Source organism: Alteromonas sp. (assembly GCF_984505615.1).
Genome location: NZ_CFHOXV010000030.1, coordinates 1 through 52,581 on the forward strand (window position 1 = coordinate 1; position 52,581 = coordinate 52,581).

Below are 52,581 nucleotides of genomic sequence, written 5' to 3' on the forward strand. Positions count from 1 at the left end.
ACCCCGTTATCGACATTTACTGTTGCAATAACGAGGCGGACCATACATTTTTGTATGTATATGAAATAAGATTACTGGCCGGCGTTTGCTGAACGGGATTGCAACGCAGAAAGCATGGATAGCAAGTCATGCAGGTCCTCTTTCAGCGAGGAAGCATGCTCTGAAGTGGGAATAAAATTCTCCAGTTTTTCACTGGTATCCAGCAATTTTCCTTGCAAGCCTGATAATGAGTCATCCATTATACATGCCTTCGATGATGTTAACGTTAATGACATTGTAGAAAAACCAACTGCATTTTTGAAACACTCTTGATTCTTAATATTTATACTTAAGTAGTAATTTTGCCAACATCATGAAAGCCACTGAACTCCAGAATCGCTTTGAACGGATCCGTTCTAATAAGACATTTGAGATTTTTGTTATCTCAGTCATCATTATCTCCGCCTTACTGGTCGGCGCCAAAACCTATGATATGCCAAGAGGTTTTGCCTCGGTAACATTAATACTCGACTGGTTTATCAGTGCCTTTTTCCTGACGGAAATCACCATCCGCTTTCTGGCCGAGAAAAACAAAAAGCAGTTCTTCAAAAGTTTCTGGAACTGGTTTGATACCTTGATTGTGATTGTCAGCCTTATCCCGGCTGAAAGCACCGATCTTGCTCTCGTAGGCCGGCTGGTCAGGGTGTTCAGGGTTTTAAGGATGATTTCCATCATACCCGAACTGCGGATCTTACTGGTGTCGCTGGTAAAAGCCTTGCCTCAACTTGGCTATGTCATGCTGCTGATGTTTATCATCTTTTACATCTATGCCGCCGTTGGCAGCACTTTATTTGAGCAAATAAACAGTGAGCTATGGGGCGATATCACTATTTCCATGCTGACGCTGTTCAGGGTAATGACCTTTGAAGACTGGACGGATGTCATGTACGAGACCATGGCAGTGTACCCGCTCAGCTGGCTGTACTATCTCACTTTTATCTTCTTTACGGCGTTTGCCTTCCTCAATATGGTAATTGGTATTGTAGTAGGTGTGATGGAACAGGAAAACGCTGCCGCCCGCCGTGAAGCCGCAGCTGAAAATAATGAGCCCACGCTGAATGATGTGATGGCTGAACTGAAATCACTCCGTGAGACAGTAAACAAGTTGCAAAAATCTCCGGACTGAGCTGTTTAATCCATCACTGTGAAGCATAAAAAAATCCCCGCTGACGACTCAGCGGGGATTTTTGTTTACCCTTCAATACCAGGTGTTCACAGACTGTAGCGAACGCGGATACGTTCCGCCCGCTTCTGCCCGTCGGTTGTCGTGAATTCCTGATTGCGCATTTTACGGCGTGCGACTTCCTTTTTGCCCATATCAAGCAGCAGTTGAACGTAGTTCAGATACACAATATCGGCAACAGGCTGATCATTGACCACCGACTCATACAAAGACAGTGATTCCTCATACTTGTCCTGCTGAATAAGGATCTGCGCCAGTGTATCAACTGAATCCGCATTTTTAGGCTGCAGGCCAACGGCTTTACGGGCCAGTTCCATGGCCTTATTCAGTTCACCATCTTCGTAATACAGGTAAGCCAGGTTATTCAGTACCACAAAGTTCTCCGGCATTTGCTCTAAAATACCGGCGTACACAGATTTCGCCCCTTCTTTATCGGAGCCGATCAACCGCTCGGCCTTTAACATGGCAATGCGGATATCAGCCGGATGTGCCTCAAGGTGACTGTCTATGAACGGGTTAACCTTTGGTGCCTGACCAGACGTTTCGTATGCTGCAACTACCAGCAACGCATTCTGGCTGTTCGGATTGGCGTCATATGCTGTCATGGCATCTTTCACAGCATCCGCGCTCTTACCTTCCAAAATAGCAACACGGGCGTAAATACTGCGAACAAAGGGCAACGCCTTAACGTTTTCCGGCATATCATCCAGAATCGCCTTTGCAGGCTTAGGTTGGCGGGTCATAGCCAGAAAATGGGCTTTCAGTAATTTGACCTGACTGTCAGGCTGTTTCGCCAGAAATGAATTAGTGAGATTCAGCCCCTGCTGATATTGTTGCTGTGCATCTAACAGTAACAACATTCCCAGCACAGCAGTTTTATCCTGAGGATAGAGTTTCAGCCACGCATCGTAATGTGCCGCAGCGCCTTTCACGTCGTTCTGACGGATAAGCGTCTGACCTTTAAGGTTCCAGTATAACTTAGGCGTCTTGACCGTAGCCTGTACCGGCGCCAGCAAACTCATCACTCTGTCATCTTCGTTATTGGCAAAGGCGATACGGCCCGCTAATAAACGTAAATTCAGATCATCCGGCGTTTTCTGGAGCTGATCATAAACACCCTGTGCAACGGCGGCGGCATCAGCTTCATTAGTCTGTACAGCAACTGTGTATAACACATCTCTCGCCTGTACATTACCCGGCTCTTTTTTAAGAATATCATTTAACACCGCTACTGCTGCCGGCACGTCGCTTTCAGACAGAAGTAATCTGGCCTGTACCAGATCGATTTCAGTGGTACCGGGATTAAGCGCCTTTGCTTTTTCAATTTCAGCCAGAGCCCCTTCTTTGTCACCCTGCTTAAACGCAATTTCCGCCAGGAATAAGTGTGGCGTGTGGTTGTCCGGTTCTTTTTCAGCCCATTCCAGCGATGCTGCTTTCGCTTTATCGAGTTTGTTCGTGGTCATATAAGCCGTGATCAACGTACGTTGCGTCACGACAGACTCCGGCGCCATTTTAGCGGCAGCTTCCAGATTCACTAACCCGTCGATATCATTAACCGATAACTGCAGCACACCAAGTCTGGCAAGGTCTTCCGCGGTTTCACTCATGGTGCCGGATTTTTCAATCATGGCTTTGGCGTCTACCACGTTGCCCTGGCGTAACAACTGATAACCGGCTTTTGAAAACAGTGATGCACCGGCTTCACCGTCAACTTCTACCCGGTTCAGGATCTGTGATGCGTCTTCTCCCTGCCCCATCTGTAGTAAGCTGTCGGCCAGCATGCGTAACGCAGGATGATCGGCAGGTAAAGCAGGCGCCACCTCAGACAGGTACTCATTGGCTGCGGCAAAATCCTGCATCTGATAGGCCACATAGCCGCCCAGTAACCTAATCGCCGGATTGTTATTGCCATTACGCATGGCAGTTTCAAGGAAACTCATTGCTTTTTCATAGTTGCCGGCATTAGCTTCGATGATACCTTTATACTGGTTAAGTAACGGATGCTGAGGGTTATTGTTCAGCAGTTCCGTGACCATCGGGTCGGCATCTTCAGTTTTTCCTGCTTCGATTAGCAGCGTGATGTAAGCAAATTTACTGGTTGCATCAGTGGGGTTACCTTCTACGTAGTCTCCGAAGGCATCCATGGCAAGCGCTTTATCACCTGTCGCCAGCGCCAGTTTGCCCAACTGTTGCAACACATCTTTGTTTTGCGGTGCCTGCTCACGCAGGGCTTTTAATGATGAGAGCGCACCTTCTGCATTCTCATTGATAATATCGCGGTAAGTTAACGCCAGCCCCTTATACACTGAACTGGTATCGAGGGTTTCTAACTGATCAATCAGCGCCAGCGCATCTTCATTTTTGCCCAGTTGCGCCATGGCCTGCATTTTGTAGAAGCCAACTTCTGCAGATTCGACAGCCGTCATGCCTTCCATTTGAAAATCAACACCGGCCAGCGCATTTTCAGCACCGGTTTTCTGGTAGGCCACAGAGAGATAAGGAATCACTTCCGAGGCAGACTGCCCCAGATCCAGTGCACGGTTAAGCTCTTTTTCAGCGCCGTCAAAGTCACCGGTTTGCAGATAATATTTACCCAGTTCGAAACGGGGTTCAGGTGCTTTAGGATTACTTTTTATCGCGTTTTTAAACTCGATAATGGCAGCATCACTGTTATTCGCATTGGCGAACTGCTTCGCAGCTTCAAGGTGTTCTTCTGTGGATTTTTTGCCGCAGCCGGTGAGACCCGCAGATAAACATGCAGCAATCGCCAGAGGCACTATTATCCGTTTTCCTGTTTTGTTATAATTCATCCTTTGTACCTTTACTTTCTTGTTTGGTATTCCACTCCTATCTGGAATATAATACCTCTTTAGTAAAACAGCCCGCGCCACCTCAAGATACATGATTCACAGAAGATACATGATTCAGGGGTACTCCGGGTAATCGTGCCGGCGTGTGCCGTGCCCACCTCTTTCATATAATCATTCAGGATCATTAATGACCAATACTGTCGAGCTGACATTTAAAGACCTTAACTTACCAGAAAGCATACTACAGGCTCTGGAGAAAGTTGGCTATGAAAAGCCATCCCCTATCCAGGCTGAAAGTATCCCGCTACTGCTTGAAGGCCATGACCTGTTAGGTCAGGCGCAAACAGGTACAGGTAAGACTGCGGCCTTTGCCCTTCCAATGCTCGCAAATATCGACCCGGAAGCAAAGTTACCGCAATTGCTGGTACTTGCTCCAACCCGCGAACTCGCTATTCAGGTGGCGGAAGCTTTTCAGGTTTATGCCAGCTTTTCGCAAAAAATTAAGGTACTGCCTGTATACGGTGGTCAGTCTTACGATAACCAAATTCGTCAGCTTAAGCGTGGCGTACAGGTTGTCGTTGGTACCCCGGGCCGAATCATCGACCATATTAACCGCAAAACATTAAACTTAAGTGAACTGAAGTTTCTGGTTCTCGACGAAGCTGACGAAATGCTGCGCATGGGCTTCATCGATGATGTTGAAACCATCTTAAGTCATGCTCCGGAAGAAAAGCAGACAGCGCTGTTCTCGGCAACCATGCCCGGACCAATCAAAAAGATTACCCAGCGTTATCTGAAAAATCCGAAGCACGTTAAAATTGAATCGAAAGTTTCAACGGCCAGCACCATCCGTCAGCGTTACTGCCAGGTTGCACCACACCATAAGCTGGAAGCGTTAACCCGTATTATGGAAGTGGAGCCGTTTGACGGCATGATCATTTTCGTACGTACGAAAACGGCGACTGTTGAGTTATCTGACAAATTGTCTGCCCGTGGCTACGATGTTGAGCCACTGAACGGTGATATCCCGCAGAATGCCCGTGAACGCACAGTAGAAAAACTCAAGCAGGGAACTATCGACATTCTGGTTGCAACAGACGTTGTTGCCCGTGGTCTTGACGTTGAACGTGTAAGCCACGTTGTTAACTTTGATATTCCTTACGATACAGAGTCATACGTACACCGTATCGGTCGTACAGGCCGTGCAGGTCGTAGTGGTGAAGCAATTCTGTTCATTTCTCACCGTGAAAAGCGTTTACTTTTCGCCATTGAGAAAACCACGCGTCAGCCCATTGAGCGTATGCCGATTCCTTCAATTAATGAATTGAACGAAACGCGCCTGAGCAAGTTCAAGCAAGCGGTGAGCGAAGCAACCAGTGATGACAGCCTGGAATCTCTGATGCCTATCGTGGAATCTTTGCAACAGGAAACAGAAGCTTCGCCTGAGCGTTTGATTGCCGCACTGATCAAACTGGCACAAGGTGACGAACCGCTGTTACTGAAAGAATCTGACCGTCCTGATTTGCACAGCAAACCACAACGGGAAGATCGTGGTGACCGCGGGCCCCGTGATCGTGGCGACCGTGGCCCCCGAGGTGACAGAGGCGACCGTCGTGGTAAGCGCGCTTCAAGCAAACCTGAAGCCGGCATGCAGCGTTACCGTATTGATGTTGGTCATACTCACGGTGCCAAGCCCGGTAACATTGTTGGTGCAATTGCTAACGAAGGGAATATCAACAGCAAGAACATTGGTGCTATCGAAATTTATGATAAATTCAGCACCGTTGATTTGCCTCAGGGCATGCCCCGTGAAACCAAAGAGCTGCTGCAGAACACCCGCGTAGCCGGACAGAAGTTGTCTATCCGCGAGTGGTCAGATACGCCGCCAAAGCGTCGGGCTCCCCGCAAAAACTAAATGATTAAAGGCAAGCGTTATAGCTTGCCTTTTTTATATGCCATTTGGAAATAAGAAGGCACAAAACAACTCTTTTCTTTCCGTGGAATCCCGTCAAAATAGTCCTATCACCACTGCGTTATTATCTGCGTTACAGGATCCACAGGCACATGCGTTACTTCCCGTTATTTATCGACACTCAACAATCTCATTGCCTGATCGTAGGTGCCGGAGAAGTGGCAGCCCGAAAACTGGAATTGATCCTGAAATCCGAAGCCAGCGTGACTGTTGTCGCGCCATGGATGTGCGACACCGTAAAATCCTACGCGGATAATCCCCGGGTCACACTCATTGAACGTGAATTTGCGGATACTGATCTGACCGAGCAGCAAATGGTATTTGTGGCCACCAGCGAAACCGATATTAATCAGCATATACATGATATTGCCCGTGAAAAAGGCATTCTGGTTAATGTGGTAGATAACACACCACTTTGCCAGTTCATCACGCCCTCGATTATTGACCGTTCCCCCATTGTTATTGCAATGAGCAGTGGTGGTGTCGCTCCGGTATTATTGCGTTATTTACGTCAGAAGCTGGAGTCAGTGATACCGGCAAATATCTCCCGTCTGGGCGCATTTTCTGAGAAATTCCGTGAGAAAGTGAAGTCGTCACTGAAAGGCGTAACGGCCAGACGGTATTTCTGGGAAGATGTATTAGACGGTGATATCGCTGAACTGGTTGAAAAAGGCCAGCCAGAAAAAGCTGATGCACGTTTTCTCGAAGCCTTATCGGCAGCGCAAAGCGAACAAAAAATTGAAGGTCAGGTATACCTGGTGGGTGCCGGCCCGGGTGATCCTGATCTGCTGACATTCCGCGCCCTGCGCCTGATGCAAAAAGCGGATGTCGTGGTTTACGACCGGCTGGTGTCTCCTGCCATTCTGGAGCTGGTGCGCCGGGACGCAGAAAAGATCTATGTGGGCAAGGCGAAAAGTAACCATACTCTGCCTCAGGAGCAAATCAATTCACTGATGGTCGAAGAAGCGAAAAAAGGTAACCGTGTTGTCCGTCTGAAGGGTGGCGACCCGTTTATCTTTGGCCGTGGCGGCGAAGAAATCGAAGAACTGATAGCCGCCGGTATCGATTTTCAGGTCGTGCCCGGCATCACCGCAGCCAGCGGTGCCAGTACTTATGCCGGTATTCCGTTAACTCACCGGGATCATGCCCAGTCTGTTACCTTTGCTACCGGCCATCTGAAAAACGGCACCATTGATTTGAACTGGCCGGCCCTGGCCCATCAAAATCAGACTATCGTGTTCTACATGGGTCTCACCGGCCTGCCTGTTATTTGCAGCAAGCTGATTGAACACGGTTTATCTGCTTCCACGCCCATTGCACTGGTTCAGGAAGCAACCAGAGAGTCTCAGAAAGTCATTACCGGTACTCTGGATACTATCACCGCTCATCCGCAACTGGATGAAATGAAGCCCCCTACACTCATTATTGTGGGCAGCGTAGTCACACTGCATAATAAGCTGGACTGGTTTACTGCTTAACCCTTTGTTAAATTCAGGTTTTGTTCCATACTCTGTGTAATTGCCGGGCATATTGTTCCGGCGGATTTTGACGCATTGCGCCCCGGCGCAAATGGATACGATCTGATATGAATATCTCTCTGCTCCGGTGGTGGTTGTTTTGTTTTATGTTTGCCGCTACCGGCGCCATAGCAGAACAAACGGCTTTTAAAAAAAATACTGCCGGCGGCCAGACAACGTACCAGTACAAGTGGCTTGATGCTCAGGACAGAATCCAGTCTGTCAGTTTTGCGCTGGATAACAAAAAGCTGGCAGCGGGACCACGGGAACAGAAAAATTACCGTCCTGAGCTTGCCATGCGATATGTAACGGTAGAGCTGCTGAATGTGGCCCGTCAGTTCAACCCTAAAGATGCCAATATTCAAATCAGGCAACAGGGCGACAAAGTTTCAATAAAAGTAAAATCCCGTAATAAGGAAAAACTGGCAGTTATTCAGGGCCAGCTGGCGCAAGCGAAGGAAAAAGCATTCAACGATTACCTGCACCAGCACTACTACACACGCTACCGCACATCATTTAATCAGGAAGCCATCAAGCCGGATCATATAAGGTACATTAACGAGATGACCGGCACACTGATCCCGCTCTCACAGGCATTTTACGAGAAAGTGAATGCCCAGGCTGATGCCAGAGAATATTTCAATATACTGCTCAGTTGGGTGCAAAGCATTCCCTACGACGCATTGGATAACCGGGCACAAAGTAACGGTTCAGGCTTTGCGCCACCCGCCCAGTTGCTGGCTGAAAACCGTGGTGACTGTGACAGCAAATCCGTATTAACCGCTTCCATAGCCAGAGCCTTTCTGCCGGACACCGCCATGGTACTGGTGTTATTGCCCGACCACGCCCTGCTGGGCATAGCACTTACACCACGCAAAGGCGAGAGAACCATAAAAGCCGACGGCAAAACATACGTGTTGATTGAACCCACCGGCCCGGCGTTATACGAAGTGGGTGAAATTGCGCCAACCTCTGAATTTGCCGTAGCACAGAAAAAATATACGTTGGAAGAAATTCAGTAAAAAAGGCCGCGCAGAGGCGGCCTGAAAGGAATCATTCAGCTCAGAGTTCCTGCTCGGCAAACTCTGCCAGACGTGAGCGTACCACCCCGTCCAGATTAATCGTGGCGCTGCCAGAGAAATTCTTGAACCTTTCTACCAGATAGGTCAGCCCCGATGTTACCGCTGACAGATAATTGCTATCTATCTGTGCCAGGTTACCCGAACAAATCAGCTTAGTGCCCTCCCCGCACCGGGTAATAATGGTTTTCAGTTGGGCAGCCGTCAGGTTTTGCGATTCATCCAGAATAACTATGGAGTTCTGGATGCTTCGCCCTCGCATAAAGTTTACTGACTTAAACTGGATGTTCGCTTTCTCCATGATGTAGTTCATCGAGCTTTTCGCGTTTTCATCATGCTTATGCAAAACTTCCAGCGAATCGGTGATGGCTGCCAGCCAGGGGGCCATCTTCTCTTCCTCAGTGCCCGGCAGGAAACCGATGGACTCAGCAATTTCCGGCGTAGAACGGGTAACGATAATTTTATCGTACATGTTCTTCTCTACCACCATTTCAAGGGCGGCAGCCAGCGCCAGCAATGTTTTACCGCTACCGGCAGGCCCGGTAAGAATAACCAGGTCTATATGCGGGTCCAGCAGCGAGTGCAGTGCCATTGCCTGGCCAATATTTTTAGGAGATATGCCCCATGCATGGCGGCTCATCAAGCGCTCATAACCTAAATCGAGCACTTCCAGCGTGTCAGAAGTCATATCCTCAACAATACCGGCGAACTGCTGCGTATCGTCCAGCAGGTATTCGTTGATATAGGGATCTTCCATGACATTACGGGGGATCGTGTGGATGGTGTCTCTGCCTTCAGAGCGGCTTTCCACCGATTTCACCTTTTCCCAGAAATTGCCTTCAAATTTATGGAAACCCTTCGACAAGTATTTAATGTCTGTGATGAGCTGGTCGGTACGGTAGTCTTCTACGTGAGCAAGCCCTGCGCCTTTTGCTTTCAGGCGCATGTTCAGATCTTTCGTCACCAGCACAACTTGCTGGGGTGCATAGGTTTTCTGCAGATGCAGCGCCACATTGATAATACGGTTGTCATTTTCGTTGCTGGTAAATATTTGCTGGGATTCAGCCATATTCAAATCAGCGAAAATAGACAGTGCACCAGTGGGTTTATTTTCTCCTGCACCCAGCCCTTCAAGGGATACGCCTGCCAGCATGTCTTCCGGGGTGGCGTCATGGAGTAAGTCTTCCATTGAGCGGATTGACACTCTGGCATCACGGGCAACGTCTTTTTTACTGTCTTTGATGTAATCGAGTTCTTCAAGAACAGTCATCGGAACGACAACGTCATTTTCTTTGAATGAGAGAAATGCAAGGGGTTCGTGTAGCAGAATATTCGTATCTAAAACGTAGATCTTTGTTTCTGTGGATTTTTTTCTTGGCATCCTTCGCTCCGTCAAGAGTAAAACCTCGCCCGCCTGATTACTGACGTGCAATCAAGAGTCCCGCGAAGGAGAAGATGCCTGTGTCGAACCGGACGCTCAACTCCATGTCGCGTCGACCTTCAAATTAACCATAATCCAGTTTTCCCGGCTTGGCTATTAATTTCTTTTCTGATTGCGCGGGTGGCAAAGCCGATCCGGAATTCATCAACAGTCCGTCAGCCTTCGGCTACACTTCTGTGAAACTTACCCGGTATGGTACTTCACGGCTTTATTCGTACAGCGGTGTTCAGTACAATACCGGCCGCTAAAATAAAGGGTGGTAATATGAGTTCTGTAAATACGTTTTCAGCCGGTCAGCGCTGGTTGAGTAACACTGAGTCTGAATTAGGTTTAGGGGCTGTGCTCAGCGTCGATTTTCGTTCTGTTGAGATACTTTTTCCTGCAACCGGTGACAGCCGTATTTACACGAAGGACAACGCCCCTCTCACCCGTCTTATCTTTACTGAAGGCGACGTCATTACCAGCGAAGAAGGCTGGACTTTACAAATACAAAAAGTAGAAGAAAGCAACGGTGTACTGATTTATCACGGATTGCGTGAGGACACCAAAGAAACGGCGCGACTGCCGGAAACCTTTCTCGACCATCACATCCGGCTGAACCAGCCGGAGCAGCGTTTATTTAACTTTCAAACCGATACCCCAAAGTGGTTCGAACTGCGCCAGAAAGCACTGGAACACCAGCATGCGTACCTGAAATCAGGCACGATTGGCTTGTCTGGTGCGCGGATTGAATTGATCCCTCACCAGTTACATATTGCCTCTGAAGTGGGTAACCGCCATGCACCACGGGTATTGCTTGCCGATGAGGTGGGATTGGGTAAAACCATTGAAGCCGCACTGGTTATTCACCGCCAGTTAAAAACCGGCCGGGCCCAGCGGGTACTCATTGTCGTACCGGATTCCCTGGTCCATCAGTGGCTGGTTGAAATGCTGCGCCGGGTAAATCTTGCCTTCGCTATTTTTGATGAAAGCCGTTGCGATGCGCTGGACGAGTCGGGCACGAACCCGTTTGAGAACGAACAGCTGGTACTGTGCAGTATCAGTTTCTTAAAAGACAATCCTAAACGCCACCAGCAAGCCCTTGATGCCGGCTGGGATTTACTGGTTGTCGACGAGGCCCATCATCTGGCCTGGTCCAAAGATGCGCCTTCTGAAGAATATCAACGCATTGAGGCGCTGGCAGAAATCACCGCCGGCGTTCTGCTGTTAACAGCTACCCCTGATCAGCTGGGACATGAGAGTCACTTTGCCCGACTGCGACTGTTAGATCCTGCCAGGTTCCATGATTACAATCACTTCCTTGAAGAAGAAAGTCAGTACAGTGCACTGGCAGAGGCAGTGTCACCGTTACTCACAGACGAGCCGTTATCTGCTGACGCAAGAGAAAAACTCACGTCTCTCGCGCCTGAGATAACCGGCCGCTACAGCGATATGGATGAACCGGCCACACGTAAAGCCATTCTCAGCCAGCTGATTGATACACACGGCACAGGCCGGTTGTTATTCCGTAACCGTCGCGCCGGTATTGAAGGTTTCCCGGTAAGAATGCTGAACAGCTATCCGTTACCTCTGCCGGAAATGTACGACAGTGCCGTCTGCGGCGGGGAACTCTTCGACGCGTTATATCCGGAGCGCCAGAGCGCGCTGGTTAACAGCTGGACCGATAACGACCCCCGTGTTGACTGGCTACTGGAGTTTTTACCCTCAGTCCGCCCTGCCAAAGTTCTGCTGATTTGTGCCGACAAACGCACCGCACAGCAACTGGGTGAAGTGATCAGAACCCGCAGCGGTATTCGCCAGAGTGTATTTCATGAAGGCATGAGTATTGTAGAGCGGGATAAAGCGGCCCACTATTTCTCCGACCCGGAAGAAGGGGCGCAGATCTTACTGTGTAGTGAAATTGGCAGCGAAGGCCGTAACTTCCAGTTTGCCCATCATCTGGTGCTGTTTGATTTACCGCTTACACCGGACTTACTGGAACAGCGTATCGGTCGTCTGGACCGCATTGGCCAGACAAAAGATATTCAAATCCACGTGCCTTACATCAGTCAGTCTGCCCAGGAAGTGCTGTTGAAATGGTATCGTGATGGGTTAGGTGCTTTCTCACATACCTGCCCCACCGGCTCAGGTGTATTCGAAGAAGTGCAGGCGCAATTGGTGGAAGCCTGTCTTGACCCTGAAAACGAAGCGCTGGTTTCTGAACTGGTTACCACCAGTAAAGCCCTGAATGACACACTGAAAGCCAAACTGGATGCCGGCCGCGATCGTCTGCTGGAATTGAATGCGTCAGGGGAAGGTAAGGTAGACGGGCTGCTCGAAGAAATTGTTGAGCAGGATGCATCTGTTGAGCTGTCCCGCTTCATGGGCCGCCTGTTTGATGCCCTTGGCGTTAATCAGGAAGAGAAAGGTAATGACTGTTTCATTCTGACCCCGTCAGAATCGATGGTTAACCACCTTCCGGGTCTGGATCCTGAAGGTATGACAGTCACCTATCGCCGCCGCGTTGCCACCACGCTTGAGCATGTGCACTTTTTAAGCTGGGACCATCCGCTGGTCCACAATGCCATCGATATGGTATTAACTGATGTACTGGGTAAAGCCAGTGTCGGGTTTATCGCTGATAAAGGTTTGCCGAAAGGGGCATTCTGGCTGGAGTCACTGTTTGTACTTCAGGCAAATGCAGATCGCCAGTTGCAACCGGGCCGCTTCCTGCCGGCAACACCGCTGCGCATTTGTACCGACGGCCACGGTAAACCGGTAGACCTGGTCTTTGATGCCCCCCGTAAAGCCGGCAGAAAAATTGTTCAGCAACTGATTCAGGCATTGCAACAACCGCTGACACTGCACATTGAAAAAGCCACCGCAGCGGCTCAGCAACAAGCGAACCAAATTCAGCATGATGCCATTGAAACCATGCAGGCAACCCTTAGCGCAGAAGCCCGCCGCTTACGGGATTTACAGGCACAGAATCCGTCAATACGGGACAGTGAAATCGAATTTATTGAGACCCAGCTGACGGGCTTAACCGCCGCGCTGCAGTCTGCATCAGTTCAACTGGAAGGGCTGCGTATCGTGGTGAATAATCCGTGAGTATGCCTGCCGGTAAAAAGCCGTTTATTTACAATCCACCCATGTCACCTTATTTGTCACTGGTGTATTACGACAATGACATTGTGGTGGCAAATAAACAAAGTGGCCTGTTAAGTGTGACGGGTATCCAGCCCGCCCACAAAGATGCGCTTATCAGCCGCGTGCAAAAAGTGCTGCCTTCTGCCACCGTGGTTCACCGGCTGGATATGGCAACCTCCGGCATTATGGTAATGGCACTTAATAAAGAGGCTCACCGCCGGCTCTCAAAGCAGTTTCAGGACAGGCTGACGAAAAAGCGTTACTACGCCAGGGTCGATGGCACAGTGGCGGATGATGAAGGAATTATTACCCTGCCACTGATTGTGGACTGGCCTAACCGCCCCAAACAGAAAGTAGACTTTGAGAATGGTAAGCCCTCACTAACACATTACCGTGTTATCAGACGTCTTGACGGAGAAACCTGGGTTGAGCTGCTGCCGGTCACCGGCCGCTCTCATCAATTGCGGGTGCACATGCTGTCACTGGATCATCCCATCCTGGGTGACAGGTTATATGCTCATGATGAGGCCAGAGCGAAGGCTCCCCGCCTTCAGCTCCATGCCGAAACGCTGATCCTGCAACATCCTTCTTCGGGAGAATGGAAACGGTTTACCAGCGATTTGCCATTCATGGACTATCAACCTGACACGCTGCCACTTCCGGGGTCGGACGACATCAACCCGGATTAAGTTTTGCTTTGCACTGCCGATAACCTGTTTAGCCAGATTTGTTAACCGGAGTCCCAGTGTTCCGCTCTATAGTGTGTGTTCTTTTATTGCTGACCGGCAGTACACGGGCCGGCATACTTGCAGACGATATTCGTCAGCAGTATTTGCCGTCTGAGTACGAAACCGTACTCGCCGGTGAAGAAGACATTCCGGTTTTCTCCGCGCAGCCCACCACCACCCTCAGTCGCGGTGTAGCGATTATTTTTATGGATACAGGCTACCAGGGCCTGACCTTACAAAATGCACAGCAACTGGCTGCCAGACTTAATCAGTGGGGCTGGCACACCCGTATTGTACCGTCTCCGGTAAGTTTAAATCCGCCGGCTACAACCCCTGTTACGGAAACAGCTTCCCCTGCGGACAGCACCGGAAATGATGAAGTGCAAAGCAATAGTGATACGCTGAGTGCACTGATGCATCCCAGGGCCTGGGCGGGTTCACCGGTAGCCGATGCCGGTACGAGCCAGACGATGATGGCTTTGATAGCCGGTGCAGTCTTTCGCAGTGTGGATGATGTACCGGGTTTCAGACTGGTGATCAGTCAGGGAATGGGCGCAGCGCAATTTCTTTCCCTGGCCGTTACCGATAATGTGCCCCCGCCTGATGGTCTCGTGGTGATAAGTCCCTACTGGCCCCAGAGCGGCCTGCAGCAAAATATATCAGAGCAACTTGCCAGTACATTGTTTCCGGTACTTGATTTACAGCTGCCGGGATCGACTCCCTGGACTGCCGGAGCCCCTGCTATCCGCCGGACAGACGCCACGAAAGCGCTAAAACTTCACTACCGGCAGAAGCAGTTAGGTGCATCAGTAAATCTCGCCAGCACGTTCGGAAACTCGGCGTTCAGTAACAGCCTCAGCAAAGAAATTTATGGCTGGGTAAATTACCTGGGCTGGTAAAGAACCGGCAAGCGGAAGTCAATGGTGATTTTTTACAAGGAAATCAAAAGCCTGTTTACTTTTGTTTACAAATCACACAAAATACCCGGTTAACGACTATACTAACTAATCATTTGGGTATCAGGCAGCGCCGACTATGCTTTTGTCATTTGTTGATACCAAGGCCGCGCAGCTATGCTTTTATCTTCGCGGTTTTTGGCAAGACGAAATACCACATTCTGAGGTAGAAATATTCTTCTGGGACACTATGGAAGAATGGAGCCTGGTTCATTACGACCTCGATCAGCCATACACTCAAAGAGAACGTGTATTCTGGCATGTACTGCATCAACTTCACTTCTGGTCTGAAGAAAAACTCAAATACGACCCTTTTCTGGTAGAAGAACTGACCACCTGCACCGCTTTTCTGGAAGGCAAAGGTACCTGTCCTCTCGACTGCGTAGGCATCCGTCCCTGAACGACCTTTCACAATTGTTTACGGCGGTTGTGTTTCCTCCCGTTACATGATCAAATACTCTTTTGGTTACTGACCGGTAAGTTTTCTTATGCGTTTTATCCAGTCCTTTGCTGACCGGCGGCTCTTCAGTATTTTCGTATTCGGTATTGCCAGTGGTTTTCCCTGGGTCATGATCAGTTCTGTCATGACTGCCTGGCTAAAAGATGAAGGTTTATCCCGTACAGATATCAGCTTATTCGGCAGTATATTTGCGGTTTATGCGATAAATTTTCTCTGGTCCCCCCTTCTGGATCGTATCCGTCTGCCCTTGCTAGGTCAGCGCAAAGGCTGGATTTTTCTGATGCAGGGTATCATCGTAGCCTGCTGTGTGATGATGAGCATGCTGGACGCCAGTCACTCATTATTCTACGTTGCCCTTTTCGGTCTCAGTATCGCTTTGTGTTCCGCTACTCAGGATATCGCGATTGATGCTTACCGGATCGATATTATTAACGATGATGAAAGAGAGAAACTGGCTGCAGGCTCATCTATGGCTACCGCCGGTTGGTGGACTGGTTACGGCGGTCTGGGCGCACTGCCTTTCTTCATTGCCGACTGGACAGGCTGGGCCTGGAATGACATCTATTTATTGCTGGCCGGCGTAATGGGCACCATTATGATATTCACCCTGTTTGCACAGGAGCCGGTTACAGACCGTGCAGCACAGCTCAAAGCTGCAACAGAATATTATCAGAAGGCCCTGGGCGCTGATCCGCAAAGTGCAGGCTTTGTGCAGAAAGCCGGCGCGTGGTTTTTTGTTACTCTGGCAGAGCCATTCCGCGAATTTTTTACCCGTAACGGAACGCGGCTGGCATTATCACTATTGCTCTTTATCTTCCTGTTTAAAATCGGTGAAGCCTTTCTGGGTCGCATGAGTCTTCAGTTCTACATTGAGCTGGGATTCAGTAAAAGTGAAATTGGCGGATATTCCAAACTGCTGAACTGGTGGGTGACCATTTTGTTTTCTGTCATTGGCGGTATGGTAACCATCCGCTATGGCATCTATCGCGGGTTGTTTATTGCCGGTATTGCCATGGCAGCCAGCAACCTGATGTTTTCACTGATGGCCTGGGTGGGGCCGGATAAAACCTTATTTGCTCTGACGATTATCGTCGACGGTTTCACAGCAGCCTGGAGTACCGTTGCCATGGTCGCATTCATTTCGCTGATGTGTAACCGCACCTTTTCAGCCTCCCAGTACGCGTTAATGGCGTCGTTAAGTGTGGCAGGGAAAAACCTGCTGGCATCAGGCAGTGGTTACATAGTGGATAAGCTGGACGGCGACTGGTCGACCTTTTTCATCATTACCGCCTTGATGGTGATACCCAGTTTATTGTTTTTGCGGGCGATTAAACCCCACATTGTGAAAGCAGAACAGCAGGCACAATAATGCCGGATTACTGGTAATTTGAAATTTAACAACTACGCTTTATAAACATCAACACGTACCTTCATTCATGCTGACCATTGAAGATTTAAAAGGGAAAATCAGGCGAACTTACCTTGTTGCACTAAGTGCTATTGCACTGTTACTCACAGTGTACTTTGCATGGACTCAGCAGTATCTCGTTTCGACCCAAATACAACCTCAGATAATCAATATTGCAGGAAAGCAGCGCATGTTGTCTCAGCGCATCGCATTTCTGCAAAACCTGCTTGTGTCTGAAGATGACCGCGCCCGCAGAGTATCACTGAAGTCGGAGCTTGTTGACCGGACACGGGAGTTTGCCAGAAGCCATGAAGTACTGGTTGCCAGGCAATCTCTGAATGGCTTATTTACCCCCTTATCCGGTGCTCTGGAAACACTTTATTTTTCGAAAGAAAGTGACCTTGATTCCCATGCCCTTGAGTATGCTGACCGGGCTCTGGAACTTGCCAGTATGCCGGATTCTGCTCTGACCTCTGCGTCTCCGGTCAGCCTTTCTGAAGCCACTGAGCTGCTGGAAGATCTCGACCATGCGGTACTGCTTTTTGAACAGCAACTCTCTGCTGAGTTGAGATTTAACCAGTGGATGTTACTGGGAATCTGGTTCATCACTCTGGGCTTGTCTTTGCTCACTGTGTTGTTGCTCTTCAGACCGTTGAAAAATCTGGTGCTGGAGCAATTTAATCTGGTTCAGGAAGCGAAGCGGGATGTGGAATTCGAACGTGAACAAACGAATAAGGTGGTATCCACCAAGGAAGAGTTTTTGGCCAGTATGAGTCATGAATTCCGTTCGCCGATTTCAGCCATTATCGGTGCGTTAGAGCTTATGCCAAACATGCAATCCAGACAGGGTCAGTTGATTCAGAAAGCAGAACAAAGCTGCTATCGCCTGCTTATGCTGACAAGCAACCTGGTGGATAGCATGCAGTCGAAACAAATTGATGAGGTGTTTGTAAATGAAGATTTTGACCTCATCCGGTTACTGGACGATGCGCTCAGCCAGTTTGCTTACAATTGCCAGCAAAAAAACCTGCATTATCAGGTAAAGAACGAGAGTACTCTGCCCCACTATGTGAACGGAAACTCATCCAGTCTGATTAAAGCACTCAAAAATATTCTGGATAATGCGGTTAAATTCACTCCTGAAGGCTCAGTATCAGTATACAACCGTCTGTCTGTCAGTGACGGAAAGCTGCTGTTGACGATTCGTGTGGTTGATACCGGCATCGGCATCCCCGAAAGCGACCTGCATAATATATTTCAGCGCTTCTACAAGGCTCACGGCAATTCAAGGTTATACAGCGGAGCAGGCGTGGGATTATATGCATCCCGCACTTTGGTGGAACAGGCGGGCGGCACTATCACGGTTACCAGCGCACTTCATAACGGGTCGGAGTTTACGTTGAATGTACCGCTCAACGCAGCCAAAGGTGATACCCGCGAGGCGAAAAAGCCTGTATCGTCCTCAAAATTTGCCGTTGTTGATGACCAGGAAATCACCCGCATTCACTTATCCCACATGATTGAGAGTGAAGGCTATCACGTTGATACCTACCTGTCGGGTGCTGATTTGCTGGCCAATCAGGATAAACTGAAAACCTATGACGGCATCATCACCGACTATTACATGCCGGGTATTAATGGCGCTGAATTAGCCAATTATCTGCAAGCTATGCTGGGTGAGCGGATGCCTCCGGTCATTATGGTTTCGGCTGCGCCGCAAATTGCCAATATTATTGCCAACTCCAACATTCCGGCCTGGCAGGTGTTTGTTAAACCCATCGACAGGAACCGTTTTATCGACTCCATTCACCATCTGAGTCTCAATAAAGGCAAATCTTTCAGTCAGTCAGACAAAGTCAGTGTGCTTATCGTCGAGGACGAGCCTATTAATGCTGAGATCCTGCGGGATATGGTGGAAAACCTGGGCTATGACGTTACCCTTGCAGAGGACGGTGAGAGCGCACTGTCGAGAGCCGGCGAGGAAGAGTTCAGTATTATTTTACTGGATCTCAATTTGCCGGATATGAGCGGCTTTGAAGTAGCAACAATACTCAAAGAACGTGGCTGCAAATCCCATCTGGTGGCCGTTACGGCCAGTGCTTATGAAAGCGATAAACAACGCTCAATGGAAGTAGGTATGCGTTACCATCTGGTGAAGCCGGTCGCCTATCAGGAACTGAAAAATACCATGAAGCTGCTGCTGGCGGTGTCTTAACCCTGCAACTGCCCTATTTGCTCTTCGTTTTCGTGATGCCATACAGATACCCGGTTACGGCCACTATTCTTAGACATATATAACGCCTGGTCGGCTTCTTCCAGCCATGCCATAGAAGAATTGACCGGTTTGCGGAATTCACTGAGGCCGATACTGACTGTGAAGCAGATTTGATGCCCTTCATGATCAATCACCATGGCTTCCGCCAGCCGGCGGATGCGCTCAGCAACCTTAAGCGCGTTTGATGCAGTTGAATCCACCAGGATCACCGCAAACTCCTCCCCGCCGTAACGACCGGCCAGATCGGTTTCACGGATACTTTTCTGGATAACTCTGGCCAGCGTTTTTATCACCAGATCACCGGCCTGGTGCCCGTAGGTATCATTGATTTTTTTGAAGTGGTCAATATCCAGCATACAGGCTGTCGATACAGTTTCACGGCGCTGAGACAACTTAAACAGACTATCAAACCGCTCCTGCCAGTAGCGACGGTTGAATAAACCGGTCAACCCGTCCACCCGGCTCATATGCTGTAATTCGTCATTCAGACGCTCTACCCGAAGCTTACTCAATGCCTGATCTGTTACGTCATACACCAGCATACACAGCTTGTTTACCGTGCCATCCGGTGAAGAAAGCGGAAACATGGTCACGTTCTGGAACATGTAAAGGGCATCAGATGTAATAGGCCGGCTCGTGCTGAAGCGGAACAAATACGGACGCTGCTCCCAGATAATAAAGACAGGGGTCTTCAGATTGAAAACCGGGTCAGCTTTACTTCTGAGCCACTGTTCATCTATCTCATCAAACAAAGAAAAAAGCTTTTTACCGCTAACCTGACCCGGCCGCAGATCGGCGTGATTCTCCATAAACTGATTCCACACTTCGATGGTGAAATCTTTGTCCATTACCACTATGCCCACCTCAACAGAACTCAAAAGATCCTGTTGCCAGTGCATACTAATCAGTTCATCAGAAATCATGCTACATATTCCTCATCGACCAGGCGGGAATAAATCTTGGCCATCGATTGCTCCGGAAACAGTAACAACAGATCAAAACGGATATCCCGGCTTTTGATGGCATAGGCAATTTCAATCGCCATGACTTTCCCCCAGCGACTCGCATTATTATTCAACATACTTTCAAACCCGCTGTGCTGTCCCAGCAATATGGGATGACTATGGCTGAAGGTTACATTCAGTTGGGCAGATAATGCGTTAAGACAGGCACCGGTAAGAATATTGGATACGTCCATTAACGCTTCGAGTTGCTGATCTTCTGTGGCGACCTGGTCGTTGTAATTCAGCAGCCGGATAATATTTTCCATTTTGGTGTCACTGAAAATCACCAGTGCTTCACCCTTAATGCCCGCGCTGGTAAAACCTTTGGAAACGGCTGAAACCCGCTGATTCTGATGTGCTTCAGCCAGCGCCATATGCAGTTCTGTGGCTTCAATGACATTAACATTGGGAATAGGCAAATCGATAAATTCACCGAGCAACCGGGCAAGGCTCTCACCGGCCTGCCCCATGGCAACATTTACCAGTTCGCGGTAGGCATCCAGTTGCTCATCTGCGGTATTTTTTTGCGTGCCGGCCAGTTGCAACGTTCGGTTCTGCGCACTGCTGTCACCGCTGTAAATACCGTACTGACGCAATAAGGCAGTGAGTTTCTGGTTGTCCATCGGCTTGCGGATAAAATCCAGCGCCCCCAAAGCTACCATGCGTTCCCGCGCTTCAGGCTGTACATCACCGGACACCACAATCACCAGACAAGGCAAATCCTGTTCACGGATGGCTTTCATGGTTTCATAGCCATCCATCACCGGCATGTTTAAATCAAGAAACATCACATCGGCTTTGCCTGCACGGATTGCGTCAAGGGCTTCCTGACCGTTACCGGCAAACGAAATACTCACATCCCAGCCATCAGGAATGGAACGGGCCATTTGCTTGCGTGCGAAGCCTGAGTCATCGCAAATCAGTACCGGTGTGGTCATTTCTGCCCCTTAAATAGCAACAGGCGCTTTAATGTGCGGATGAGCCTGGTAATTTACCAGTTCAAAATCATCAAACTTGAAACCGAACAAGTCTTTCACTGCCGGGTTTATGTTCATTTGCGGCGATGGAAACGGCTCTCTGGCTAACTGGATCTCTGTTTGTTCCAGATGGTTGGAATACAGATGAGCATCACCCAGGGTATGAATAAATTCACCGGGTTCCAGATCACATACCTGCGCCACCATCAGAGTCAGTAACGCATAGCTGGCAATATTGAAGGGTACACCCAGGAACACATCACCGCTGCGCTGATATAACTGGCAGGACAATTTACCGTTCAGCACATAAAACTGAAACATGGTATGACACGGCGGCAAAGCCTGTCTGCCGTTGGCTGCATTTTCTTTGGGCGAAACAGACGTATCAGGTAATACGGCAGGATTCCATGCACTGACAATCAACCGGCGGGAATCGGGATTACTTTTGATTTGCTCTACTACGTCTTTAATCTGATCGATTGTGGTGCCGTCTCCGGCATCCCAGCTGCGCCACTGATGGCCATAAACCGGCCCCAGCTCGCCCTCATCTGTTGCCCATTCATCCCAGATTGAAACACCGTTTTCTTTGAGATAACGAATGTTGGTTTCACCTTTAAGAAACCATAACAACTCATGAATGATAGACTTCAAATGACACTTTTTGGTTGTGACCAGCGGAAACCCTTTCGCAAGGTCGAAACGCATCTGATAGCCAAATACACTTAACGTGCCGGTACCCGTACGGTCTTCTTTTTTTACGCCATGCTCTTTCACATGACGCATCAGTTTGAGGTATTCTTTCATACTTGCTTTTTCTTATGATTGTTCTGATTTTTGTACCGGCGATTTACGCATGTAAGTCCATACCATCAGGCCGGCGCCGAGCAGGATCATGGGAACACAGAGTAGTTGCCCCTGGCTCAGACCCACGGAATACAAACCGATGTGCTGATCCGGCTCACGGAAGTACTCAACGATGAAGCGGAAACAGCCGTAACCGAGCAGGAATAAACCGCCTACCGCACCCGTAGGACGCGGCTTCGCAGAAAACAGCCAGAGAATAGTAAACAGTAACACACCTTCAAGCGCGAACTCATACAATTGAGACGGGTGACGGGGCTGCTCTCCTGCGCCGGGAAAAATAATCGCCCAGGGCACGTCGGCAGGACGCCCCCATAATTCGGCATTCAGGAAGTTACCTATTCTGCCGGCTCCAAGACCAATGGGGACAAGAGGCGCAACAAAATCACCGATTTGCAGGAACGTGGCGTTCATTCTCTTTGCCTGCCATGCCAGTGCAACCAGTACCCCCAGAAGCCCGCCATGGAAAGACATACCACCTGTCCATATTCTGAAAAGATAAGTAGGATCTTCCAGGAACATACCGAACTGATAAAACAGTACATAGCCGATACGACCACCTAAAATCACCCCCACGAATCCCCAGAACAGCAGGTCGCTCAACTGGTCACGGGTCCAGTTAGTTTGTGACAGGCGTTTTTGCGCCAGCATATATGCAGCCACAAAACCCACAAGGTACATCATACCGTACCAGCGCACACTCAACGGGCCGATGCTAAATATAACCGGGTCTATGTTGGGAAAGACCAGATAACTACTTTCTGCCATGGTTTATTCTATTCCTACAATCATTCTTATACTTACCAGCACCAGCAGGCAGGCGAGCATTTTCTTCAATAAAACAGTATTCATCCGCTGACCCAGACGGGCGCCGATATTGGCGGTAAATACCGAGGTACACACAATACCTAAAGTTGCCGGCCAATACACGTAACCTATCGAGTTTTGCGGAAGTCCGTCGACGGCTGAACCGGTAAGTATAAAGCTGGCGGTCCCAAACAGTGCGACGACCAGTCCGCTGAATGCTGCGCAGCCGATTGCCTGCCGTACATTCACCTGAAACCACACCAGTGCCGGTACCAGCAGAGCGCCACCGCCAATGCCCATTAATGCACTGACACAACCGGTTCCCGCGCCCACAGAAACCAGTGCGGGTTTACCGGCTTTATGAGAAGAGACCTGTCTGCGGCCAAATACCATCTGTGCAGCCACTGCTATTACCAGCACCGCAAAGATATTTTTCAATGTATGTCCCGATATAGCGCTGGCGACGTGAGCGCCGGCTATGGCCCCGAAGGCAATACCAATACTGCTCCAGATAACAATATGACGGTCGAGATTACCCAGTTTGTGATGGGCCAGCGCGGAGGATAACCCGGTAAAAATAATGGTCGATAACGAGGTGGCAACAGCCATAGGCATAACGGTATCGGTATTTACGCCAAGGAAGTGTACCAACAGGTAGGAAAGACAGGGAACGATAATAAGACCGCCGCCGATGCCGAGCATCCCGGCGAGCAGGCCAACAACCAGGCCTAAGGCCATACAGCAAAAGAAAAGTATTAAAAAAGGGTCCATGCGCCGCATCCGGATTGACGAGGCGCGTAGCGTATCACAGAACCATGACGATTTGTGTTTCTTGACACCGGCTGCAACTATTCTCCCAGATCTGTCACTGCAGCAACCAGCTCCTGAAGACTTTGCGTGACTTCATGAAGGTTGGTGGCTATCTTATTCAGTGCATCTTTTTCGTCACTGGCGCTGGAGTCGATTAACGACATCTGTGAGGTAATTTGCTCAATCAACGCGTTATTATTATTCACCACATTCTCAATTTCACCGGTGGCCTGACTTGCACGGCCAGCCAGCGAGCGCACCTCATCTGCAACGACAGCAAAGCCCCGGCCAGCCTCTCCGGCGCGGGCTGCTTCAATAGCGGCATTCAGAGCCAGCAAATTAGTCTGTTCTGATATGGAGCGGATAGTACTCACAATGTTGCGGATATCTGTTGCCTGACCGCTTAACTGAGCACTACTGTTCAATGCTTCAACAACACGCTCACAAATTTGTACAGATAAAGCCTCGGAATGTTCCAGCGCGGCGGTAGCCTCTGCGGACGCTTTTGAGGTGCGTTCGCTCGTAAGTGAAGCAAGTGCAATAGTGTCGTGGGCAGAAGTAACACGTGCGGTAATGTCAGTAGCAAACTTGATCACCTTTTCGACGCGTCCCTGTTGGTCAAATACTGGGTTATATGTCGCTTCCAGCCAGATTTCGTTGCCCTTGCCATCAATTCGCTTGTATTTGCCGGACTGAAAAGTACCGCTGGCCAGACGCTTCCAGAAATCAGGATGGTTACGGTAGAATACATCATCGCAGAACATTTTATGATGCTGGCCGGCAATTTGATCGAGGCGGTAATGCATAGCATCCAGGAAGTTCTGATTGGCTGTGACGACTGTGCCGTCCGGCAAAAATTCGATCACTGCCATCGAACGGTTTAATGCTTCGAAAAGGGCTTCTTTATTTTGCCATTCGTTGTGGCTTTCGGTGACATCTTTCGCCAGTTTGACGATTTTTATGATCCGGCCGGTTTTGTCTTTAACAGTAAAATAGGTAGCTTCCAGCCATACAGCTTCACCGGCACTGTTCCGGCGTTCAAAACGGCCACGGTTTGCACGGCCACTGGCCAGTTCCCGCCAGAATGACTGGTATTCGGGTGACTCACTCACCGTTCCGGGACAGAAAATCCGGTGATGTTTATTCACCACGTCACTTTCCCGCACGCCAAGCAGTCTCTCATAGATGGCATTGGCGGATAAGATAGTACCGTCCGGCGTGAAGGTAATCATGCCGATGTTGTCTTCAATGGCCTGCAGAGCCAGAGCCTTTTCTTCTGCTGCGGTATTTACCTGCGGGAGGGGGTCGACGCGCTTTCTTCCAAACATCATACGATTCCTTACGTATTAGGATTTTCTCATCTGATTGAGAATCATAAAACAAGAATGAGAATCGTTTAAGTCGAATCGGGCATAAGTAACATTTGTTTAGTAATAACAAGGAGATAAATGGTTACTTTATGAGCCTGCCCGTACCAGACCACCCAGCCCGCGCTGTTCCAGATATTGATTGATATAAACAAACACTTCTTCATGAGTACTTGCTGTCAGGGTTTTAATAAGCAGTTGTTTAGACTCTTCCAGAGAAACGTTGCGTACCACCCAGTTTATTTTGCGCAGGTTGTGGGCGTTCATACTTAATTTGCGGTAACCCATTCCCATAAGCAGAATGGAACCGCCCGGTTCACCGGCAATCTCTCCGCAAACAGTAACCGGTACCTGATTGGCATCCGCCTGCTTAACGATATCATACAGAGCACTGAGCACCGCCGGGTGGTAACTGTTATATAAACTGGCCACACGGGTATTGTTTCTGTCCACCGCCAGCAAATATTGCGTTAAGTCATTACTACCGACAGAGAAGAAATCTACCTGTCTGGCCAGCTGTGGCAACTGATAAAGTACCGAAGGCACCTCCAGCATAATACCCAGCTTCGGACGTTCAAGCAGTACATCCATGTCTTTAACTTCATCACTGATTTCAAAGAAAGCCTGGTCGATAAGACGCCTTGCCTCCTGAACTTCCGCGACGGAGGAGATCATTGGCAGCATGATTTGCAGATTCGTTAAACCAATACTGGCCCGCAACATTGCCCGCACCTGTACCAGAAAAATCTCCGGATGGTCCAGCGTCAGTCTGATCCCCCGCCAGCCAAGAAACGGATTTTCTTCGTTAATCGGAAAGTAAGGCAAAGGTTTATCACCGCCGACATCCAGCGTACGCATGGTGATTGGCTGTTCCGGTGAGGCCATCAGGATTTGCCGGTACAGTTCTACCTGCTCCTGCTCAGACGGGAACCGCTCTCTGAGCATGAACGGAATTTCGGTACGGTAAAGGCCAATGCCGTCAGCATTAGCAAATTGTGTCGCTTCGATCTCCGCCGATAACCCCGCATTCACATAAAGCGCAATGCGACAGCCATCCTGCGTTTTACATACCTGCCCTGCTTCAGCATCAATACGCTCAGACAAGGTCGCTTCTTCAGCAATCAGCTGGGTAAATTCATTACGGATGGTTTTTTCCGGCGAAATAATCACTTCACCGGCGTAGCCGTCAAGCAGGATTTCTTTACCGTTCAGCAGCGCCGGGGAGACGTTCTGGCATCCCATAACCGCCGGCACCCCCATGGCTCTGGCGAGTATAGCGGCGTGGGAGTTGTTCGACCCGCGGATAGAAATGATGCCTTTAAGGTAAGCCCGCGGAAACTCTGCCAGCATAGAGGCGCTGACTTCTTCAGCAACCAGAATACTGTCGCCTTTTACCTCGTTATTAACCGGCGTCTTGCCTTTATTGTCGTACAGAATATTCAGCAGGATCCGGTTCGACAGGTCAACAATATCAATTGCCCGCTCCTGCATGTAAGGATCTTCCATATTCTGGAATTTAGCGGCGTAATCTTCCACCACCATTTTCAGCGATGAGGCTGCATCCCACCCTTCACGGATTTTCGCTTCGACTTCGCGTCCCAGACTGTTGGCGTCAAGCAAATGATGATAAAGCTGAAAAATGGACTTCACGTCATCGGGAATTGCTTCATCCAGACGACCGGATAAATCATCAACGTGCTTACGGGTAAGTTCTACACCTCGCCGGTACAGACGGATTTCCAGATCTTTATCAGTACAGCGTTTTACTACCCAGTTACGGAGGGAAATTGAACTGTCTGTGGAATAACCAGTACCCACAGCCAGGCCGGGAGAGCCGGCAATACCGCGCACATTTTTTTGTCTCGGAACAGATTCCACTGCCGCATTCGGCGTAAGTGCACCGCGGATATCCGCATTGGTGATTTCAAGCGCAAGTTGGGTAGCCAGTGTGACGAGGAATGCTTCTTCGTCTTCGCCGAAACGGCGCATGGCTTTTTGCTGCATGGTGATCACGCCCAGCACTTTGCGCTGATGGATGATCGGTGTACCAAGGAAAGCGTTGTAGTTTTCTTCTTTTACTTCTGGATAATGCTTAAAGCGGGGATGTTGATGCGCATTTTCTATATTCAGCGGTTCTTCACGCTGCCCCACCAGACCTATTAAGCCTTCGGAGAATCCGATGCGGACCAGTTCCACCGCATCAGGGTGCAGACCATCTGTGGCTTTAAGCACGAAATCCTGCTTTTCATAATCAGCAAGATAGATAGAGCAGGAGTCCACCTGCATCGTATGCTTAACCCGGGACGCAAGACGAAACAAAGCCTGATCCAAATCCGGGATCTGGTTCATTTCCTGTACGATGCGTTTTAACGTGGTGAGTATGTTCCCGGTTCCAGCCACGAAGATGCTCTCCTGTTTAACCGCTACGCCGGCGCTTGCGGTTACGTTTGTTGGGTTTCCCCGGCGGATTGTTTTGCACGCGTTGACCCGCGGGCATTGTAACACCGGCAAATTCTTTCATCACCTTACGGTATACATCCCGTTTGAAAGACACGACATTTCGGATGGGATACCAATAACTCACCCAGCGCCAGTCATCAAATTCAGGATGACCACTTTTGAGCACATTGACATCTTTTTCCTGGCAATCTAACTGAAGCAGAAACCACTTCTGTTTTTGCCCGATACATACCGGAGAACTGCCCTGGCGAATTAATCGCTTTGGCAATTTGTATCGCAACCAGTTGCGGGTAACACCTAAAACAGTAACGTCTTTTTGCGTTAACCCTACTTCTTCGTGCAACTCCCTGTACATAGCTTGTTCTGCAGTTTCCCCTTCATCAATTCCGCCTTGTGGAAACTGCCATGAATGCTGACCATAACGCCTTGCCCAAAACACCTGACCCATTTTGTTGCAAATCACTATGCCCACATTCGCACGGAATCCGTCGGCATCTATCACATAGACTCCCGGGCACGATAAACTTTTCTATTTCTGCATTCTTCCATAAACTATAGCCCTTTCAAAGCATTAATCCTAATTCAGCAAATATTACCCGGAGAGTCTCTTGCAGCCACCCGATACCGCCCCCGCTACACCGGAAGAGTTACTGGCACGCAGCTACCGGATTGCCGGCTTGTCACTGGGCGAACTGGCAGAGCTGGCGCATGTTGCCATTCCGGAAAATCTGCAACGGCATAAGGGCTGGCCGGGTATGCTGATAGAAAAATGGCTGGGAGCTACAGCTGGGTCTAAGCCTCAACAGGACTTTCCGGAACTCGGTGTAGAGCTGAAAACGATTCCTATTGACGGAAATTTTAATCCGCTGGAAACCACGTATGTTTGTTACGCGCCGCTGATAAGTAAACCTGGTACCACCTGGCAAACATCTAATGTGCGCAATAAGCTTCAACAGGTTTTATGGGTGCCGCTGGAAGGTGACCGCGCCATCCCCCTCGCTCAGCGACGTGTTGCCACGGCATTTTTCTGGCAACCGGACGCCCGGGAAGACGCCATCCTGCAAAAAGACTGGGAAGAACTCACAGAAATGATTGTGCTGGGAGAAGTGGAAAAAATCACTGCGCGTCTTGGTCAGGCACTCCACATCCGGCCTAAGGCTGCCAGTGGCAATGTGCTGACAGATGCCTTTGATGCTGACGGACAGAAAATAAAAACCCGCCCCAGAGGATTCTACTTACGTACCTCGTTTACCGGCGCAGTATTGCACCGCCACTTCACCTGATATCTGCCTTTTCAGGCCGGCAGGTGACAACGCGCAACAGACTATCTTTGCTTGCGCATGTGGTTCATCATGACACCACTCAGAAACTGTTCTGAATGCACACCGAGACGTTTTGCCTGCGCCGCCAGTGAGTCATCGCTACCGATAAGCTCATTTTTGGCATAGGCCAGACGGTACTGGTAAACAAAGCTTCTGAAATCTCTTTTTTCCAGTAACCTCAGCGCAATCACCAGGGTAGTGGGATCCACATGGCACTGACCGGCAAAGGCTTTGAGCTGCAAACCCGGGGATTTAAACGCTTCTGCATCCGTCATTGTCTGCTCAGCCTTAACCAGCGCCTCCCGCATGATGCACTGTTCGGCTTTTAAATCGTCAAGGCGGTGATAATCCAGCGGCGACGGAGACGTATGTTGCGGACGAATAACCGCAATAAACGTTTGCAATAAGGCGATAGCAAACAGCAGGTTAAACAATGACTGCCAGAAGTGAATATCGAAAAAACCGAATGCACCGGCTGTGACCAGCAAAATACAGCAGAATGCCAGACCAACAGTAACTCCCATAGCACCGCCGAGCCACTGTACACGAAATTCCCGCACATCAGCCACCTGAGATGACAGGTAACGGTGGTAATTCTGTATCAGTTCGGTGATCAGGATCCCGAGTACCAGAATACCGAACCCGGTGACCATATAAACCAGATAGATATGCCAGTTGTCCAGCGGATGACCTGTGGGAGAAGAGACCAGCCATTGCGCTTTTTCTTCAGCGCTGACAAACAATAAAGGGATTTCCGCCAGCAGCGCCAGGGCGACCGGCAACCACAGTAACAATTTAGAAGGTCTGGCATTATCAATAACCAGCAGTTTGACACTACGGTACAGTAATGTGAGTGAAAGCAATGGGGTAAATACAGTGAGCACCGACAGTCCGGCGGCATCCTGTCCGAAGGCACGTAACCATTCATCGGTGAGAATGAATGGCCACACTATCATGGCTGCCAGCACCCATGGCGCACCGGAAACACGGTGTTTTTCCCTGAAGAACTGAACCAGTACCACCAGGTAGAGCAAAACCAGCACGAAAAGGGTGTAGCGATGCAACATAATGTATTTCTACCTCACTTCCTTCAAGTAACGTTGTGCGACCAGACAGCCTGCTTACCAGTATACGTCGCCCTGCATACCGGCTTGTCTGGTTCTCTCCATGACATGCATCAAATTAGCAATCTTATCATCCACCCAACTGAATACATCTGACAGTTCGTCCAGCTCAGATTCAGTAGCAAGGGCCCGCAGCATCATTAACGCTTTTAATTCGTCAATTCCGGTAAGAATGTCTAACCATGGCGCCCGGAAATGATGCCGTTCTTCATCAAATAAATCAGCCAGCAGAAAACCATTCCACAAGGTTTGTCTCAGCAGTACACCAATGGCCAGATAATTTTCGGGTGTCATTGTTCTGCTGCCCGGCATGGTTTGTTGTACCGTTTGCCAGCCCTGAGATAACCACCCCTGCGCATGTTCCATTACCGGCAGACTGTATGCAGTTGAATGCTGGCGCCAGGGTTTTTCCTGCAATAACTGAGCAACTAATACTTTTAACGTATTAGTTTGTTTACTGTACAGTATTTCATCAGGTGTGTGTGCATGAATTAACCCGGCTTTTCTGCCCTGCAAATAACTGGTCAGTGCCGGATAACGACTCAGGCATTTATTAAACAGACTCTTTTTCGACAACAGATAGCGAAGGCTCTGCAGATCATCCTGCCATAACCAGACTTGCATATATTTCATCAGCAACTGATGCACTGACAATAATTGCGGGCATTGCAGAACAGGCAGATACAAAGATACTGTCTGCAACAACAGGCGTGCACTTTTAACGATTTCGCCGAGCATCTTCACAGACCCGGTTTCGAAATACAGATGCTCATGTTTCTGCCAGTGAGACAATGCTTGCTGCACTGCCCGGCAGAAAGCCTCTTCGGTTGATGTACCCTGCTCCAGCTTTAAATAAGGCTGCATTTGAGAAATAACCGGCGACAGCCCGTTAAGCAACTGGTAGCCCTGCGCAGCTTTAGACACGTCGCTCAGGCGCACAGGCGTGTTTTCTGTGATCAACTTTGCCAGTGTAAACAGATGAGAGACTTCGCCCTGTTTCAGTTCCAGCTCAATCTCATGGATGGGAGAGCTGTTCTTACCCGTACTGGCTTCACCTTCGTCAATCACTACTTCTACACATGCGCCGTCCCATTCAACATCGAACGCGGTTCTTACGAAATGGGTACTGAACTGGCGCTGCAAGTTGTCGTTTACCTGCTCAATCTGCCAGCCTTCCGGCCAGACATCCCCGGGAAACAGGCGCAAGTCCGGCTCAGCACCGTCAAGGGCCACATTGTACTCGGCACGCTCATGCAAACCGCCGCTGACTTTGCCATGGGTTTTCATGGTCTGTTCAAAACGGCCATTGTTACCACGGACGCGGAAGCCCATCTTTTCCTGCTGGAAAAGGTGGTCTGCGGTATCGTAATAATCGTTCTGCAAGCGCATTTCCGGCTCACGGGAAATGCTGAAACCAGCCTGCTCAAAGGCAGGCAGCACTTTTTCGACAAATGCAGGTAAAGCATTGTCGCGGGTAACAAATTTTATTTCTATTTCCGACATAGAGAAAAAGGCAGGTCGGTAAGTGTCAGTATTCCGACACAATACCTTCGTATAATATTTTTCGCAACGGATGATCACCTTACAAATGTGCAAACGTAGTGAACTGTCAGCCGGGTTGCCGGTCCAATGTGGCGGGTACGCTTGCCTTTCAGGTTTGCAGCCAATAACATCACACAGTTTCTTAAAACAACTACGGACGCACTATGTTACGAAAATGGCTGACCATCGCATTAATTGGTCTTTCAATCCAGGTTTTCGCACAGGAGGATTCCATTGAAGAATCTCTGCAGCTGGAAGCTTCTTCTTCAAATTATATCCGCGACGATCTTTTCGTATTTCTTCATACGGGTGCGGGCCGGAACTACCGGATTTTAGGCTCTGTGGCCGCCGGAACGCCCATTACTGTACTGGACAGAAATAACGAGACAGAGTTTACGCAGATAAAAGATAACGAAGGCCGCACTGGCTGGGTAGAAACCCGTTTTATCAGTAATGAAATGTCTTATGCCGAGAAAATTCCGTTGCTGACCCAGCGCCTGGCTGACAGCGAAGCCGGCGTACAGGGTTTACAGTCAGAGAATGAAAGGCTGAAACAGCAACTGAACGCGACCCGTCAGGAACTGAAACAACTTCAGGACGAAACCGGCGATCAGACAACTCAGATTACCCGTCTTACCAATAAGCTGGAACAGCAGAGTAAAGATGAGATGATCAAGTGGTTTACCTGGGGCGGTATTGTTGCCGGTGGTGGCGTACTGCTTGGCGTGATCCTTACCTTCCTGCCGAAGAAGCGTCGTCGTAACGACGAATGGATGTAAGCCGGACAAAACCAGCAACGCCATTTTATTTAAGATTAAAAAAAACCGGTTCCGTTTTTTTAACGGGACCGGTTTTTTGTGGTGTTTACGACAGACCTTAAGGACTTACTCGTCGTCTTCCACCAGCGTCATCAGCGAAGTATTACCGCCGGATGCGGTGGTATCAATACTGATGGTTTTCTCGGTAAGCAGACGTTGGATCAGGTTATCGTTATATTCTGCGGTAATTACCGGCAGAATAGCGCCCTTGCGGGAAGATAACATGGCCGCAATCTGAGCAGTACGTTCAGTGTGAGAATCCACCACCACACCGGCCAGATGTTCGTGCATAAGTAAGTCATTTAAATGACTTAATCTTGCTACCTGGAATACTCCCTCAGCGGCACCGGTTTTATTAAAGTGCTTCTGGAATTCCAGCGCTTCTTCATAAAACAGATCAGATACTACTGATACCACTACGTTACCGGTTGCCAGTGCAGTCACGATAGACAACGTCCAGTATTCGAATGTCACGCCTTTATCGGCGAAACAAACCAGTACACCACGGGGTTCAAGGTAAAGCTTGTTAGACTCACCAGTCGGCCCCGGCAGCTGTGTGGGTTTGGACAATGTGCGTTCAACCGTTGTCAGTTGCTGACGGGCGGTTGCCAGGGTGCGGTTTAAGTCATCCGCCAGTTCATCAACAATGTCGACTCTGGCAAGTTTTGCCAGTAACTGACGCACCATAGAGATACGGTCGTTCAGCGGAGTATGTCGCCATTGCGCCTCAACATTAACACCCTGATTCATCAGGCGGGTTGCAGCTTCGGCATCCTGCTTCTCACCGGATAATGCAGCATCCAGATTATCGATATCGTCGACCTGAGAAGGCTTCGGTGTAGCACGTTCCTGCATCAGACGGCGCAGATAGTTTGGACCGCCGGCTTTAGGCCCGGTACCGGATAATCCCCGTCCGCCGAATGGCTGTACGCCGACGATGGCGCCAATCATATTGCGGTTGACATAAACGTTACCGGCACGGCTGCGGGCGGCCAGTTCGTTTGCCCTTTCTTCAATACGGGAGTGAATGCCCATTGTCAGGCCAAAACCGGTGCTGTTGATCTTGTCCACCACTTCGCCGATCTCTTTACCTTTAAAGCGGACGATATGAATGACCGGACCGAAAACTTCACGCTCCAGCACATCAATACTCTTAATCTCGTACAGAGTTGGCGGGAAGAAATACCCGTCATTGCATCCTTCCGGGATCTTGCACTGGTAAAGCAATTTACCTTTATCCTGCATCGCTTCTTCATGCTGTTTCAGGCTGTTGAAAGCTTTTTCGTCAATCACAGGACCTACGTCAGTACTGAGAAGGGCCGGATCGCCGATACTCAATTCCTTCATCGCGCCGATGAGCATGTCAGTTAAATCATCAGCAATGTCTTCCTGAACGTAAAGCACCCGCAATGCAGAACAGCGCTGACCGGCGCTCTGGAAGCCAGAATGAACCACATCATCCACCACCTGCTCAGGCAAGGCCGTTGAATCAACAATCATACAGTTCTGACCACCGGTTTCAGCAATCAGAGGAACCTGCTCACCGCCCCGCTCTGCCAGTAACTGGGAAATCAACGTACCGGTTTGGGTTGAACCGGTGAACATCACCGCTTTAATGCGCTCATCAGGCAGTAATGTACTGCCGACATGCTTGCCGGGCGCAATAATCAGTTGCAGAGCATCTTCCGGCAGACCCACTGTGTGCATAATTTCCAGCGCACGTTTAGCGATCATACTGGTTTGTTCAGCAGGCTTCGCCACCACCGTATTACCGGTCGCTAACGCTGCCACCACCTGACCTAAGAAAATCGCCAGCGGGAAGTTCCAGGGACTGATACACAACACAACACCACGGGGAACAAAACGCTGATCCTCGTCCAGCTCACGGGCGCGGACGGCATAGTAACGACAGAAATCCACAGCTTCACGGACTTCGTCGATACTGTCCTGCGTAACTTTACCTGCTTCACGGATACAAATGGCAATCAGTTCGCCCATATGCCGCTCAAGAGCAAAAGCTGTGCGTTCAAGAATGTCCGCCCGTTCTTCCACAGAACGTTTTGACCAGGCCGCAAAACCGTTGTGGGCTTTGTCCAGCGCTTCTGTCATTTGTTTTTGTTCTGCATAATGATGGAAACCCACCACATCAGATTTATTGGCAGGGTTCAGAACTGCCGTAGCCCCTTCCGGTAATTTACCGTCAGTTACCACATAATAATTTTTCCAGCGGGCCAGTTCATGCTGAAGCGCGTGCACGGCGTTAACATCAGTGAGGTCGAGACCGCGGGAGTTGTCACGCTCCGGCGCGTACAGATCCCGTGGGGCACTGATTTGCTTGTTGTAACGGGTTTTAAGACGCTGGGTTTTTTCAACCGGGTCTTCCAACAGTGATTCAACCGGCTTTTCATCATCAACAATTGCGTTAACGAAAGATGAGTTCGCCCCGTTTTCCAACAGGCGGCGAACCAGGTAAGCCAGCAGATCTTCATGCTCACCCACCGGCGCATATACCCGGCACTGAATTTTTTCCTGCGTCACGACCTGGTCGTACAGGGTGTCGCCCATACCGTGAAGACACTGGAACTCAAACCCGTCTTTGTCATCACCGGCCAGTTCAATGATCACCGATGCGCTGTACGCATTGTGGGTAGCAAACTGAGGGTAAATCGAATCACGGTAGTCCAGCAAGCGGTTAGCACAGGCATGGTAAGACACGTCAGTCGAGGACTTCCGTGTAAATACAGGGAAACCGTCCACACCGGCCTGCTGGGTCATTTTAATTTCTGTATCCCAGTAAGCGCCTTTAACCAGCCGCACCATCATGCTGCGGCCCACTTCCAGTGTCAGCGTGCGTAACCATTCAATAACATGAATAGCCCGCTTCTGATAAGCCTGAACTGCCAGACCAAATCCTGTCCAGCCCTCAAGGTCCGGGTCGCGGAACACGGTTTCGATGACGTCCAGAGAAATGTCCAGACGATCCGCTTCTTCAGCGTCAACAGTCAGGCCAATGTCGTACTCTTTCGCCATCATACACAGGGCTTTCAGCTTGGGCGGAATTTCCGCCATCACCCGTTCTGCATGTAAAAATTCATAGCGGGGATGGATCGCCGACAGTTTGACAGAAATCCCGGGAGAACGCTTGGGCCCGCGACCTGCTGCCGCTTTGCCGATTTCTTTAATGGCCTTAACATAAGCGTCGTAGTAACGATCTGCATCCTTCATGGTGCGGGCACCTTCGCCCAGCATGTCGTAAGAATAGACGTAACCTTTCTTCTCTTTCTCTTTCGCCCGCTCTACCGCATCAGCAATGGTTTCACCCATAACAAACTGGCGGCCCATTACCCGCATAGCGATGTTCATTGCCCGGCGGATAACCGGTTCACCCAATCTGCCAAGGGTCTGTTTCAATAAGCCGAACTGCTCTTTGCGACGCTTGTCCGCATAGTTAACCATGTTACCGGTTAACAGAAGACCCCATGCCGATGCGTTAACGAACATGGAATCTGAGTTCCCCAGGTGCGGAGTCCACTGACCTTTTGACAGTTTGTCACGGATAAGCTCGTCCTGAGTGGCTTTATCCGGCACACGAAGTAACGCTTCGGCCAGACACATCAACACCACACCTTCAGCGGTAGACAGCGAATACTCATTAAGTAAGGCATCAACGCCGCCATGACTTTCCTGCTCCCGGCGGATTTGCAACACCATTTTACGTGCACGCTCCCAGGCACGGCTTCGTGCTCTCGGATTGACTTCGGCAACAGGCAGAATTTGATCTATCGCGGTGGATTCATCGATACGGTAGTGGTCGCGGATGCGCTGACGAATAGAAGGCAGCGTATTAAGATTGTCATTAGTGAGCATTGAAACCCTTCTTTATCTGTATGGTGTTGTCATTACCTGCTGATTGATTCTTGCACTCACGATGCCCTTCAGGGGCTGAAATAGCAAGTAAAGTCGATTGTTGATCATTAGTATGTTCCCTGACCTGTAAAGATCACGACCGGCTTTCAGCGGCGGCATGCTATCACAAACCCCGGTAAGGAAAAGGGGCGCTCTGTCCTGACTTTTCTGTCGTCCGGCGCGAATTGTATAAAAAGATGTACATCCCCGAGCGGGCCTGGAAAAAGGCCACCGCAAAATACAACTTTCTTACTGATATTCACCGTTTTTCATATGGCAGAATGACGAAAGCTTTCCTACACTCCCTTCATAAACAAATGGATGAGATATCATGAAGCTACGAAATTTCAGCGTTGTTCAACGGTTAGCCTTTCTTGTACTGTTGGTAGCAGGCCTGCTGCTTGTAATGACAGTGGTCGTGTTGCAGCAACACTATGAAGCGCAAAAAGACAAGGCTTATGAGGAGACGAAGCACATCGTTGAATCGGCTTACTCGGTGCTGGAACACTTTTCCACGTTGTCAGAAAACGGGGATATGACCATAGCTGAAGCACAAATGCAGGCCAAAGGTGTTATAGCAGCAATACGCTATGACGACGGTAACTATTTGTGGATCCAGGATGATACGCCGGCCATGGTCATGCATCCTCTGAAGCCCGCGCTTGACGGTCAGGATTTAACGGATTTCAAAGATGCTAACGGCGATAAGTTCTTCGTCACCATGGCACGGCTGGTGAAGTCTGAGAATGAAGGCTTTGTTCCCTACGTCTGGCCATTGCCCAATTCCGAAAAAGCAGTGGATAAAATATCCTACGTAAAACGTTTCGCCCCCTGGCAATGGACCGTTGGCACCGGCATTTACCTTACCCGTCTCGACGCAGCGTTTTCTCATATCCGCAATGTGTTTATCGGCCTGGGCGTGGTGTGTTTGATCCTGGTTATTCTGTTTGCCTGGTTAATTGGTCAGAGCATTATTACCCCGCTACGTGCGACGACTGAGCGGATGAAAGACATTTCCCAGGGTCAGGGGGACTTAACCCGTGAATTGCCCGAAAACGGAAACGATGAAATAGCCAGACTCAGCCGCCATTACAATGCGTTTGTGGCGAAAGTGAGGGAGTCATTGCAGTCTCTCCATGGTGCAATAGAACAGGTCGCACAGGAAGGTTCGCGGTTAGCTGATATCCGTCAGTCCAGCGAGAGTCAGGCACAAACGCAGAGTCACAATGCCATACAGGTTGCCTCTGCAATGGAACAAATGACTGTGAATATTGGCGATGTCAGTCGTCATGCCGCAGAAGCTGACCACTCTACGGAGTCGGCGGGTCAAAGTGCAAAAGCAGGGATTCAGGCTGTTGCGCAATCAGTAACAGACATTCAGTCGCTGAACCAGAGTATTGAATCCGTGGTGAATACAGTGAGCCAGCTTGCCCAGCAGAGTGACAAGATTGGCAGCGTGCTTGATGTTATCCGTGGTATTTCAGAACAAACAAATTTACTGGCACTTAACGCGGCTATTGAAGCAGCCCGTGCCGGTGAACAGGGTCGCGGGTTTGCTGTGGTGGCCGATGAAGTACGTACGCTCGCCAGCAGAACCGGTCAGAGTACTGATGAAATTCAGCAAATGATTCAGGAGTTACAAAGTGGCTCATCTGCCGCAGTGAACGCGGTTAAAACCAGTCAGTCTGCTGTAGACAGCACCGTTGCCAATGTCAAACAGGCAGATGAAACCTTACGTACTTTATTAAGTATTATGTCTGACATCGCCGCTAAGAACCGGCATATTGCGGAGGCTACCGGCCAGCAAAGTGACGCGGCACAGGAAGTAAACCTGCGAATAAATGAACTTTCTGAGTCCGCAAGGCATACTGTGTCTAACGTAGAAGAAATGACACAAACCAGTATCGCACTGGCAGGTCATGTTGAGCAGGCGCGTCAGGCTATGCGAAAATTCCAGTACTGACCGCATCCAACCAGGAGTTATTCATGTCAGGTTTGAGGGTAAAGAAGCGCTACTATCCCGTTTTAATTATCGTTCTGCTCGTGGTGGCGTACTGGCTGTTTGCCAATACCCTCATTAAGTCCGTACTGGAATCTCAGTTGTCTGAATCTTACGGTGCAGAGGTAAACATCGGCAGCTTTGATCACTCGCTGTACCCCACTACCTTTACCCTTGAAAATGTGCAACTGACGGATGCCACTACGCCGGCAAGGAATCAGGTTGTGGTAGGCAAAGCCTACGGCGATGTGGCATTGATGCCCTTGCTGTCAGATCAGGTCATTGTGAATAAACTGTCCGTGCTGGACGTGCAGTTCAATCAGCCCAGAAGTACGCCAGGTGCGGTATACCGCCAGCCAACTCAGAGTCTGACCTTTGATGAAATGAAACAAAAAGCCAAAGACGCGGTTCCTACGGTGGATGAATTGCTGGCCCGCTCGCCGCTGAAAACTACTGCGGCGGTGGAACAGGCGCAACAGGCTTACTCCACTTACTCTGAAGATTTAAAAGCGAATTACAAGGCTCTGCCGGACAAATCCAGAATCGCATTCTATAAATCAGAGATTGAGGCTCTGAAAAATACAGATTATAAAGATCCTCAAACCCTGCTTTCTGCAAAGGAAAAGCTTGAGTCTCTGAAAGCAGAAATTACCTCAGACCGGACCAGGATCCGGGAATTCACTGACAAAGCGGGTGATGCCAGAACCGCCCTGTCAAACAGCCTCAAAGCCTTGAAGAACGCCCCGCAGCAGGATTATCAGTTCATTAAAAATGTTATCGCCGGCGACGATGCCGCCATGCAGCAGGTTACGCAAATGGTGTTCGGCGACAAAGCCGCGGAATATACACAGTACCTCATGTCTGCCGTAGAAATTGTGTTGCCTCTGATACAGGGCGATACGCAACCTGCAGAAGAAGCCCCTGCTGATTTACCTTATATTCTGGTTAAAGACGCCGAAGTGTCAGTGAAATGGCAGGATGAAAGCATTGGCAGCGTGTGGAAGAACATCACCAACATGCACGATGTGGCCGGCGATGCGACTACCTTCACCATTTCTGCTGCCGGTGCCTTACTTAAACAGTTTGAATCGTCAGGGCAGTTCCGCATTGACGACGGCGTGGTTGAGGCATTCCAGCAATGGTCGCTATCGGGCATTAATCTGGCAGACATTCCCATGGTCAAAAGTGAGAAACTCTCTGCCGCTTTACAACAAGCCCTGATGAGTGCCACCGGAAGTATGTCTGTTAAAGATAACCAGCTCAGTGGCGGCAGCGATATCGATCTTGCCGGCCTGGCGATGGAAGCCGCCGGCACCAACAAACTCACTACCGCCATTGCCAATGCACTGAAACAGCTATCGTCGCTGGATTTGCAAATGGCATTATCCGGTACGCTCAGCGATCCGGGTTTCAGTATCAAGTCAGATCTCGATAATAAGCTGGCACAGGCTGCACTTACAGAGTTAACGGCATCTCAACAGGATAAGCTGGACGAAGCCATGAATAAACTCAACAGTAAGATCAGCGCCCTGCAGTCAGACACACAAACCGAACTGGTGAGTGTGGAGAGCATGCTGAAAGCGGCGCAGGGAGACAGCAGCGAACTGGAAGGGCTATTAAAAACACAGCTTAACAGCGTGATAGATAAGCAAAAGGATAAACTGCTGGACAAACTTAAAAGCAAGTTTGGTCAGTAGACCCGCCGGACCAGTACAGGCATAATAGTCATTTATTTAACGTTAAGGTGTTTGCCGTGTGGCAGGATAAGTGGGTTACCGTTGTACTGATAGTGTTGCTGGGATTACTCCAGTACCGCTTGTGGTTCGGTAAAAATTCACTGCCAGACTACCTTGCGCTTAAACAGGAAGTTCAGCAACAGTCGTTACAGAACGACAATCTTGCCCAGCGAAACAATCTGCTTAAGGCTGATATCAGCGATTTAAAAATCGGCCTTGAGTCTATTGAAGAGCGGGCCAGAAACGAACTGGGCCTGATTAAGCAGGGCGAAACCTTCTACCGGATCCTTCCCGCGGATAACGAATAGTCCATGTCTCATCCTTCTGTAGTTGCTGTGGTACCGGCAGCAGGTGTCGGCAGCCGCATGCAAGCTGACAGACCAAAGCAATATCTCAGGATCGGCGAAAAAACCATTCTTGAGCATACGCTTTCCGCGTTGCACGCCCATCCGAAAATTTCTCATATTGTAGTAGCGGTCAGTGCCGGCGATCCTTTCTTTCCGGAGTTACCGGTGGCTAGTGCCCCCTGGCTGACTGTGGTTGATGGTGGTGCAGAACGGGCAGATTCGGTATTCGCTGCCCTCTCACAACTGAACGACAATGACTGGGCCCTGGTTCACGATGCGGCGCGGCCCTGCGTGTCACTGACTGATATCGACACACTGTTGCAGGTCAGAGAGCGGGATGACGTGGCAGGCGGCATTCTGGCAACGCCGGTAAAAGACACCATGAAGCGGGAAATGGCGAGTAAAAATAATATTATTTCCCACACTGAATGCAGAGAACAACTATGGCATGCGCTGACACCACAACTGTTTCGTGCCGGCGAACTCAGGCAGGCATTAATACAGGCACAGGAAAAAAATATTCCCGTTACCGATGAAGCCTCAGCCATGGAAGCAGCCGGTCATAAGGTAGCCCTGATTGACAGTAATCCGGCAAATATCAAAATTACACGCCCTGCCGATATGCCGCTGGCAGCATTTTATCTGCAACAAACCCAAACTTTATAATTTAAGAGGCACCTATGCGTATTGGTCATGGTTACGACGTTCATAAATTTGGTGGTGAAGGCCCCATTGTTATCGGCGGCGTCAGCATAGATTACGAGCAGGGCTTACTGGCCCATTCTGACGGCGATGTATTAATTCATGCATTGTGTGACGCACTTTTGGGTGCTGCAGCGATGGGAGATATTGGTAAACACTTCCCGGACACTGATGACGAGTGGTCTGGTGTGGACAGCCGCTTTCTGCTCCGGCACGTAGTCGGGTTACTGAAAGAAAGAGGATATGTGCTGAGCAATGCCGATATGACTATTATTGCGCAGGCTCCCAAAATGGCCCCTCATGTACAAACAATGCGGGAAGTTCTCGCCAGTGACTGCGGATGCGCTGTTGACGATATCAACGTAAAAGCCACGACAACAGAAAAACTGGGCTTCACCGGCCGCAAAGAAGGCATTGCAGCCCACGCTGTTGTGCTGATCAGAGCTAAATAACATGAGCACATTACGCACTCAGCACTGGCTGTACAGTGATACTCCTCCGGCCTGCACTGCCGCACTCAAGACGCATCCTGAAGATTTCGTTGTCACCGAAGATCTTGGATACAGCTTCAGCGGTGACGGTGAACATCAATTTCTGTGGGTCGAAAAAAAGCTGGCTAATACTGCCTGGGTCGCTGAGCAACTGGCTAAATTTACCGGCTTGCCATTACGGAATGTGACCTACGCAGGACGAAAAGACAAATACGCGGTTACCCGCCAGTGGTTCGGATTACATGCTCCGGGAAAACCGGATTTCGACTTTTCAGGACTGGAACTCGAAGGCGTAAAGATCCTCAGGCAAGAACGGCATAATAAGAAATTACGCATCGGGCAGCTGAAAGGGAACCATTTCACCATTACCCTGCGTGACGTCAGCGACGTTACTGCCCTGACAGAGGCGCTGCAACAGGCTGCCAGAAACGGCGTGCCCAATTACTTCGGCGAGCAGCGTTTTGGCAGTGTCCGCGTTGCTGAGACCGGCGAGCGTCAGGAAGGCGGTAACCTGCAACTGGCAGAAAAAATGATTGCCGGGGAAGCTATCCGCAACCGCAACAAACGCAATATGGCACTGTCTGCCTTACGGAGCTGGCTGTTTAATGAGGTCATCAGTGAGCGCATTCGTCTTGGCAAACTGAATGATGTAATAAGTGGTGACGCACTGATGCTCAGCGGGTCTCACAGCTTTTTTATTGAAAACGGTGAAGATAGCGGGTTGCAAGCCCGTTACGAAGACAAAGATTTATCACCTACGGCTCCGCTGTGGGGAAAAGGTGATGTACCGGTAACCGGTGAAGCGGCGAAGCTTGAACTGGCTGTAGCAGGTAAATACCCTGACGTTACCGGTTATCTCAGTGAAGCCGGCATGAAACAGGAACGCAGACCGGTAAAAATCTGGCCGGCGCAACTTGAATGGCAACATAACGGTGATACAGTAATTGTTTCTTTCAGCTTACCGTCCGGTTGTTATGCCACTACCGTATTACGTGATTGTGTTGACACAAATGGTGAAACAGCGGGCAGTTAGTGTAAGCGACTTACCGGACAACAAACGTCAGGAGCCTTCATGCGTATTCTTTTAAGTAACGACGACAGTGTATTCGCCAAAGGCATTGCTGTTTTATTCGAAACACTTGCCGCAGAGCACGATGTCACCGTGATCGCGCCGGACCGCAATTGCAGCGGTGCCAGCAACGCACTGTCGCTGCACAGTCCGCTCCGCATTCAGCAACTGGATAACGGCTTTTATTCGGTGAATGGCACGCCATCTGACTGTGTTCACCTGGGCGTAAATTGTTTCCTTGACGACGACCCGGAGCTGGTGGTGTCGGGTATCAACCATGGCGCAAACCTGGGTGACGACGTCATTTACTCCGGCACGGTAGCGGCAGCAACCGAAGGGCGGTACATGGGTCTGCCGGCCATTGCAGTTTCACTGGCCAGCCACGAAGGCAAACACTTTGACACCGCAGCCCGTGTAGTGCTGGATATTATACGTAAATTACAGGCGCATCCTTTACCCCCCAATCAAATTTTGAACGTAAATGTGCCGGATGTGCCATACGATGCACTCGCCGGTATCAAAGTGACACGTCAGGGGCGCAGACACCGTGCCGAAGCCATGGTAAAAGCAAAAGATGCTTTCGGTCGTGAAATTTACTGGTATGGTCCGGCCGGAGCCGAACAGGATGCCGGCCCTGACACAGATTTTCATGCCATCGCTAACGGTTACTGCTCTGTGACACCGTTAAGCGTGGACATGACAGCTCATCACAGCCTCGCTAACATGGAAGACTGGCTGAATAAAAAACTCTGATAACAATAAAACCTGTGAAGGCAGCTAACCACAAACCGGCTGCCGGAAATAAGATACGGGAAAAACAGGAAACCATTTGCAGCAATGAGAACATTGAAAAAAGGTGAAATGCTCGCTGAGCTTTTGTTCAGCGAGGGCGTAAGGGATCAAAAAGTACTGACCGCTATTGCATCCACGCCAAGGGAATTATTTTTACCCGATGCCCTCAAACACAAAGCTTATCAAAATACGGCGTTACCCATAGGACAGGGACAAACGATTTCCCAGCCTTACATTGTCGCCAAGATGACGGAGTTGCTGCTCAAAGCCTCTAACAGTCCAAGGAAGATTCTGGAAATCGGTACCGGCTCAGGCTACCAGACTGCAATTCTCGCACAACTTTTTGGTCACGTTTACAGTGTTGAACGTATCAAGTCGTTGCAGTTTCAGGCGAAGCGCCGGATGAATCAACTCAACCTGCACAATATTTCCATGAAACATGGCGATGGCTGGAAAGGCTGGCCCAGTAAAGGCCCATATGATGCCATTCTGGTTACCGCCGCAGCGAGCAGCCTGCCACAGGATCTCTGCGACCAGCTTGAAGAAGGTGGCCGTTTGATTATTCCGGTAGGCAGCGAACAGCAGAATTTGTTATGTGTAGACAGAATTGATGGTGAGCTTAAAACAGAGACCATTGAAGCTGTGCGTTTTGTACCACTGGTTGCAGGAGAGCTTCAGTGAAAATTTTTCAACCATGCTATGACCTGGCGTTGCGATGGGCCCGTCACAAGCATGCTAATCGCTATCTTGCGGGACTGAGTTTCGCAGAATCTATGTTCTTTCCCATACCACCGGACGTCATGCTGGCGCCAATGTCCATGTCACAACCGAACCGTGCATGGCTGTTTGCTGCCTTAACCACTATTGCATCCGTACTCGGCGGTATTGCCGGCTATGCACTGGGTTTTTTCACGTTTGAGGCGTGGCTGGAACCTCTTATTATCTCTGCGGGTTACGAAGAAAAACTGCAAACCACTATCGACTGGTTTGAAACCTATGGCGTATGGGTTGTCTTCCTCGCCGGCTTCTCTCCTATACCGTATAAAGTATTCACCATCAGTGCCGGTGTCCTTAATATGGCTCTGGTACCTTTTATTATAGCGTCTGCCATCGGTCGGGGTGCCCGCTTCTTTCTGGTAGCCGGTCTCATGAAATGGGGTGGTGCAGCCATGGAAGCTAAACTCCGCGAATACGTGGAAATACTCGGTTGGTTAACAATCGGACTGGCCGTTCTTGCGTATTTTTTACTACACTGAGGTAGATTAATGGGCAAAATGCGAGCAACAAATGCTTCAATCGCCTGCATTTTCGCCATTTTTTTGACGGGTTGCAGTGGCAGAACAGCCCCTGCCCCGGTGACTTTACTCAATAGTCAGACTGAATATTCTGAAAAAGGGTCAGATAGCAAAACCTACCTGGTAAAAAAGGGTGATACGTTGTTCGCTATCGCCTGGTTTACCGGAAATGACTATAGAGATCTTGCTAAATACAATTCTTTATCAGCACCTTACGATATTTACCCGGGTCAAACTTTACGCTTATACCCCCAACCTGTGACAGCGTTGACAGGGAACACTTCTAAACCAAAAGTTCAAGAAAAAACTGGTACGACCAGAAACATATACGACAAAAGGAGTGTTGACCGGGATAAACCACAGGCGTACAGTAGTCGTGAAATTAATGTTAACAACCAAGAAGTTACTAGTGTCAAACCTTTGACGAAAAGTGTCAAAGATTCAGCCAGAAGGGATTTTCCCAAAAGGGTGTCAAAATGGGTTTGGCCCAGCAAAGGTAACATAACGTTAACATTTAGTAATGCGGAATCAGGCAATAAAGGGTTGGATTTCAGCGCACAAAGAGGCGCACCAGTTCTGGCCGCTGCGGAAGGTAAAGTGGTTTACGCAGGCAGTGCATTACGTGGGTACGGTAACCTGATAATTATTAAACATACCGATGCCCTGTTGAGTGCTTATGCACACAACGACAAGCTCCTTGTAGAGGAGCAGCAATGGGTCGCCGCAGGGCAACAAATTGCGACAACGGGAGATAGTGGAACAGATTCGGTCAAGCTTCATTTTGAAGTGAGATACCGGGGCAAGTCGTTAGACCCCCAAAGGTATCTGCCAAAAAGATAATAATAACAATAAATAATAATAAAATTTGAGGAGAACATCGCAGGGTAACCAACAACGCAGGAGATGCAGTCGTGGGTCAAACAAAAGCCGCTGTAATCGAATCAAAGTCTCGGGTTGAGTTAAACGAGATGGACATGCCAGTTGATATGAAAGCTGGTGAAGCAATTAACAATGATCTGGATGATACTGAGGATGATGCAGTATTTGTTCAGGAGGACTTACCGAAAAACCTGGATGCCACCCAGTTGTACCTGGGGGAAATTGGCTTCTCCCCCCTACTTACCGCAGAAGAAGAGGTTTATTTTGCACGTCGCGCACTGAAAGGCTGTGAGGCCTCCCGTAAGCGTATGATTGTATCTAACCTTCGTCTGGTTGTGAAAATTGCCCGTCGTTACAACAATCGCGGTCTGGCATTACTTGACCTGATTGAAGAAGGTAACCTGGGTCTTATCCGTGCCGTTGAGAAATTTGATCCTGAACGTGGTTTCCGTTTCTCTACGTATGCGACCTGGTGGATTCGTCAGACGATCGAACGGGCGATCATGAATCAAACCCGCACGATTCGTTTACCGATTCACGTAGTCAAAGAATTAAATGTTTATCTGCGTTGTGCACGGGAGCTTTCACAGAAGCTCGACCACGAGCCTACTGCAGAAGAGATAGCTACAGAGCTTGATAAGCCTGTTGACGAAGTCAGCCGTATGCTTCGCCTGAATGAGCGCATTACATCGGTGGACACACCTATCGGTGGTGAAAACGATAAGGCACTGCTGGATATTCTTGCCGACCATAATGAATTTGGTCCCGAAGATAACTTGCAGGACAGCGATATGAAGTCGAATATCGTGAAATGGCTCGGTGAGTTAAATCCGAAACAACGGGAAGTGTTAGCACGTCGTTTTGGTTTATTAGGGTACGAACCGTCTACCCTTGAAGATGTGGGTGCAGAAATTGGCCTTACACGGGAACGTGTCCGTCAGATCCAGGTAGAAGCATTGCGCAGACTGCGCGATATGCTGGGTCATCAGGGACTGTCTATGGAAAGTCTGTTCGATCACATGGGTGAGTAATTTCACCCGTCTGACCCGACCATACAGTTTATGCCGTTCTGCCCGGTATGTTGCACCGGGCGGCACTGTATAAAATACCAATTGATGTATTTTAAGACTATTTACGTGTTAATGTGAAGAAAGTGTAGTCGTAAGGATTATGCTCATCGGCACGGTTTTCAACCACATCTGAACGTACCCAGTCGCCCTGAGAATCGTAATCAGGGAAACAGGTGTCACCGTCGACAGTTAACGCTATTTGTGTCAGATAAAGAGTGGTTGCCTGAGGCAGAAAAGCTTCATAGACCTTACCGCCACCAATCACCATCACTTCATCATCTTCCGTGACCATCTCACTGGCAGCGCTGAGTGCCTCCTCGACGTTAGTAACCACAGTCACCGTGTCAGGAAAATCTGAAGCCGCCGCAGAAGTAATGATGATATTGGGTCTGCCCGGTAAAGGTCTGCCAATTGACTCCCAGGTTCTGCGTCCCATGATCACCGGCTTACCTAATGTTACCGCCTTGAAATGCTTCAAATCGGCCGGCAGGTGCCAGGGCATATCATTGTCAGCGCCGATAACCCGGTTATGTGCCATGGCGGCAATCATCGCAATCTTCATCACTACTCCTTAAGACGCGATATCAGCGACGGTATTCTACTTCAACGTCGTAGTCGTCTTCATCCCAGTCATCATCGTCATCAAGATCATCATCCAGGTCGCCCTGCATGGTCTCGCGATCGTAACTATCCCACTTAAACTCTACCGCCTCTTTCTCATCGTCTTCATCGATGCCGGCAGGCAGTGTTTCAATGTAATTCATAATTTCGTGGCAAAGCTGCTGTGTGTTCATTTTCTGGAAAGCAGAAATTTGATAAACGGGACCATCCCATTCCAGCTTTTCTTTAATTGATTCACACAACGCTTCCACTTCTTCCTCAAGAAGCAAATCAACTTTGTTGAACACTAACCAGCGTGGCTTGGCTGCCAGCTTAGGACTGTACTTCTCGAGTTCTTCAATGATCTTCTTCGCGTTTTCCGCAGGATCGCTCTGATCTGCCGGTAACAGATCAACCATGTGTAACAATACGCGGCAGCGCTCTAAGTGCTTCAGGAAGCGGATACCAAGACCGGCACCGTCGGCCGCGCCTTCGATCAGTCCGGGAATATCAGCAATAACGAAACTACGTTGTGAATCCTGTCTGACAACCCCCAGGTTAGGTACCAGTGTGGTAAAGGGGTAATCGGCGACTTTAGGTTTAGCAGCAGACACAGAGCGGATGAAGGTAGATTTACCGGCATTCGGCATACCGAGCAAGCCCACATCGGCCAGCAGCATGAGCTCTAACTTCAGATTGCGGATTTCACCAGGCGTACCGTTTGTTTTCTGTCTGGGTGCGCGGTTTACGCTACTTTTGAAACGGGCATTACCTAAACCGTGAAAACCGCCCTGCGCGACTTTCAGGCGCTGGCCGTGCTTAGTCAGATCCCCCAGCACTTCTGCCGTTTCCACATCTGTCGCACGGGTACCAACCGGTACCATTACAGTGAGATCTTCACCTGCACGACCTGTACAGTTTCCGCCCTGGCCATTCTGACCACGCTCAGCACGGTGGAAACGCTCGAAGCGATAATCAATGAGGGTGTTCAGGTTCTCATCGGCCTGCAGATACACAGAACCGCCATCACCACCATCACCGCCGTCAGGACCACCTTTCGGGATATATTTTTCACGTCTAAAGCCAACCGTGCCGTTACCGCCGTCGCCGGCTTCAACACGAATTTCAGCTTCATCAACAAATTTCATTAGTCACTCCGAGTCGTTGTCGACTACCGTATTTGAAAGCTAAGTTTACACCATTGTGACAATCACTACATCGCCAATCTGGTGAAGGGCTGCGGGCCCCGGAAAAAATCTTGTTATTAAAAACAAAAAACCCCGCTTACGCGGGGTTTTTTAAGCCTGTTCGGCGTAACGTCAATCCGCGATTACTCGCCGATGATGCTCACGAATTTACGGTTGTTCTTGCCTTTAACGTCAAACTGAACTTTACCGTCTTTCAGAGCAAACAACGTGTGATCTTTACCGATACCTACGTTGTCGCCAGCGTGGAAACGAGTACCACGTTGTCTTACGATGATGTTACCAGCAAGCACTGATTCGCCGCCAAAGCGCTTAACACCAAGGCGTTTACTTTCTGAATCACGACCGTTTTTGGTACTACCACCAGCTTTTTTGTGTGCCATGTGTTCGTGCTCCTATTATGCGTTGATACCAGTGATTTTCACTTCTGTGAACCACTGACGGTGACCCGCTTGTTTACGGTGATGTTTACGACGACGGAACTTAACGATTTTGATTTTATCGCCACGTCCGTGCTGAACTACTTCAGCAGTAATTTTGCCACCAGCAACTAAAGGGGTGCCGATCTTAACGTCGTCACCGTTGCTAACCATTAATACGTTATCGAATTCAACAGTCTCGCCCGGCGCGACTTCGATCTTCTCTAGACGAACGGTCTGGCCTTCAGCCACACGGTGCTGTTTACCGCCACTTTGGAAAACCGCGTACATATTCTACTCCGCTCTGCGTCTCATTGACGCTTCAATTCAAAAAACAGGGCGCGAATTGTACGTGAAACATCCTGAGATCTCAACCCCGAAAAACACAAAATTTGATTATTTTTCGCGCTTCGGTTCAATTCGCTGCCAGAACTACTAAAAGCCCGCATTTTACCTGCATTTTCCCCTTCAGGGAAATGCTGTTAAGGGATTATTTTTTCATTCATTTCAGTTTTTTAAATCATGCGGGTGGATACCCTTTCAGATTCAGGTACAATCAGCGCTCAGAATGAAATCAGTAAAACATACCCACGACATGCCCATGGACATAAATGCGATCCGCGAGCTGGCAGCTGCGGACATGAAAGCGGTGAATGCGCTTATACAGCAGCAAGTCGACTCAGAAGTTGCTCTAATCAATCAGTTAGGCTTTTACATCGTCAACAGTGGCGGAAAAAGGCTGCGCCCTTTGTTGTCTGTTCTGGCGGCGAGATCAATGGGGATCACAACAGATCAGCATCACACGCTGGCCGCGATCATTGAATTTATCCACACATCCACTTTGCTTCATGATGATGTGGTTGATGAATCCACATTACGCCGGGGCCAACAAACGGCGAATGCAATATTTGGTAATCAGGCAAGCGTACTGGTGGGCGATTTTCTTTACTCCCGTTCATTCCAGATGATGGTCGACCTGCAAAGTATGCGTGTCATGGAGATTTTATCTGACGCAACTAACCGTATTGCCGAAGGTGAAGTATTGCAGTTAATGAATTGCAATGACCCGGACACCACAGAAGCCCGCTATTTTGATGTAATTTACGGCAAGACTGCCCGCTTATTTGAAGCAGCAACACAGCTTGCCGCTGTGCTGACGGGGCAGCCTGAGCACATTGAAAAAGCCATGCAGGACTACGGTAAACACCTGGGCACCGCTTTTCAGTTAGCTGACGACATTCTCGATTATGCGGCTGATAAAGACGAAATGGGTAAGAACACCGGCGATGATCTTGCAGAAGGTAAGCCTACCCTGCCCCTGTTGTACGCCATGTGGCACGCTGGAGATGAAGCGGATAAACAATTGATCAGAGAAGCCATCGAGAAAGCAAATGGCCTGCCTCACCTGTCACGAATAGTCAATATTATGAGTGAAACCGGTGCGCTGGAATATACCAAACGCTGCGCGGATGAAGAAACGCAGAAAGCCATAGCTGCACTGGCTCCGGTGCCGGAATCTGACTACAAACAGGCGCTGATTGCATTAGCGCATATCGCTGTAGAACGCACTAAGTAAGACTTCTCAGGCCCGCTATTGCGGGCCTAATTCTCAACCATAAATCCGATCATACCCATCAAGAAACCGGCAATCGCGCCCATGGGTGGCAGCCATTGTTTTTCCACGTAAATTTGCGGTGCCATATCCTGAAAGACAGAATAAAGGATCCCTCCGGCGGCGAACAACATTATGCCACCAATAACCATGGGATAATCAGCCAGCCAGTAAAATCCGGCGACGGCCATTACCGGCCCCAGCAACGCCATTGCAGCAAATTTCCAAATCAGTTTATTCTGATACTTTAAATTTCCGCCTGTCATTTCGCGGTAAGCATTAAAGCCCTCCGGCAGGTTCTGAATAGCAATCAGTAAACCAAGTAAGAGTGTACCGCCTCCGGATGCAGCCGTCGTTCCCAGCGCCAGAGATTCCGGTACAAAATCACTTAACATTGCCGCTAACTGACTGGCCGGAGTGTTCTGTCTGGCCAGATAGATATCCAGACTCATGAAAGCCAGAGCGCCCCCGGTAAAACACAAAGTGGCAGTCAGAGGTGTATGCGCAGCGATGCCCTCAGGCACCAGAACGAGTGCTACAGCTGAAAGTAGTGCTCCCGCCCCGAGCGCCATAATGCCGTGGCGAATTTCCTGCTCCAGCCACTCAGGTTGAATGCGGTCATTCCTGGCCAGTAACGCTCCGGCTGGCATAGCTAATCCGGCAATCAGCGCAATAAAGATCACGCTGATCAGGTTGTGATCCATCACAGATCTGGCTCCTTAGTTCAACCCCAAATCACGGGTCATATTCTCATTTCTGTCCCGGTGTAGAATGATATTGTCTTCAATACGGATCCCGCCGAAAGGCCGGTACCGATCGACAATATCCCAGTTAATGTACTTAGAGTTATCGCTGGCTTTCAAATCGGCCAGCAGCGTGTCAATGAAATATAACCCGGGCTCAATAGTGAAGACCTGACGAGCTTCCACCACACGGGTACAACGCAGAAACGGATGCTCTTCCGGTGCCGGTTTTGGCGTACCGCGGTCATCAGCCACCAGCCCGCCTACATCATGCACCTGTAACCCCAGGAAGTGGCCTATACCGTGAGGAAAGAAAGTGCTGGTGATTTGTTTTTCGACAATCTCCTGAGGCTTAAGATTGACCAGTCCCACATCATGAAGAATTTGTGCAATGCCATCGTGGGCAAGAATATGAATGTCGGTATAAGCAACACCGGGTTTAAGTGCATTGCCTAATGTCACCGTAACTTTATCCACATGTGCGATTAACTCAGCGAACAGAGGATCTGAGTGGCTGTACGTCCGCGTGATATCGGCGGCATAACCATGAAAAGAGGCACCGGCATCAATGAGAAACGAGCGTGGCGTATCCGGCGCTGCATTGTCACAATGCATGTAATGCAGAATAGATGCATGCTCGTTCAGCGCAATAATACTCGTATAGGGTAAGTCGTTATCTCCCTGACCCGCCGCGCTGTTGTAAGCCTGCTTAATGGCAAACTCACTTTCACCAGCCATAAATGCTTCCCGGGCAGCACGGTGCCCCTGCACAGCCAGTTTATTGGCTTTGCGCATACACAGCATCTCGTAATCAGTTTTATATGCCCGCTGAAAGTGCAGGTAATTTAACGCCCGGTCAGGATTAACAATGTGGAATCCCAATGCGCTGGCCACTTCAATATATTCACCTACATAGGCATATTTCTGCTTATCGTAAGGCAAATGTTTTTCAACAGCGTCAGCCTGCTTTAGCAGGACGATATCGAACTCAGCCGTCCAGAAGTCATCCGGTTCAGGAGGTACTTTGTGCCAGAAATCCACAGGACGGTAAAAAATAAGTTTCGGTTTATCGGTACCGTTAACCACCAGCCAGCAATGCGGGTTATCTACTACAGGCACCCAGGCTTTGAAATGAGGATTCACCTTAAACGGATAATCATTGTCATCGAGGAAAAGCCGTTTACTTTGTCCCGCATGAATAACCAGCCCGTCCAGACCTTCCCGCTGCAGAGCTTCTCTGGTACGGGACTGAAGTGTCTCAATATGTACCTGGTAGGACGCGGTAAGTGTGGTCATAAACCCTCATTTATTCTGTCGTTAGTTGTTTTAATATGTAAAAGACCGGCGGTATGCCACCGGCCTTATTTGGGTGCGTAAGTGCCGCCTGCCCTTCCTCCGGGAGAGGAAAGGCCGGTAGCCGGCGGAATAGCAGATTTTGCCAGTTGCTCAAACAGCCCTGAAGACTCACCCAGCTGATGTTCGTAGATATAACGGTATGCCATCACCGCTTTTACGTAACTGCGGGTTTCTTTATACGGAATCGTTTCGATCCAGATATCCGTTTCTACGTTTTTGCCGGCAGGTAACCATTCCATAACCCGCCGCCACCCGGCATTATACGACGCCG

General features: G+C 49.4%; 44 protein-coding genes and 1 pseudogene. 24 read left to right on the forward strand and 21 right to left on the reverse strand.

The genetic code is table 11. The features are described from left to right. Positions 1–71: 71 nt before the first annotated feature. The gene (locus AC4PME_RS14825; RefSeq protein WP_161599088.1) at positions 72–239 is read right to left on the reverse strand and encodes a hypothetical protein; all 168 of its coding nucleotides are present in this window, start codon (positions 237–239) and stop codon (positions 72–74) included. A 113-nt stretch (positions 240–352) separates the two neighbouring features. On the opposite strand from AC4PME_RS14825, the gene AC4PME_RS14830 reads away from it, so the two are divergent. Then, positions 353–1,165: an ion transporter gene (locus AC4PME_RS14830; protein WP_119500024.1), complete on the forward strand. Its 813-nt coding sequence runs from the start codon at positions 353–355 to the stop codon at positions 1,163–1,165. An 86-nt stretch (positions 1,166–1,251) separates the two neighbouring features. Here AC4PME_RS14830 and prsT read toward each other — a convergent pair whose 3' ends face one another. Beyond that, entirely contained in the window at positions 1,252–4,032 is a 2,781-nt protein-coding gene (gene prsT / locus AC4PME_RS14835) for an XrtA/PEP-CTERM system TPR-repeat protein PrsT (RefSeq protein ID WP_490708335.1), read from the reverse strand. A gap of 187 nt (positions 4,033–4,219) precedes the next feature. On the opposite strand from prsT, the gene AC4PME_RS14840 reads away from it, so the two are divergent. From AC4PME_RS14840 to AC4PME_RS14850, 3 genes are all read left to right on the forward strand, one after another. After that, positions 4,220–5,947, forward strand: a complete 1,728-nt coding sequence (locus AC4PME_RS14840; protein WP_119500022.1) for a DEAD/DEAH box helicase — start codon at positions 4,220–4,222, stop codon at positions 5,945–5,947. Positions 5,948–6,096: 149 nt separating this feature from the next. Then, positions 6,097–7,482: a siroheme synthase CysG gene (cysG, locus tag AC4PME_RS14845; protein ID WP_491045725.1), complete on the forward strand. Its 1,386-nt coding sequence runs from the start codon at positions 6,097–6,099 to the stop codon at positions 7,480–7,482. Positions 7,483–7,589: 107 nt separating this feature from the next. Further along, on the forward strand, positions 7,590–8,543 hold the full coding sequence (locus AC4PME_RS14850) for a hypothetical protein (protein WP_491045726.1): 954 nt from the start codon (positions 7,590–7,592) through the stop codon (positions 8,541–8,543). A gap of 40 nt (positions 8,544–8,583) precedes the next feature. On the opposite strand, the gene AC4PME_RS14855 is transcribed toward AC4PME_RS14850, so the two are convergent. Then, complete coding sequence (locus AC4PME_RS14855; protein ID WP_119500020.1) at positions 8,584–9,981, reverse strand: PhoH family protein; 1,398 nt, start codon at positions 9,979–9,981, stop codon at positions 8,584–8,586. 324 nt (positions 9,982–10,305) lie between these two features. Here AC4PME_RS14855 and rapA point away from each other — a divergent pair, with 324 nt between their 5' ends. The 6 genes from rapA (at position 10,306) to AC4PME_RS14885 (ending at position 18,937) form a co-directional block, all read left to right on the forward strand. Beyond that, positions 10,306–13,131: an RNA polymerase-associated protein RapA gene (gene rapA / locus AC4PME_RS14860; protein WP_491045727.1), complete on the forward strand. Its 2,826-nt coding sequence runs from the start codon at positions 10,306–10,308 to the stop codon at positions 13,129–13,131. A 2-nt stretch (positions 13,132–13,133) separates the two neighbouring features. Then, a complete protein-coding gene (locus AC4PME_RS14865; protein WP_491045771.1) occupies positions 13,134–13,859 on the forward strand; it encodes a pseudouridine synthase in 726 nt (241 codons plus the stop codon). Between the two features lie 56 nt (positions 13,860–13,915). Continuing rightward, positions 13,916–14,797 (forward strand): DUF3530 family protein, encoded by an 882-nt coding sequence (locus AC4PME_RS14870; protein WP_161599087.1) that lies wholly within the window; start codon positions 13,916–13,918, stop codon positions 14,795–14,797. A 136-nt stretch (positions 14,798–14,933) separates the two neighbouring features. Next, positions 14,934–15,254: a hypothetical protein gene (locus AC4PME_RS14875; RefSeq protein WP_119500016.1), complete on the forward strand. Its 321-nt coding sequence runs from the start codon at positions 14,934–14,936 to the stop codon at positions 15,252–15,254. Between the two features lie 88 nt (positions 15,255–15,342). Further along, positions 15,343–16,683, forward strand: coding sequence for an AmpG family muropeptide MFS transporter (locus AC4PME_RS14880; RefSeq protein ID WP_119500015.1), 1,341 nt, complete (start codon positions 15,343–15,345; stop codon positions 16,681–16,683). Between the two features lie 67 nt (positions 16,684–16,750). Further along, the gene (locus tag AC4PME_RS14885; RefSeq protein WP_119500014.1) at positions 16,751–18,937 is read left to right on the forward strand and encodes a response regulator; all 2,187 of its coding nucleotides are present in this window, start codon (positions 16,751–16,753) and stop codon (positions 18,935–18,937) included. Here the strand turns inward: AC4PME_RS14885 and AC4PME_RS14890 are convergent. From AC4PME_RS14890 to rppH, 8 genes are all read right to left on the reverse strand, one after another. Further along, complete coding sequence (locus AC4PME_RS14890) at positions 18,934–19,920, reverse strand: sensor domain-containing diguanylate cyclase (protein ID WP_119500013.1); 987 nt, start codon at positions 19,918–19,920, stop codon at positions 18,934–18,936. The two genes, AC4PME_RS14885 and AC4PME_RS14890, sit on opposite strands and share 4 nt — an antisense overlap. Next, positions 19,917–20,939: a response regulator gene (locus AC4PME_RS14895; protein WP_491045728.1), complete on the reverse strand. Its 1,023-nt coding sequence runs from the start codon at positions 20,937–20,939 to the stop codon at positions 19,917–19,919. The genes AC4PME_RS14890 and AC4PME_RS14895 overlap by 4 nt, the downstream gene beginning before the upstream one ends. 9 nt (positions 20,940–20,948) lie before the next feature. Then, positions 20,949–21,782: a thymidylate synthase gene (locus AC4PME_RS14900; RefSeq protein WP_491045729.1), complete on the reverse strand. Its 834-nt coding sequence runs from the start codon at positions 21,780–21,782 to the stop codon at positions 20,949–20,951. A 12-nt stretch (positions 21,783–21,794) separates the two neighbouring features. Beyond that, a complete protein-coding gene (gene lgt, locus AC4PME_RS14905; RefSeq protein ID WP_491045730.1) occupies positions 21,795–22,607 on the reverse strand; it encodes a prolipoprotein diacylglyceryl transferase in 813 nt (270 codons plus the stop codon). Positions 22,608–22,610: 3 nt separating this feature from the next. After that, the gene (locus AC4PME_RS14910; protein ID WP_491045732.1) at positions 22,611–23,417 is read right to left on the reverse strand and encodes a sulfite exporter TauE/SafE family protein; all 807 of its coding nucleotides are present in this window, start codon (positions 23,415–23,417) and stop codon (positions 22,611–22,613) included. Positions 23,418–23,494: 77 nt separating this feature from the next. Beyond that, positions 23,495–24,787: a methyl-accepting chemotaxis protein gene (locus AC4PME_RS14915; RefSeq protein ID WP_119500008.1), complete on the reverse strand. Its 1,293-nt coding sequence runs from the start codon at positions 24,785–24,787 to the stop codon at positions 23,495–23,497. Positions 24,788–24,913: 126 nt separating this feature from the next. Then, positions 24,914–27,205, reverse strand: coding sequence for a phosphoenolpyruvate--protein phosphotransferase (gene ptsP / locus AC4PME_RS14920; RefSeq protein WP_491045772.1), 2,292 nt, complete (start codon positions 27,203–27,205; stop codon positions 24,914–24,916). Between the two features lie 34 nt (positions 27,206–27,239). Then, positions 27,240–27,785: an RNA pyrophosphohydrolase gene (rppH, locus tag AC4PME_RS14925; RefSeq protein ID WP_491045733.1), complete on the reverse strand. Its 546-nt coding sequence runs from the start codon at positions 27,783–27,785 to the stop codon at positions 27,240–27,242. Positions 27,786–27,891: 106 nt separating this feature from the next. Between rppH and mutH the strand changes: the two genes are divergently transcribed. Then, entirely contained in the window at positions 27,892–28,566 is a 675-nt protein-coding gene (mutH, locus tag AC4PME_RS14930; RefSeq protein ID WP_119500006.1) for a DNA mismatch repair endonuclease MutH, read from the forward strand. Positions 28,567–28,607: 41 nt separating this feature from the next. On the opposite strand, the gene AC4PME_RS14935 is transcribed toward mutH, so the two are convergent. Further along, positions 28,608–29,672, reverse strand: a complete 1,065-nt coding sequence (locus AC4PME_RS14935) for a helix-turn-helix domain-containing protein (RefSeq protein WP_490708344.1) — start codon at positions 29,670–29,672, stop codon at positions 28,608–28,610. Positions 29,673–29,726: 54 nt separating this feature from the next. Continuing rightward, on the reverse strand, positions 29,727–31,232 hold the full coding sequence (locus AC4PME_RS14940) for a CYTH domain-containing protein (RefSeq protein WP_491045734.1): 1,506 nt from the start codon (positions 31,230–31,232) through the stop codon (positions 29,727–29,729). Between the two features lie 203 nt (positions 31,233–31,435). Here AC4PME_RS14940 and AC4PME_RS14945 point away from each other — a divergent pair, with 203 nt between their 5' ends. Further along, positions 31,436–32,050, forward strand: a complete 615-nt coding sequence (locus AC4PME_RS14945) for a TIGR04211 family SH3 domain-containing protein (RefSeq protein ID WP_474852265.1) — start codon at positions 31,436–31,438, stop codon at positions 32,048–32,050. 105 nt (positions 32,051–32,155) lie between these two features. On the opposite strand, the gene putA is transcribed toward AC4PME_RS14945, so the two are convergent. Next, a complete protein-coding gene (gene putA, locus AC4PME_RS14950; protein ID WP_491045735.1) occupies positions 32,156–35,956 on the reverse strand; it encodes a bifunctional proline dehydrogenase/L-glutamate gamma-semialdehyde dehydrogenase PutA in 3,801 nt (1,266 codons plus the stop codon). A 370-nt stretch (positions 35,957–36,326) separates the two neighbouring features. On the opposite strand from putA, the gene AC4PME_RS14955 reads away from it, so the two are divergent. The 11 genes from AC4PME_RS14955 to rpoS all read left to right on the forward strand — a co-directional run bounded on the left by AC4PME_RS14955 (position 36,327) and on the right by rpoS (position 46,336). Then, a complete protein-coding gene (locus tag AC4PME_RS14955) occupies positions 36,327–37,958 on the forward strand; it encodes a methyl-accepting chemotaxis protein (RefSeq protein WP_119500001.1) in 1,632 nt (543 codons plus the stop codon). A gap of 23 nt (positions 37,959–37,981) precedes the next feature. Further along, positions 37,982–39,691, forward strand: coding sequence for a TIGR03545 family protein (locus AC4PME_RS14960; protein ID WP_119500000.1), 1,710 nt, complete (start codon positions 37,982–37,984; stop codon positions 39,689–39,691). A 56-nt stretch (positions 39,692–39,747) separates the two neighbouring features. Further along, positions 39,748–40,038: a cell division protein FtsB gene (gene ftsB, locus AC4PME_RS14965; RefSeq protein ID WP_119503280.1), complete on the forward strand. Its 291-nt coding sequence runs from the start codon at positions 39,748–39,750 to the stop codon at positions 40,036–40,038. A 3-nt stretch (positions 40,039–40,041) separates the two neighbouring features. Then, the gene (ispD, locus tag AC4PME_RS14970) at positions 40,042–40,743 is read left to right on the forward strand and encodes a 2-C-methyl-D-erythritol 4-phosphate cytidylyltransferase (RefSeq protein ID WP_119499999.1); all 702 of its coding nucleotides are present in this window, start codon (positions 40,042–40,044) and stop codon (positions 40,741–40,743) included. 14 nt (positions 40,744–40,757) lie between these two features. Beyond that, entirely contained in the window at positions 40,758–41,231 is a 474-nt protein-coding gene (ispF, locus tag AC4PME_RS14975) for a 2-C-methyl-D-erythritol 2,4-cyclodiphosphate synthase (RefSeq protein WP_119499998.1), read from the forward strand. A gap of 1 nt (position 41,232) precedes the next feature. Further along, entirely contained in the window at positions 41,233–42,303 is a 1,071-nt protein-coding gene (gene truD / locus AC4PME_RS14980; RefSeq protein WP_491045736.1) for a tRNA pseudouridine(13) synthase TruD, read from the forward strand. Positions 42,304–42,342: 39 nt separating this feature from the next. Then, complete coding sequence (gene surE / locus AC4PME_RS14985; protein WP_119499996.1) at positions 42,343–43,092, forward strand: 5'/3'-nucleotidase SurE; 750 nt, start codon at positions 42,343–42,345, stop codon at positions 43,090–43,092. Between the two features lie 84 nt (positions 43,093–43,176). Continuing rightward, complete coding sequence (locus AC4PME_RS14990; RefSeq protein WP_119499995.1) at positions 43,177–43,812, forward strand: protein-L-isoaspartate(D-aspartate) O-methyltransferase; 636 nt, start codon at positions 43,177–43,179, stop codon at positions 43,810–43,812. After that, positions 43,809–44,387, forward strand: coding sequence for a YqaA family protein (locus AC4PME_RS14995; protein WP_119499994.1), 579 nt, complete (start codon positions 43,809–43,811; stop codon positions 44,385–44,387). The genes AC4PME_RS14990 and AC4PME_RS14995 overlap by 4 nt, the downstream gene beginning before the upstream one ends. Before the next feature lie 18 nt (positions 44,388–44,405). Then, positions 44,406–45,266 carry a peptidoglycan DD-metalloendopeptidase family protein gene (locus tag AC4PME_RS15000; protein ID WP_491045773.1) on the forward strand — a complete coding sequence of 287 codons (861 nt, stop codon included), beginning with the start codon at positions 44,406–44,408 and terminating at the stop codon, positions 45,264–45,266. Positions 45,267–45,337: 71 nt separating this feature from the next. Next, a complete protein-coding gene (gene rpoS, locus AC4PME_RS15005) occupies positions 45,338–46,336 on the forward strand; it encodes an RNA polymerase sigma factor RpoS (protein ID WP_491045737.1) in 999 nt (332 codons plus the stop codon). A 97-nt stretch (positions 46,337–46,433) separates the two neighbouring features. On the opposite strand, the gene folA is transcribed toward rpoS, so the two are convergent. The 4 genes from folA to rplU all read right to left on the reverse strand — a co-directional run bounded on the left by folA (position 46,434) and on the right by rplU (position 48,890). Then, positions 46,434–46,937, reverse strand: a complete 504-nt coding sequence (gene folA / locus AC4PME_RS15010) for a type 3 dihydrofolate reductase (RefSeq protein ID WP_232373469.1) — start codon at positions 46,935–46,937, stop codon at positions 46,434–46,436. A gap of 22 nt (positions 46,938–46,959) precedes the next feature. After that, positions 46,960–48,123 carry an Obg family GTPase CgtA gene (gene cgtA / locus AC4PME_RS15015; protein WP_119499993.1) on the reverse strand — a complete coding sequence of 388 codons (1,164 nt, stop codon included), beginning with the start codon at positions 48,121–48,123 and terminating at the stop codon, positions 46,960–46,962. A gap of 182 nt (positions 48,124–48,305) precedes the next feature. Next, entirely contained in the window at positions 48,306–48,563 is a 258-nt protein-coding gene (gene rpmA / locus AC4PME_RS15020) for a 50S ribosomal protein L27 (RefSeq protein ID WP_070125553.1), read from the reverse strand. A 15-nt stretch (positions 48,564–48,578) separates the two neighbouring features. Beyond that, complete coding sequence (gene rplU, locus AC4PME_RS15025; protein ID WP_119499992.1) at positions 48,579–48,890, reverse strand: 50S ribosomal protein L21; 312 nt, start codon at positions 48,888–48,890, stop codon at positions 48,579–48,581. Between the two features lie 310 nt (positions 48,891–49,200). Between rplU and ispB the strand changes: the two genes are divergently transcribed. Further along, positions 49,201–50,175 carry an octaprenyl diphosphate synthase gene (ispB, locus tag AC4PME_RS15030; protein WP_491045774.1) on the forward strand — a complete coding sequence of 325 codons (975 nt, stop codon included), beginning with the start codon at positions 49,201–49,203 and terminating at the stop codon, positions 50,173–50,175. A gap of 26 nt (positions 50,176–50,201) precedes the next feature. On the opposite strand, the gene AC4PME_RS15035 is transcribed toward ispB, so the two are convergent. The 3 genes and pseudogenes from AC4PME_RS15035 to AC4PME_RS15045 form a co-directional block, all read right to left on the reverse strand. Beyond that, entirely contained in the window at positions 50,202–50,915 is a 714-nt protein-coding gene (locus AC4PME_RS15035; RefSeq protein WP_491045775.1) for a ZIP family metal transporter, read from the reverse strand. A 15-nt stretch (positions 50,916–50,930) separates the two neighbouring features. Continuing rightward, positions 50,931–52,250 carry a Xaa-Pro dipeptidase gene (pepQ, locus tag AC4PME_RS15040; protein ID WP_491045738.1) on the reverse strand — a complete coding sequence of 440 codons (1,320 nt, stop codon included), beginning with the start codon at positions 52,248–52,250 and terminating at the stop codon, positions 50,931–50,933. Positions 52,251–52,315: 65 nt separating this feature from the next. Then, positions 52,316–52,581: pseudogene (locus AC4PME_RS15045) on the reverse strand (hypothetical protein); the annotation flags it as partial.

Coding starts and splice junctions, on each gene's coding strand:
- AC4PME_RS14825 (WP_161599088.1), bottom strand. CDS start 239: ATGGATGACTCATTATCAGGCTTGCAAGGAAAATTGCTGGATACCAGT.
- AC4PME_RS14830 (WP_119500024.1), top strand. CDS start 353: ATGAAAGCCACTGAACTCCAGAATCGCTTTGAACGGATCCGTTCTAAT.
- prsT (WP_490708335.1), bottom strand. CDS start 4,032: ATGAATTATAACAAAACAGGAAAACGGATAATAGTGCCTCTGGCGATT.
- AC4PME_RS14840 (WP_119500022.1), top strand. CDS start 4,220: ATGACCAATACTGTCGAGCTGACATTTAAAGACCTTAACTTACCAGAA.
- cysG (WP_491045725.1), top strand. CDS start 6,097: ATGCGTTACTTCCCGTTATTTATCGACACTCAACAATCTCATTGCCTG.
- AC4PME_RS14850 (WP_491045726.1), top strand. CDS start 7,590: ATGAATATCTCTCTGCTCCGGTGGTGGTTGTTTTGTTTTATGTTTGCC.
- AC4PME_RS14855 (WP_119500020.1), bottom strand. CDS start 9,981: ATGCCAAGAAAAAAATCCACAGAAACAAAGATCTACGTTTTAGATACG.
- rapA (WP_491045727.1), top strand. CDS start 10,306: ATGAGTTCTGTAAATACGTTTTCAGCCGGTCAGCGCTGGTTGAGTAAC.
- AC4PME_RS14865 (WP_491045771.1), top strand. CDS start 13,134: ATGCCTGCCGGTAAAAAGCCGTTTATTTACAATCCACCCATGTCACCT.
- AC4PME_RS14875 (WP_119500016.1), top strand. CDS start 14,934: ATGCTTTTGTCATTTGTTGATACCAAGGCCGCGCAGCTATGCTTTTAT.
- AC4PME_RS14880 (WP_119500015.1), top strand. CDS start 15,343: ATGCGTTTTATCCAGTCCTTTGCTGACCGGCGGCTCTTCAGTATTTTC.
- AC4PME_RS14885 (WP_119500014.1), top strand. CDS start 16,751: ATGCTGACCATTGAAGATTTAAAAGGGAAAATCAGGCGAACTTACCTT.
- AC4PME_RS14890 (WP_119500013.1), bottom strand. CDS start 19,920: ATGATTTCTGATGAACTGATTAGTATGCACTGGCAACAGGATCTTTTG.
- AC4PME_RS14895 (WP_491045728.1), bottom strand. CDS start 20,939: ATGACCACACCGGTACTGATTTGCGATGACTCAGGCTTCGCACGCAAG.
- AC4PME_RS14900 (WP_491045729.1), bottom strand. CDS start 21,782: ATGAAAGAATACCTCAAACTGATGCGTCATGTGAAAGAGCATGGCGTA.
- lgt (WP_491045730.1), bottom strand. CDS start 22,607: ATGGCAGAAAGTAGTTATCTGGTCTTTCCCAACATAGACCCGGTTATA.
- AC4PME_RS14910 (WP_491045732.1), bottom strand. CDS start 23,417: ATGGACCCTTTTTTAATACTTTTCTTTTGCTGTATGGCCTTAGGCCTG.
- AC4PME_RS14915 (WP_119500008.1), bottom strand. CDS start 24,787: ATGATGTTTGGAAGAAAGCGCGTCGACCCCCTCCCGCAGGTAAATACC.
- AC4PME_RS14935 (WP_490708344.1), bottom strand. CDS start 29,672: ATGTTGCATCGCTACACCCTTTTCGTGCTGGTTTTGCTCTACCTGGTG.
- AC4PME_RS14940 (WP_491045734.1), bottom strand. CDS start 31,232: ATGTCGGAAATAGAAATAAAATTTGTTACCCGCGACAATGCTTTACCT.
- AC4PME_RS14945 (WP_474852265.1), top strand. CDS start 31,436: ATGTTACGAAAATGGCTGACCATCGCATTAATTGGTCTTTCAATCCAG.
- putA (WP_491045735.1), bottom strand. CDS start 35,956: ATGCTCACTAATGACAATCTTAATACGCTGCCTTCTATTCGTCAGCGC.
- AC4PME_RS14955 (WP_119500001.1), top strand. CDS start 36,327: ATGAAGCTACGAAATTTCAGCGTTGTTCAACGGTTAGCCTTTCTTGTA.
- AC4PME_RS14960 (WP_119500000.1), top strand. CDS start 37,982: ATGTCAGGTTTGAGGGTAAAGAAGCGCTACTATCCCGTTTTAATTATC.
- ispD (WP_119499999.1), top strand. CDS start 40,042: ATGTCTCATCCTTCTGTAGTTGCTGTGGTACCGGCAGCAGGTGTCGGC.
- ispF (WP_119499998.1), top strand. CDS start 40,758: ATGCGTATTGGTCATGGTTACGACGTTCATAAATTTGGTGGTGAAGGC.
- truD (WP_491045736.1), top strand. CDS start 41,233: ATGAGCACATTACGCACTCAGCACTGGCTGTACAGTGATACTCCTCCG.
- surE (WP_119499996.1), top strand. CDS start 42,343: ATGCGTATTCTTTTAAGTAACGACGACAGTGTATTCGCCAAAGGCATT.
- AC4PME_RS14990 (WP_119499995.1), top strand. CDS start 43,177: ATGAGAACATTGAAAAAAGGTGAAATGCTCGCTGAGCTTTTGTTCAGC.
- AC4PME_RS15000 (WP_491045773.1), top strand. CDS start 44,406: ATGCGAGCAACAAATGCTTCAATCGCCTGCATTTTCGCCATTTTTTTG.
- folA (WP_232373469.1), bottom strand. CDS start 46,937: ATGAAGATTGCGATGATTGCCGCCATGGCACATAACCGGGTTATCGGC.
- cgtA (WP_119499993.1), bottom strand. CDS start 48,123: ATGAAATTTGTTGATGAAGCTGAAATTCGTGTTGAAGCCGGCGACGGC.
- rpmA (WP_070125553.1), bottom strand. CDS start 48,563: ATGGCACACAAAAAAGCTGGTGGTAGTACCAAAAACGGTCGTGATTCA.
- rplU (WP_119499992.1), bottom strand. CDS start 48,890: ATGTACGCGGTTTTCCAAAGTGGCGGTAAACAGCACCGTGTGGCTGAA.
- ispB (WP_491045774.1), top strand. CDS start 49,201: ATGGACATAAATGCGATCCGCGAGCTGGCAGCTGCGGACATGAAAGCG.
- AC4PME_RS15035 (WP_491045775.1), bottom strand. CDS start 50,915: ATGGATCACAACCTGATCAGCGTGATCTTTATTGCGCTGATTGCCGGA.
- pepQ (WP_491045738.1), bottom strand. CDS start 52,250: ATGACCACACTTACCGCGTCCTACCAGGTACATATTGAGACACTTCAG.